This window comes from Vulcanococcus limneticus LL, assembly GCF_943369875.1.
GTDB lineage: Bacteria > Cyanobacteriota > Cyanobacteriia > PCC-6307 > Cyanobiaceae > Vulcanococcus > Vulcanococcus limneticus_A.
Map to the genome: position 1 here is coordinate 57672 of NZ_CALROT020000008.1, position 53673 is coordinate 111344.

General features: G+C 69.9%; 59 protein-coding genes and 1 tRNA gene (2 of these 60 running past the window's edge). 35 read left to right on the forward strand and 25 right to left on the reverse strand.

Annotated elements, in window-relative coordinates; all coding sequences use genetic code 11:
* From ACLV7J_RS10230 to ACLV7J_RS10255, 6 genes are all read left to right on the forward strand, one after another.
* On the forward strand, window positions 1-610 hold the 3' portion of the coding sequence (locus ACLV7J_RS10230; protein ID WP_411868994.1) for a DUF502 domain-containing protein. The gene continues 140 nt to the left of window position 1, outside the view; only the last 610 of its 750 coding nucleotides appear in the window; its start codon lies off the left edge, out of view; its stop codon occupies window positions 608-610.
* Window positions 610-1227 (forward strand): transcription antitermination factor NusB, encoded by a 618-nt coding sequence (gene nusB, locus ACLV7J_RS10235; RefSeq protein WP_411868995.1) that lies wholly within the window; start codon window positions 610-612, stop codon window positions 1225-1227. The genes ACLV7J_RS10230 and nusB overlap by 1 nt, the downstream gene beginning before the upstream one ends.
* Before the next feature lie 545 nt (window positions 1228-1772).
* Complete coding sequence (gene ftsY, locus ACLV7J_RS10240) at window positions 1773-3173, forward strand: signal recognition particle-docking protein FtsY (RefSeq protein WP_411869105.1); 1401 nt, start codon at window positions 1773-1775, stop codon at window positions 3171-3173.
* Window positions 3174-3511: 338 nt separating this feature from the next.
* Window positions 3512-4852, forward strand: a complete 1341-nt coding sequence (locus tag ACLV7J_RS10245) for a PP2C family protein-serine/threonine phosphatase (protein WP_411869106.1) — start codon at window positions 3512-3514, stop codon at window positions 4850-4852.
* 91 nt (window positions 4853-4943) lie between these two features.
* Window positions 4944-6338 carry an argininosuccinate lyase gene (gene argH, locus ACLV7J_RS10250; RefSeq protein ID WP_411868996.1) on the forward strand — a complete coding sequence of 465 codons (1395 nt, stop codon included), beginning with the start codon at window positions 4944-4946 and terminating at the stop codon, window positions 6336-6338.
* 80 nt (window positions 6339-6418) lie between these two features.
* The gene (locus ACLV7J_RS10255) at window positions 6419-6940 is read left to right on the forward strand and encodes an RNA recognition motif domain-containing protein (protein WP_411868997.1); all 522 of its coding nucleotides are present in this window, start codon (window positions 6419-6421) and stop codon (window positions 6938-6940) included.
* Between the two features lie 53 nt (window positions 6941-6993).
* Here ACLV7J_RS10255 and dusA read toward each other — a convergent pair whose 3' ends face one another.
* A complete protein-coding gene (gene dusA, locus ACLV7J_RS10260; RefSeq protein ID WP_411869107.1) occupies window positions 6994-8061 on the reverse strand; it encodes a tRNA dihydrouridine(20/20a) synthase DusA in 1068 nt (355 codons plus the stop codon).
* 248 nt (window positions 8062-8309) lie between these two features.
* On the opposite strand from dusA, the gene ACLV7J_RS10265 reads away from it, so the two are divergent.
* A complete protein-coding gene (locus tag ACLV7J_RS10265; protein WP_411869108.1) occupies window positions 8310-9608 on the forward strand; it encodes an NAD(P)/FAD-dependent oxidoreductase in 1299 nt (432 codons plus the stop codon).
* 91 nt (window positions 9609-9699) lie between these two features.
* On the opposite strand, the gene ACLV7J_RS10270 is transcribed toward ACLV7J_RS10265, so the two are convergent.
* From ACLV7J_RS10270 to ACLV7J_RS10280, 3 genes are all read right to left on the reverse strand, one after another.
* Window positions 9700-10965, reverse strand: a complete 1266-nt coding sequence (locus tag ACLV7J_RS10270) for a type II secretion system F family protein (protein WP_411868998.1) — start codon at window positions 10963-10965, stop codon at window positions 9700-9702.
* 98 nt (window positions 10966-11063) lie between these two features.
* On the reverse strand, window positions 11064-12146 hold the full coding sequence (locus tag ACLV7J_RS10275; protein WP_411868999.1) for a type IV pilus twitching motility protein PilT: 1083 nt from the start codon (window positions 12144-12146) through the stop codon (window positions 11064-11066).
* Between the two features lie 183 nt (window positions 12147-12329).
* Window positions 12330-14258 (reverse strand): GspE/PulE family protein, encoded by a 1929-nt coding sequence (locus ACLV7J_RS10280; RefSeq protein WP_411869000.1) that lies wholly within the window; start codon window positions 14256-14258, stop codon window positions 12330-12332.
* Window positions 14259-14415: 157 nt separating this feature from the next.
* On the opposite strand from ACLV7J_RS10280, the gene grpE reads away from it, so the two are divergent.
* Genes grpE through rsgA form a run of 4 tightly spaced genes read left to right on the forward strand, consistent with a single transcriptional unit; the run spans window position 14416 to window position 17610 of the window.
* Window positions 14416-15156, forward strand: a complete 741-nt coding sequence (gene grpE / locus ACLV7J_RS10285) for a nucleotide exchange factor GrpE (RefSeq protein ID WP_411869001.1) — start codon at window positions 14416-14418, stop codon at window positions 15154-15156.
* A gap of 3 nt (window positions 15157-15159) precedes the next feature.
* A complete protein-coding gene (gene dnaJ / locus ACLV7J_RS10290) occupies window positions 15160-16290 on the forward strand; it encodes a molecular chaperone DnaJ (protein ID WP_411869002.1) in 1131 nt (376 codons plus the stop codon).
* A 5-nt stretch (window positions 16291-16295) separates the two neighbouring features.
* Window positions 16296-16556 (forward strand): sulfurtransferase TusA family protein, encoded by a 261-nt coding sequence (locus ACLV7J_RS10295; RefSeq protein ID WP_411869003.1) that lies wholly within the window; start codon window positions 16296-16298, stop codon window positions 16554-16556.
* Window positions 16546-17610, forward strand: a complete 1065-nt coding sequence (rsgA, locus tag ACLV7J_RS10300) for a ribosome small subunit-dependent GTPase A (protein WP_411869004.1) — start codon at window positions 16546-16548, stop codon at window positions 17608-17610. Before ACLV7J_RS10295 ends, rsgA begins: the two co-directional genes overlap by 11 nt.
* Window positions 17611-17643: 33 nt before the next feature.
* Here rsgA and ACLV7J_RS10305 read toward each other — a convergent pair whose 3' ends face one another.
* The 3 genes from ACLV7J_RS10305 to murC are packed head-to-tail and all read right to left on the reverse strand — an operon-like array spanning window position 17644 to window position 20378.
* Entirely contained in the window at window positions 17644-17985 is a 342-nt protein-coding gene (locus ACLV7J_RS10305) for a YbaB/EbfC family nucleoid-associated protein (RefSeq protein ID WP_411869005.1), read from the reverse strand.
* Window positions 17986-18014: 29 nt separating this feature from the next.
* Window positions 18015-18932, reverse strand: a complete 918-nt coding sequence (gene murB / locus ACLV7J_RS10310; protein WP_411869006.1) for a UDP-N-acetylmuramate dehydrogenase — start codon at window positions 18930-18932, stop codon at window positions 18015-18017.
* Between the two features lie 3 nt (window positions 18933-18935).
* Window positions 18936-20378 (reverse strand): UDP-N-acetylmuramate--L-alanine ligase, encoded by a 1443-nt coding sequence (gene murC, locus ACLV7J_RS10315; protein WP_411869007.1) that lies wholly within the window; start codon window positions 20376-20378, stop codon window positions 18936-18938.
* 236 nt (window positions 20379-20614) lie between these two features.
* Here murC and ACLV7J_RS10320 point away from each other — a divergent pair, with 236 nt between their 5' ends.
* Window positions 20615-21637, forward strand: a complete 1023-nt coding sequence (locus ACLV7J_RS10320; protein ID WP_411869008.1) for a type I glyceraldehyde-3-phosphate dehydrogenase — start codon at window positions 20615-20617, stop codon at window positions 21635-21637.
* Between the two features lie 121 nt (window positions 21638-21758).
* Here ACLV7J_RS10320 and thiL read toward each other — a convergent pair whose 3' ends face one another.
* The gene (gene thiL, locus ACLV7J_RS10325) at window positions 21759-22820 is read right to left on the reverse strand and encodes a thiamine-phosphate kinase (protein WP_411869009.1); all 1062 of its coding nucleotides are present in this window, start codon (window positions 22818-22820) and stop codon (window positions 21759-21761) included.
* A 21-nt stretch (window positions 22821-22841) separates the two neighbouring features.
* Window positions 22842-23906 (reverse strand): peptidylprolyl isomerase, encoded by a 1065-nt coding sequence (locus tag ACLV7J_RS10330; protein WP_411869109.1) that lies wholly within the window; start codon window positions 23904-23906, stop codon window positions 22842-22844.
* Between the two features lie 234 nt (window positions 23907-24140).
* Between ACLV7J_RS10330 and efp the strand changes: the two genes are divergently transcribed.
* Entirely contained in the window at window positions 24141-24701 is a 561-nt protein-coding gene (gene efp, locus ACLV7J_RS10335; RefSeq protein ID WP_411869010.1) for an elongation factor P, read from the forward strand.
* Window positions 24702-24706: 5 nt separating this feature from the next.
* Window positions 24707-25174, forward strand: a complete 468-nt coding sequence (accB, locus tag ACLV7J_RS10340; protein ID WP_411869011.1) for an acetyl-CoA carboxylase biotin carboxyl carrier protein — start codon at window positions 24707-24709, stop codon at window positions 25172-25174.
* A gap of 21 nt (window positions 25175-25195) precedes the next feature.
* On the opposite strand, the gene pdxA is transcribed toward accB, so the two are convergent.
* Window positions 25196-26242 carry a 4-hydroxythreonine-4-phosphate dehydrogenase PdxA gene (pdxA, locus tag ACLV7J_RS10345; RefSeq protein ID WP_411869012.1) on the reverse strand — a complete coding sequence of 349 codons (1047 nt, stop codon included), beginning with the start codon at window positions 26240-26242 and terminating at the stop codon, window positions 25196-25198.
* On the opposite strand from pdxA, the gene ACLV7J_RS10350 reads away from it, so the two are divergent.
* Window positions 26241-26399, forward strand: coding sequence for a hypothetical protein (locus ACLV7J_RS10350; protein ID WP_411869013.1), 159 nt, complete (start codon window positions 26241-26243; stop codon window positions 26397-26399). The genes pdxA and ACLV7J_RS10350 overlap by 2 nt on opposite strands.
* On the opposite strand, the gene ACLV7J_RS10355 is transcribed toward ACLV7J_RS10350, so the two are convergent.
* The gene (locus tag ACLV7J_RS10355) at window positions 26396-27424 is read right to left on the reverse strand and encodes an NAD-binding protein (protein ID WP_411869014.1); all 1029 of its coding nucleotides are present in this window, start codon (window positions 27422-27424) and stop codon (window positions 26396-26398) included. The two genes, ACLV7J_RS10350 and ACLV7J_RS10355, sit on opposite strands and share 4 nt — an antisense overlap.
* Before the next feature lie 102 nt (window positions 27425-27526).
* Between ACLV7J_RS10355 and ACLV7J_RS10360 the strand changes: the two genes are divergently transcribed.
* The gene (locus ACLV7J_RS10360) at window positions 27527-27820 is read left to right on the forward strand and encodes a hypothetical protein (RefSeq protein WP_411869015.1); all 294 of its coding nucleotides are present in this window, start codon (window positions 27527-27529) and stop codon (window positions 27818-27820) included.
* Between the two features lie 5 nt (window positions 27821-27825).
* Here the strand turns inward: ACLV7J_RS10360 and ACLV7J_RS10365 are convergent, their stop codons facing one another.
* Window positions 27826-28272, reverse strand: coding sequence for an HNH endonuclease (locus ACLV7J_RS10365; protein ID WP_411869016.1), 447 nt, complete (start codon window positions 28270-28272; stop codon window positions 27826-27828).
* 186 nt (window positions 28273-28458) lie between these two features.
* Between ACLV7J_RS10365 and ACLV7J_RS10370 the strand changes: the two genes are divergently transcribed.
* Both ACLV7J_RS10370 and ACLV7J_RS10375 read left to right on the forward strand, forming a co-directional pair.
* Entirely contained in the window at window positions 28459-28554 is a 96-nt protein-coding gene (locus ACLV7J_RS10370) for an EspF repeat-containing protein (RefSeq protein ID WP_411869110.1), read from the forward strand.
* Window positions 28526-30103, forward strand: coding sequence for an SNF2-related protein (locus ACLV7J_RS10375; RefSeq protein ID WP_411869111.1), 1578 nt, complete (start codon window positions 28526-28528; stop codon window positions 30101-30103). The genes ACLV7J_RS10370 and ACLV7J_RS10375 overlap by 29 nt, the downstream gene beginning before the upstream one ends.
* Window positions 30104-30146: 43 nt before the next feature.
* Here the strand turns inward: ACLV7J_RS10375 and ACLV7J_RS10380 are convergent, their stop codons facing one another.
* The 3 genes from ACLV7J_RS10380 to ACLV7J_RS10390 form a co-directional block, all read right to left on the reverse strand.
* A complete protein-coding gene (locus ACLV7J_RS10380) occupies window positions 30147-30494 on the reverse strand; it encodes a hypothetical protein (RefSeq protein WP_411869017.1) in 348 nt (115 codons plus the stop codon).
* Window positions 30495-30555: 61 nt separating this feature from the next.
* Window positions 30556-31008 carry a DUF6554 family protein gene (locus ACLV7J_RS10385; protein WP_411869018.1) on the reverse strand — a complete coding sequence of 151 codons (453 nt, stop codon included), beginning with the start codon at window positions 31006-31008 and terminating at the stop codon, window positions 30556-30558.
* A 63-nt stretch (window positions 31009-31071) separates the two neighbouring features.
* Window positions 31072-31590: an AbrB family transcriptional regulator gene (locus ACLV7J_RS10390; protein ID WP_255127677.1), complete on the reverse strand. Its 519-nt coding sequence runs from the start codon at window positions 31588-31590 to the stop codon at window positions 31072-31074.
* A gap of 93 nt (window positions 31591-31683) precedes the next feature.
* Here ACLV7J_RS10390 and ACLV7J_RS10395 point away from each other — a divergent pair, with 93 nt between their 5' ends.
* The 6 genes from ACLV7J_RS10395 to ACLV7J_RS10420 all read left to right on the forward strand — a co-directional run bounded on the left by ACLV7J_RS10395 (window position 31684) and on the right by ACLV7J_RS10420 (window position 34952).
* Window positions 31684-31995, forward strand: coding sequence for a hypothetical protein (locus tag ACLV7J_RS10395; RefSeq protein WP_411869019.1), 312 nt, complete (start codon window positions 31684-31686; stop codon window positions 31993-31995).
* A 38-nt stretch (window positions 31996-32033) separates the two neighbouring features.
* Complete coding sequence (locus ACLV7J_RS10400; protein WP_411869020.1) at window positions 32034-32270, forward strand: hypothetical protein; 237 nt, start codon at window positions 32034-32036, stop codon at window positions 32268-32270.
* 99 nt (window positions 32271-32369) lie between these two features.
* Entirely contained in the window at window positions 32370-32651 is a 282-nt protein-coding gene (locus tag ACLV7J_RS10405) for a hypothetical protein (RefSeq protein ID WP_411869021.1), read from the forward strand.
* A 701-nt stretch (window positions 32652-33352) separates the two neighbouring features.
* The gene (locus tag ACLV7J_RS10410; protein WP_411869022.1) at window positions 33353-33811 is read left to right on the forward strand and encodes a secondary thiamine-phosphate synthase enzyme YjbQ; all 459 of its coding nucleotides are present in this window, start codon (window positions 33353-33355) and stop codon (window positions 33809-33811) included.
* A 607-nt stretch (window positions 33812-34418) separates the two neighbouring features.
* Complete coding sequence (locus tag ACLV7J_RS10415) at window positions 34419-34652, forward strand: DUF3136 domain-containing protein (protein ID WP_411869023.1); 234 nt, start codon at window positions 34419-34421, stop codon at window positions 34650-34652.
* Window positions 34653-34760: 108 nt separating this feature from the next.
* The gene (locus ACLV7J_RS10420) at window positions 34761-34952 is read left to right on the forward strand and encodes a hypothetical protein (protein WP_411869024.1); all 192 of its coding nucleotides are present in this window, start codon (window positions 34761-34763) and stop codon (window positions 34950-34952) included.
* Between the two features lie 311 nt (window positions 34953-35263).
* Here ACLV7J_RS10420 and ACLV7J_RS10425 read toward each other — a convergent pair whose 3' ends face one another.
* A complete protein-coding gene (locus ACLV7J_RS10425; RefSeq protein WP_411869025.1) occupies window positions 35264-35563 on the reverse strand; it encodes a 2Fe-2S iron-sulfur cluster-binding protein in 300 nt (99 codons plus the stop codon).
* A 696-nt stretch (window positions 35564-36259) separates the two neighbouring features.
* Entirely contained in the window at window positions 36260-36649 is a 390-nt protein-coding gene (locus ACLV7J_RS10430; protein WP_411869026.1) for a hypothetical protein, read from the reverse strand.
* A gap of 195 nt (window positions 36650-36844) precedes the next feature.
* Between ACLV7J_RS10430 and ACLV7J_RS10435 the strand changes: the two genes are divergently transcribed.
* The 5 genes from ACLV7J_RS10435 (at window position 36845) to ACLV7J_RS10455 (ending at window position 40430) form a co-directional block, all read left to right on the forward strand.
* Window positions 36845-37063, forward strand: coding sequence for a CP12 domain-containing protein (locus ACLV7J_RS10435; RefSeq protein WP_411869027.1), 219 nt, complete (start codon window positions 36845-36847; stop codon window positions 37061-37063).
* A gap of 87 nt (window positions 37064-37150) precedes the next feature.
* Window positions 37151-37846, forward strand: coding sequence for a LuxR C-terminal-related transcriptional regulator (locus tag ACLV7J_RS10440; protein ID WP_411869028.1), 696 nt, complete (start codon window positions 37151-37153; stop codon window positions 37844-37846).
* A gap of 124 nt (window positions 37847-37970) precedes the next feature.
* On the forward strand, window positions 37971-38834 hold the full coding sequence (locus tag ACLV7J_RS10445) for a galactose mutarotase (protein ID WP_411869029.1): 864 nt from the start codon (window positions 37971-37973) through the stop codon (window positions 38832-38834).
* A 79-nt stretch (window positions 38835-38913) separates the two neighbouring features.
* On the forward strand, window positions 38914-39141 hold the full coding sequence (locus ACLV7J_RS10450; RefSeq protein WP_411869030.1) for a DUF3136 domain-containing protein: 228 nt from the start codon (window positions 38914-38916) through the stop codon (window positions 39139-39141).
* Entirely contained in the window at window positions 39138-40430 is a 1293-nt protein-coding gene (locus ACLV7J_RS10455) for a glucose-1-phosphate adenylyltransferase (RefSeq protein WP_411869031.1), read from the forward strand. The genes ACLV7J_RS10450 and ACLV7J_RS10455 overlap by 4 nt, the downstream gene beginning before the upstream one ends.
* 827 nt (window positions 40431-41257) lie before the next feature.
* Here the strand turns inward: ACLV7J_RS10455 and ACLV7J_RS10460 are convergent.
* Together ACLV7J_RS10460 and ACLV7J_RS10465 are read right to left on the reverse strand one after the other, a co-directional pair.
* A tRNA-Gly gene (locus ACLV7J_RS10460) sits at window positions 41258-41329 on the reverse strand.
* Between the two features lie 117 nt (window positions 41330-41446).
* Window positions 41447-42598, reverse strand: a complete 1152-nt coding sequence (locus tag ACLV7J_RS10465) for a pyridoxal-phosphate-dependent aminotransferase family protein (protein ID WP_411869032.1) — start codon at window positions 42596-42598, stop codon at window positions 41447-41449.
* Window positions 42599-42711: 113 nt separating this feature from the next.
* On the opposite strand from ACLV7J_RS10465, the gene cbiD reads away from it, so the two are divergent.
* From cbiD to mrdA, 5 genes are all read left to right on the forward strand, one after another.
* On the forward strand, window positions 42712-43860 hold the full coding sequence (gene cbiD, locus ACLV7J_RS10470) for a cobalt-precorrin-5B (C(1))-methyltransferase CbiD (RefSeq protein WP_411869033.1): 1149 nt from the start codon (window positions 42712-42714) through the stop codon (window positions 43858-43860).
* A gap of 181 nt (window positions 43861-44041) precedes the next feature.
* On the forward strand, window positions 44042-45631 hold the full coding sequence (guaA, locus tag ACLV7J_RS10475; RefSeq protein ID WP_411869034.1) for a glutamine-hydrolyzing GMP synthase: 1590 nt from the start codon (window positions 44042-44044) through the stop codon (window positions 45629-45631).
* A 61-nt stretch (window positions 45632-45692) separates the two neighbouring features.
* Window positions 45693-46331 (forward strand): hypothetical protein, encoded by a 639-nt coding sequence (locus ACLV7J_RS10480; RefSeq protein ID WP_411869035.1) that lies wholly within the window; start codon window positions 45693-45695, stop codon window positions 46329-46331.
* Between the two features lie 57 nt (window positions 46332-46388).
* Window positions 46389-46826, forward strand: coding sequence for a hypothetical protein (locus ACLV7J_RS10485; protein ID WP_411869036.1), 438 nt, complete (start codon window positions 46389-46391; stop codon window positions 46824-46826).
* Entirely contained in the window at window positions 46826-48604 is a 1779-nt protein-coding gene (gene mrdA, locus ACLV7J_RS10490; protein WP_411869037.1) for a penicillin-binding protein 2, read from the forward strand. Before ACLV7J_RS10485 ends, mrdA begins: the two co-directional genes overlap by 1 nt.
* A 21-nt stretch (window positions 48605-48625) precedes the next feature.
* Here the strand turns inward: mrdA and ACLV7J_RS10495 are convergent, their stop codons facing one another.
* The 4 genes from ACLV7J_RS10495 to ACLV7J_RS10510 form a co-directional block, all read right to left on the reverse strand.
* A complete protein-coding gene (locus ACLV7J_RS10495; RefSeq protein ID WP_411869038.1) occupies window positions 48626-49777 on the reverse strand; it encodes a glycosyltransferase family 4 protein in 1152 nt (383 codons plus the stop codon).
* A 45-nt stretch (window positions 49778-49822) separates the two neighbouring features.
* Window positions 49823-51016, reverse strand: coding sequence for an NAD-dependent epimerase/dehydratase family protein (locus ACLV7J_RS10500; RefSeq protein ID WP_411869039.1), 1194 nt, complete (start codon window positions 51014-51016; stop codon window positions 49823-49825).
* A gap of 66 nt (window positions 51017-51082) precedes the next feature.
* A complete protein-coding gene (gene psb34, locus ACLV7J_RS10505; protein WP_411869040.1) occupies window positions 51083-51250 on the reverse strand; it encodes a photosystem II assembly protein Psb34 in 168 nt (55 codons plus the stop codon).
* A gap of 69 nt (window positions 51251-51319) precedes the next feature.
* Window positions 51320-52147 (reverse strand): thiazole synthase, encoded by an 828-nt coding sequence (locus ACLV7J_RS10510; RefSeq protein WP_411869041.1) that lies wholly within the window; start codon window positions 52145-52147, stop codon window positions 51320-51322.
* Window positions 52148-52220: 73 nt separating this feature from the next.
* Here ACLV7J_RS10510 and ACLV7J_RS10515 point away from each other — a divergent pair, with 73 nt between their 5' ends.
* Window positions 52221-52796 (forward strand): hypothetical protein, encoded by a 576-nt coding sequence (locus ACLV7J_RS10515; RefSeq protein WP_411869042.1) that lies wholly within the window; start codon window positions 52221-52223, stop codon window positions 52794-52796.
* Between the two features lie 186 nt (window positions 52797-52982).
* On the opposite strand, the gene ACLV7J_RS10520 is transcribed toward ACLV7J_RS10515, so the two are convergent.
* Together ACLV7J_RS10520 and rplT are read right to left on the reverse strand one after the other, a co-directional pair.
* On the reverse strand, window positions 52983-53507 hold the full coding sequence (locus tag ACLV7J_RS10520) for a tetratricopeptide repeat protein (RefSeq protein WP_411869043.1): 525 nt from the start codon (window positions 53505-53507) through the stop codon (window positions 52983-52985).
* A gap of 20 nt (window positions 53508-53527) precedes the next feature.
* On the reverse strand, window positions 53528-53673 hold the end of the coding sequence (rplT, locus tag ACLV7J_RS10525; RefSeq protein WP_255117758.1) for a 50S ribosomal protein L20. 202 nt of this gene lie beyond the right edge of the window; only the last 146 of its 348 coding nucleotides appear in the window; its start codon lies off the right edge, out of view — the gene reads right to left on this strand; its stop codon occupies window positions 53528-53530.

Consider the following 53673-nt stretch of genomic DNA (forward strand, 5'->3'; position numbering starts at 1 on the left):
CGTGCTGGCGTTCCTCACCTCGGTTCCCAAGCAGTTCAACCCGTTCAACACCCTGAATCCGCTCCTCCAGGAGCTGATCAACGTGGGGGTGGGCCTGCTGGTGCCGCTGCTGGCGATCCTGCTGATCGGCCTGATGGCCCGCAACATCGTGGGCCGCTGGCTGCTGGAGTTCGGCGAGGGCACGCTGCAGCGCATCCCCCTGGCCGGCTCGGTCTACAAGACCCTCAAGCAGCTGCTGGAAACGGTGCTGCGCGATAACTCCACCCGCTTCCGCCGGGTGGTGCTGGTGGAGTACCCGCGGGAGGGCCTGTTCGCCCTCGGCTTCGTGACCGGTGTCCTGGGCAGCTCGATCGCCGGCGGCTTCGACCAGCCGATGCTGAGCGTGTTCATCCCCACGGCGCCCAACCCCACCACCGGCTGGTATGCGGTGGTGCCCGAGACCTCGGTGCGGGACCTGGAGATCTCGGTGGAGGATGCCTTCCGCACGATCATCTCCGCCGGCATCGTCAACCCCGACGAGCGCGAAGCCCCCTCCAGCCGCAGCTTCTCCAGCCTGCTGGCCCAGCTGCGGGCGCCGGCCTATTCCTCGATCCCCTCCAACAAGGCCTGATGCAGAGCCGCTCCATCGCCCGTGAACTGGCCCTGCTGCTGCTCGGCCAGATCAGCGACCGCCAGCCCGCCGCCGACACCGGCCTCGATGCCCTGCTGCAGCAGGCCCAGGCCACCCTCAGCCAGCACGTGCGCGAGGCCCTCGACCAGGCCGCGGCGGACCTGCAGGCCGCCCAGCAGCAGCTGCTCGACAGCGAGCTGCAGGCGGAGGGTGCCGAGCAGCTGCCGCGGGTGCGCCAGCACCTGCAGGAGGGCCTGGCCCACGCCGAGCAGGGCCTCAACCGCCTCTCGGCCAGCCTGGAGCTGCCGCGGCTGCTGATGCTCGCCGACCAGGACGAGGTGCGCCGCGGTGCCCTGGATCGGGCCCGCGCCGTGCTGCGCCAGCGCGAGGCCCTGGACGCCCGCCTCGACGCCGTGATGGAGGGCTGGCGCCTCACCCGCCTGCCCCGCATCGACCGCGACATCCTGCGCCTCGCCGCCATCGACATCGAGGAGTTCCGGACCCCGCCGGCGGTGGCCTGCAACGAGGCCGTCGAACTGGCCAACCGCTACAGCGACGAGCAGGGCCGGCGCATGATCAACGGCGTCCTGCGCCGCTTCACCAGCGCCGCCAGCTGAGGGTCGCCATGGTGTTCGACTGGTTCAAGCGCAAGCTGGCCCCCGAGAGCCCGCCGGATTCCCAGCCGGAACCAGCCGTGCAGCCGCCGGCCGCTGAGCAGGAGCCCGCCGCCGCGGCCCCCGCCCCTGCCGAGCCGGATGAGCGCTCCGAGCCGCCGGCCGTTCCGGCAGCGGTGGCCCCCGTCCCGGCCGCCAGCGCTGCCGATGGCGCCGGCGCTGGCGCCCCGGCGGCGGAGTCCTCGCCCGGCAGCCCGGCGCCCAGCAGCCCCGGCGTCGATCAGGACGCCCTGGAGTGGGCCCGCCAGGCCTACGCCCGCCTCAAGGCCCAGCAGGAGGCGGCCCGCCAGCAGGACGCGGCGGCGCCAGCGGAGTCAGCGGGTCCCCAGCCGGATCAGCCCCCGGCCGCCGTTGCCGCCGCGCCGCTGCCGGCCGTTGCCGCCGAGCCCGCGGTGTCCACACTGTTCGCTGCGCTCCCGAGTGAGCCCGCGTCCGCCGCCACCGATCGCGTCCCGTCTGCCCCCCAGGCCGGGTCTGAGCCCTCCGTGATGGCGGCTGCAGCCGCCCCCGCACCGGAAACCGCGCCAGCGTCGCCATCCCCTGCCGCGGTCGTTCCGCTCCCTCCAGACGCTCCGGCTCCGGTCTCCGCGCCACTGCCGCAGGCGGCTCCAGCCCTGGAGCTCCCTCCCACACCCGCCCCCGCTTCCGCAACCCCCGCCCCTGACGCGGCCCCTGCCACTCCCGCCCCGCCCTCCGTCCCCGCCGCTCCCCGCAGCGGTCTGTCGCTGCTGGAGCTCGCCGCGGCCCGGCGTGAGCAGCGCCAGGCCGAGCTGCTGGAGCGCGCGATCGAGGCCCCCCAGCCCTCCCCGCCGGCACCCACGTCCGCCCCTGCCGCGGCCCCCGCGGCTCCGGCGGCCGCCGAGGCCGAACCCCAGCTCGGCGCCTTCGACGCCGACTTCACCTGGTCGGCCGAGGTCCTGGCCGCCCAGGGCCGCCAGCTCGACGACATCTCCCTGGAGGAGATCGACTGGCTGGGCCGCCTGCGCCGCGGCCTGGAGAAGACCCGCCGCGGCTTCGTCACCCAGATCCTCGAGAGCCTGGGCGACGATCCCCTCACCCCCGAGATCCTCGACGACCTCGAAACCCTGCTGCTGCGCGCCGATGTCGGCGTCCAGGCCACCGACCACGTGCTGGAGGCCCTGCGCAAGCGCCTCAACGAGGAGGTGGTCGATCCGGCCGAGGGCATCCGCTTCCTCAAGCAGCAGCTGCGGGGCCTGCTGGAGGCCCCGATCCAGGCCAGCGGCAGTCCGCTGCTGGCGCCCGAGCGGGGCCGTCTGAACGTCTGGCTGCTGGTGGGGGTCAACGGCGTCGGCAAGACCACCACCCTCGGCAAGCTGGCCAACCTGGCGATCCGCAGCGGCTACAGCTGCCTGATCGCCGCGGCTGACACCTTCCGCGCCGCCGCGGTGCGCCAGGTGGAGGTGTGGGGCGAGCGCAGCGGTGTGCCGGTGATCTCCAACCCCTCCGCCAATGCCGATCCGGCCGCCGTGGTGTTCGACGCCATCGGTGCCGCCAAGGCCAAGGGCACCGATCTGGTGCTGGTCGACACCGCCGGCCGCCTGCAGACCAAGCACAACCTGATGGAGGAGCTGGCCAAGGTGCGGCGCATCGTCGACAAGCTGGCCCCCGAGGCGGCGGTGCAGTCGCTGCTGGTGCTCGATGCCAGCCAGGGCCAGAACGGCCTCAAGCAGGCGATGGCCTTCGCCAAGGCCGCCGGCCTCACCGGCGTGGTGCTCACCAAGCTGGACGGCAGCGCCCGCGGCGGCGTGGCCCTGGCCGTGGCCTCCGAGGCCGACCTGCCGATCCGCTTCATCGGCGCCGGCGAAGGCATCCGCGACCTGCGCCCCTTCAACAGCTTCGAGTTCGTCGAAGCCCTGCTCGCCTCCTGACCCCCGCTGGCGCTGTCTACGAGGGCCCCCCCTCTTCCCGCGTCCAACCCTCACCCCCCCCTCTCCCCCAGGGCCTTGGGCTTGAGGCTGGATCGGCGGGACGGATTCGGGCCCGGCTCCCTGAGCCCCCGCCGTCCACCCCCGGCCCGCGCCGTCCCGCCGATCCAGCCTCAAGCCCAAAAACCCCTGCTACCTTTCGTGCACTTCGCGGCCGCTCGGTGAGCAGCACGCCGCCTCCACGGCGGCCCGACCCGCCGCTCCAGACCCCCTCAGCGGTGCCCGATCAGGCACCCGAGCCCACTCTGGGCGTTGGGCCAGCGTCCATCAGCGGCCAGGCCCTGAGCGCTGTGGCCTCGCTGCGCCAGCTGGTCGACAGCCTCAGCCGGGAGCAGCGCCGCAACCAGGACCTGCTGGCCTCCCTCGGCTTCGCCCTGCGCAGCTTCACCAACCTGGGCCGCTTCCTCGAGCTGGTGCCGCTGGTGGCGGCCCGGCTGGTGGGCGCCGAGGGGGCGGTGCTGGTGGCGTTCCACCCCGATGGTCGCCTCTGGCGGGAGCAGTTGCACGCCTGTCCCGTGGAGGGCTGCGAGCCCCTGCTGCGTCAGATCGCCGGCCTCAGTGATCGGGAGCTGCAGGAGGTCTCCGGGGAGGAGGGGGTGGCGGCCCGGCTGGATCAGCTGATGCGCCGCCTGCTGCCCGATCGGCCCCTGTTCGGCACCTCGGTGGTGGCCCGCAGCCGTCAGCGCGGTCGCCTCTATGTGTTCGGGGCCGCCAGTGGCCTCAGCTGGAGCGAGGTGCATCGCCGCCACGTGCAGCTGGTGGCCGACCTCACCGGCGTGGCGATCGAGAACGAGCTGCTGCTGCAGGAGGCCCGCCGCCACGAGCGCATCGACCGCCAGATGAGCATCGGCGCCGAGATCCAGGCCCAGCTGCTTCCCGACCACTGCCCGGTGATCGAGGGGGTGGAACTGGCGGCCCGCTGCCGTCCGGCCTTCCAGGTGGGCGGCGACTACTACGACTTCATCCCCACCAAGCCCCAGCTGATCGGCCGCCGCCGGGAACAGGGCAAGTGGGCCCTGGTGATGGGCGACGTGATGGGCAAGGGGGTGCCGGCGGGGCTGCTGATGACCCTGCTGCGGGGCATGCTGCGGGCCGAGGTGCTGAGCGGCCTGCCGCCGGATCGGATCCTGCACGACCTCAACCAGCTGGCCCAGGAGGATCTCTCCCACTCGCACCGCTTCGTCACCCTCTTCTATTCCGACTTCGACCCCCGCACCCGCCTGCTCCGTTACGCCAACGCCGCCCACAACCCGCCGCTGATCTGGCGGCGGCTGCGCAACGCCGTGGACCGGCTGGATGCGCCGGGCCTGCTGATCGGCCTGCAGCCCGAGGCCCAGTACGGCTGCGAGCAGATCGTGCTCGATCCGGGTGACGTGCTGCTCTATTACACCGATGGCGTCACCGAAGCGCCGGGGCTCAACGGCGAGCGGTTCGACGAGGAGCGGCTGATCCGCGCCCTGCACACCGCCTGCCGCTCCGGCATCGGCGCCCAGGGCATCCTCGATCAGCTGTTCGCCCGGCTCGATCGCTTCGTGGGGCCCGATCGCACCCTGGAGGACGACGCCTCCCTGGTGGTGCTCAAGGTGCGCGAGGAGGTGATGCTGCCCAGCCTGCCCGGCTGAGGCGCCTGTTCCACCGATGGGCGGCGCCGCGCAGCCGATTGGCGCCGCGCAGCCGCCTGCCAAGCTGAGCCCAGCAGCCCGATCGGACCCGATGGCGGTCGATTCCTCCACCTCCACCTGGAGCCAGCGTTTCGAGGAGGGGCTGCATCCGGCGATCGAGCGCTTCAACGCCTCGATCGGCTTCGACATCACCCTGCTGCAGCAGGACCTTGACGGCTCCATCGCCCACGCCCGCATGCTGGCCAGCACCGGCGTGCTCACGGCCGAGGAGGCCGAGCAGCTGGTGGCGGGCCTCGAGCAGGTGCGGGCTGAGGCGGCCGCCGGCCAGTTCAACCCCGGCCTTGAGGACGAGGACGTGCACTTCGCCGTGGAGCGGCGGCTGATCGCCCTGCTGGGTCCTCTGGGCAAGAAGCTGCACACCGGCCGCTCCCGCAACGACCAGGTGGGCACCGATCTGCGCCTGTGGCTGCGGGCCCAGATCGATGGCATCGACGCGGCCATCGTGCGCTTTGAGCGGGCGCTGCTGGCCCAGGCCGAGGCCCACGCCGAGGTGATGATCCCGGGCTACACCCACCTGCAGCGGGCCCAGCCCATCGGCCTGGCCCACCACCTGCTGGCCTACGTGGAGATGGCGGAGCGCGACCGCGCCCGCCTGCGCGACCTGCGCAAGCGCGTCAACATCTGCCCCCTGGGGGCGGCCGCCCTGGCCGGAACGCCGGTGCCGATCGATCGCCGCCACACCGCCGCGGCCCTCGGCTTCGACGACGTGTATGCCAACAGCCTCGATGCCGTCAGCGACCGCGACTTCGCCGTGGAGTTCAGCGCCGCCGCCAGCCTGGTGATGGTGCACCTGAGCCGCCTCAGCGAGGAGGTGATCCTCTGGGCCAGCGAGGAGTTCGGCTTCGTGGGCCTCACCGACCGCTGCGCCACCGGCAGCAGCCTGATGCCCCAGAAGAAGAACCCCGACGTGCCGGAGCTGGTGCGCGGCAAGTGCGGCCGCGTGTTCGGCCACCTGCAGGGGCTGCTGGTGATGATCAAGGGTCTGCCCCTGGCCTACAACAAGGACTTCCAGGAAGACAAGGAGGCCCTGTTCGACGCGGTGCGCACCACCCTCGACTGCCTCGAGGCCATGGCGATCCTGTTCGAGGAGGGCCTGAGCTTCCGGCCGGAGCGGCTGGAGCAGGCGGTGGCCAGCGATTTCTCCAATGCCACCGATGTGGCCGATTACCTGGTGGCCAAGGGGGTGCCGTTCCGCGAGGCCTACCAGCTGGTGGGGGGCCTGGTGAAGGGCTGCCTGCAGGAGGGGATCCTGCTGCGTCAGCTGCCATTGGAGCGCTGGCAGCAGCTGCACCCCGCCTTCGAGGCCGACATCTTCACGGCGATCGAGCCGCGCCAGGTGGTGGCGGCCCGCCGCAGCGAGGGCGGCACGGCCTTTGACCAGGTGCGCCTGCAGCTGGATCGGGCCCAGGCGCGCTTGCGGGGCTGAGGCGTTTGCCGACGGCCCGGAATCCCCAACCGCGTCTAGTCTCAGCGTGACGATTCCTGCCTGATCGGCCCCCACGGCCCGTGAGCATTTTTGTTGGCAACCTCCCCTTCCGCGCTGAGCAGGACGATGTGGAGGAACTGTTCGCCCCCTTCGGCGGCGTCACAACCTGTTCCCTGCCCCTGGAGCGGGACACGGGCCGCAAGCGGGGATTCGCCTTCGTGGAGCTGGCGGACGAGGCGACCGAAGCCCGCGCTATCGACGCCCTCCAGGGCGCCGAGCTGATGGGCCGTCCCCTGCGCATCAACAAGGCCGAACCCCGCTCCTCCGGCGGTCCGCGCCGCAGTGGTGGTGGTGGCTATGGGGCGGCGGGCGGCGGCGGCTACGGCGGCAGCGCTGGCGGCTATGCGGGTGGTGGTGGCACCGGCGGCGGTGGTCGCAGCTCCGGCGCCAGCAGCTGGGAGGACCGCAGCTACGGCGGTGCCAGCGATGGCTTCGGGGAGGGCCGCAGCCGCCGCCGGCGCAGCAGCGGCGATACGGCCGGTGGCAGCAGCTGGGGGGCCAGCGATGGCGGCAGCGACGGCTACGGCGGCGCCCAGGACTGATCCCTCCGTCACGGTGGGTCCTGCTTCCGCCACGTTCCCGCCCTGACGGGGTCTCAGAGGCCGTGCTCCTCCAGCTCTCGGGCCGCGGCCTCCAGCACCTCGGGACCCGCCGTGCGCTGCCCGGCGGCCTGGCCCAGCCGGCGGCGCCAGTGCCGGGCACCGCTCACCCCCTCCACCACCTGCACGAGGTGCCGGGCGATCGACCACAGCCGCCCGCCCCCTGAGCACCAGTGCTCGGCGTAGGGAATCAGGCCCCGCACCACCTCGGAGGCGGTGGCCGGTTCCCGGTGGTCCTCCCCGAACAGGTCCCGGTCCACGCCGGCCCAGCGCAGCGGATGGTCGTAGGCGGCCCGGCCCACCATCACCCCGTCCAGCTGCTGCAGCGGCGGCAGGCAGTCGGCCAGGGTCTGCAGGCCGCCGTTCAGTTCGATCGTCAGCTGCGGGCGCTCCTGCTTGAGGCGCAGCACCAGGTCATGGCGCAGGGGCGGGATGGTGCGGTTCTGCTTCGGGTCCAGACCCTCCAGCCAGGCCTTGCGGGCATGCACGCTGAAGCGCTGGCTGCCGGCGGCGGCCACCCGGTCCACAAAGGCCAGTAGTTCCTCGAAGGAATCCCGTGCATCGATGCCGATGCGGTGCTTCACCGTGACCGGCAGGGGGCTGGCGGCCGCCATGGCCGCCACGCAGCGGGCCACCTGATCCGGCTCCGCCATCAGGCAGGCGCCGAAGCGCCCCTTCTGCACCTTCTCGCTGGGGCAGCCCACGTTGAGGTTGAGCTCGTCGTAGCCGCGGTCGGCGGCGATCCGCGCGGCCTCGGCCAGCAGGACCGGGTCGTCGCCGCCCACCTGCAGGGCGATCGGATGCTCGCAGGGATCGAAGCCGATCAGCCGCTCCAGCCGCTGGCGGGCCCGCTCGTCGCCGCCTGCCCCGGCCTGCTGGCAGTGGTGCAGGGCCTGGGCCACCACCATCTCGGTGTACAGGAGGCTGCGCCGGCTGATCTGGCGGAACAGCACCCGGAAGTGCCGATCGGTGTAATCCATCATCGGCGCCACGCTGAAGCGGTGGGCGGCCACGGGCTGGGCGCCTGAGGGTTCGGCCTCGGCTGGATCGAGGCCTGGTGTCATCCCGGTGACGGGGCGGAAGCCCGTGGGGGCGTCCGCCGCTGCGGTGGCAGGCTCGATCAGGGGGTGTTGCGGGGGCGCCTCTTGCATCCCTCCATCGTGCCCTCCGACTCCCCATGCCCAGCCCCGTCTCCAGCCCTCCGGTCTCCGCTCCCGGGGGCTCCAGCCACCGGGAAGCCACCCCCCCGATCGGCTCCACCCCCTCCGAGACCTGGGAGCTGGTGGTGGCCGGCGGTGGCCCGGCCGGTTACATGGCCGCCATCAGCGCCGCCGAGGCCGGCCTGGAGCGGGTGCTGCTGCTGGAGGCCAGCCCCGAGCCCCTGGGCAAGGTGCTGATCAGCGGCGGCGGCCGCTGCAACGTGACCCACGCCTGCTGGGATCCGCGGGCCCTGGTGGGTCACTATCCCCGCGGCGGCCAGGCCCTGCGTGGTCCCTTCAGCCGCTTCGCCTGCGGCGATGCGGTGGCCTGGTTCGATGCCCACGGCCTGGAGCTGGTGGAGGAGGCCGATGGTCGGATGTTCCCCCGCAGCAACCGCTCCACTTCCGTGATCCAGACCCTGCGCCAGGCGGCGACGCGTGCGGGGGTGGTGCTGCGCACCCACACGGCGTTGCAGGCCGCCGACGCTCTCCCCGCCGGGGGCTTCCTGCTGCAGCTGCAGACCCGCCGCGCCAGCGGCCAGAGCGGAGTGGGCGGGGTCCCACGGGCCGGTGAGCCTGGGTCAGGCGAGCGTGCGGAGCTGGCCTCCCCCCTGCCGGCGCCCTCCCCCAGCCGCTTCGTCCAGACCCGCGCGCTGGTGCTCGCCACCGGCAGCCACCCCAGCGGCCGTCGCCTGGCCGCCTCCCTCGGCCACGGCCTGGTGCCGCCCGTGCCCTCGCTGTTCACCCTCACGGTGCGTCCCAATCCCCTCCTGGAGCTCGCCGGCGTGGTGATGGATCCGGTGGGGCTGGAGCTGGAGCTGCCCGGCGGGCGGTTCCGTCAGCAGGGGCCCGTGCTGATCACCCACTGGGGCCTGAGCGGGCCGGCCACCCTGCGGCTCACGGCCTTCGCGGCCCGGGCCCTGCACGAGTCCGGCTACCGCGCCGAGCTGCGGGTCGATTGGAGCGGCGGTCGCTCCCAGGCCGATCTGGAGGAGCTGTTCGCCGGCTGCCGGCGCGAGCAGGCCCGCCGTCAGCTCGCCAACGCGCGGCCCTGGGGTGACCTGAGCCGGCGCCTCTGGCTCCACCTGCTGGAGGATCAGGCCGTGGAGCCGGAGCGCCGCTGGGCCGATCTCACGAGAGTTCAGCAGCAGGGGCTGATCCAGGCCCTGCGGGCCAGCCGCTATCCCGTGGCCGGCAAGGGACCGATCGGCGAGGAGTTCGTCACCGCCGGAGGCGTGAGCCTGGGTGAGGTGAATCTCGCCAGCATGGAGAGCCGGATCGTGCCCGGCCTCTATCTGGTGGGGGAATTGCTGGATGTGGACGGCGTGACCGGAGGCTTCAACTTCCAGCACTGCTGGAGTTCCGGCTGGCTGGCGGGCCAGGCAGCGGTGCAGCGCTGTTCGGCGGGTTAAAGGGGTTGGGCTGACGCCAGCCTGTCAGGGCCCAACCCTCCGATCAGGAGCCTGGGCCAGACGGCTTCGCCGCAGCGGTCAGCTGGCCGTATCAGCGGATCTTGTCGAAGACGCTGAACATGGGCAGGTACATGGCCACGAGCAGGGCCCCCACCATGCCGCCCACAAACACGATCATGGCCGGCTCCAGCATGGAGGTGAGGTTCTTCACCGTCACCGAGACTTCGTCTTCATAGAAGTCGGCAACTTTGGAGAGCATCTTATCCATTTCTCCGGTCTCTTCGCCGATGGTGAGCATGCTCAGGGCCAGGTCGGGAAACACCTTCTTGGTGGAGAGTGCCCCGCTCAGGTTGACACCTTCCTGCACTTCCGTGCGGGCCTGTTCAAGCGCCAGCTGAATGGCGGCATTGCCGGATGTTTCCTTGACGATATCGAGCGCCAGCAGGATCGGCACACCGGCCCGGCTCAGGGCGCTGTAGATCCGGCAGAACTGGGCGGTGGAGCTCTTCTGGAGCAGATCACCGAACAGCGGCACTTTCAGCAGGTTGCGATCCACCGTGAGCTTGCCCTGGGGAGTGGAGTAATACCGTCCAAACAGCCAGCCGATCGCAAAGATGCCGGCCACCAGAAAGATCGAGAAGGACGAGCGCAGCAGGCCGCTCAGATCCACCAGCATCTGCGTGAAGACCGGTAGCTCCGCATTGAGGCTTTTGAAGATCGCCGCAAACTGAGGGATGATGAAGATCGTCATCCCGAGAAACACGCTGACGGCGATCACCAGGATGGCGATGGGATAGCCCATCGCACCCTTGATCTGGTTCTGCAGTTTGGCAACGTCCTCCATCAGGATGGAGAGGCGGTGCAGGGTTTCGTCGAGCACACCGCCGGTCTCCCCGGCCTCCACCATCGCGATGCTGAGGCGATCGAAGACCTTGGGCCAGCGCCGCATGGCGGCCCCCAGGCTTCCCCCCTGGTTCACCTCGGAGCTGATGGCCGTCAGGGCCCGCTTGAACATCGGCAGGCGCTGCTGGTTGGCCATCAGATCCAGGCCCCGCACGATCGGTACCCCCGCATCCACCAGGGCGGCCATCTTGTTGGCGAAGATCGCCTTCTCCTTCACCCCGGGCTTGGCTTCAAAGAAGCTGCCCAGATCCATGGTCAGCAGCGAGTTTTTTTTGCCGGCAGTGCCCCCGCCGGTCCCCGCACCCCCGGATTTGGCATCGCTGGCCACCAACGACACCGGCACGATCCCGCGGCGGCGCAGATCCCGCTTGGCACTGGCCACGTCCGCGGCGGAGACCCTCAGTTCCCGGCGCTGGCCACCCCGGGCGGTGTAGGTCGCGGTGAAGGTGGGCATCGGCGGCTCAACGGGCGGAGTGGGGGATCAATCGGGCGCTGGGCGCGCTGCGTCATGGGATGGCGCCGGTGTCGGGCGGGGGCTCAGCAGGCCTGGGCTCAGGTTCCCTGACCTTGCAGCAGGCGCCCCAGCTCCTCGGGTTTGCTGGCCTTGGCCATGGCCTCCTTGCTGCTGATGTCGCCGTTGATCACGAGATCGGCCAGGGCCTTCTCCAGGGTCTGCATGCCGATCTGACCGCCGGTCTGGATCTGGGAATAGAGCTGGGCGGTCTTGCCCTCACGGACCAGGTTGGCGATGGCCGGGGTGTTGATCATGATCTCCTGGGCCATCACCCGGCCGAACTGTCCGGGGGCCGGGTCCAGCCGCTTGCAGAGGGTCTGGGAGAACACGGCCACCAGGCTGCTGCTGAGTTGCACCCGGATCTGGGTCTGCTGTTCGGGGGGAAACACGTCCACCATGCGATCCACGGTCTGGGCGGCGGAGCTGGTGTGCAGGGTGCCGAACACGAGGTGGCCGGTTTCGGCGGCGGTGATCGCCAGCTGGATGGTCTCCAGGTCACGCATCTCCCCCACCAGGATCACGTCCGGGTCTTCGCGCAGGGCGGCCCGCAGGGCAGCGCCGAAGCTCTTGGTGTCGTCGTTGAGTTGGCGCTGGTGAACGAGACTCTTGTCGTTCCGGTAGGTGAATTCAATCGGATCCTCAATCGTGAGGATGTGCTCGGCCCGGGTGTGGTTGATGTGATCGAGCAGGGCGGCCAGGGTCGTGGTCTTGCCTGAGCCGGTCGGCCCCGTCACCAGCACCAGGCCCCGGGGACGGCGGCTGGTTTCCTCCACCACCGGCGGCAGATCCAGGGCCTGCAGGCTGGGGATGTTGCTGCCCAGGGCCCGCAGACAGGCCGCATACGTCCCGCGCTGACGATAGACATTGACCCGGAAGCGAGAGACGCCCTTGAGGCCGTAGGCGCAATCCAGTTCCCAGTTCTGCTCGAGCTGTTTGCGCTGGGAATTGTTGATCATCGAGAAGATCAACCGGTTGCAGGTCTCCTCGCTCAGGGGGTCCTCACGCATGGGCGTGAGGCTGCCGCTGAAGCGCCCATAGGGCGGCTGACCGGCGGCTAGGTGAAGATCACTCCCCCCGCGCTTGACCAGCTCCTCCATCAGGTCTTCGATCAGGAGTTCCATGGGGGGTGGGGCTGGAGAAGTCGGTGGGATCTATTCTGTTGCCTGGTCGCAGCCCCAGCAAGACCCCGGGCGCGCCAGGGATGGCTTTGTCATCGGCTGTGGGTTCTTTCGGCCGCCCATCGTTCTGCCGTGCCAGCGTCCTGCGGTGCCATCGTTCTGCCGCGCCTGCGCCGGCACGCACCCCTACAGGCCTCGAGGTGTGAGGCAGTAGGGGCATTCCAGCCATTCGTCGCGCATCCCGGCTCCACAGCCCTTGCAGGTGATCGTGTGCAGGGCCTTGGCCCGCCGTTCCGATTCCAGGCCCGAGTCGGTGAGGATCATCCGCTCGATTTCCTCGAGGGTTGTGTAGCCCTGACGCACGAGATCCAGGCCGTAGCCCAGCAGCGTCTTCATGCCCGATTCCAGGGCCAGCTTGCGGATCCGGTCGGTGGTGGCCTGCTGGGAAATGGCGGTGGCCAGCATCTCATTGATGCGCAGCACCTCGTAGACGCCGACCCGGCCCTTGTAGCCCAGGCCCAGGCAGGTGGGACAGACGTCGTCGTGGTTGCCGAGGGACCGTTTGGCCTTGAAGAAGTTGATGTTCTGTTCGTTGCTGGCGAACAGTCCGAAGCGGCCCAGTTCCTGCTCGGAGGGGTGATACTGCACCCGGCAACTGGGGCAGACCCGCCGCACCAGGCGCTGGGAGATGATGCCCATCAGCGAGGCGCTCACCATGAAGGGCTCCACCCCCATCTCCGCCAGACGGGCGATGGCGCTGGGGGCGTCGTTGCAGTGCAGGGTCGTGAGCACCAGGTGACCGGTGAGCGCCGCTTCGATGGCGGTCTTGGCCGTTTCGAGGTCGCGGGTTTCCCCCACCAGCAGCACGTCGGGGTCCTGCCGCATGAAGGCCCGCAGGGCCATGGCGAAGTCGTAGCCCTTCTCCCGGTTCACCTGGGTCTGGGAGATGCCCTTGAGCGTGTATTCGATCGGATCTTCCACCGTGGAGATGTTGATGCCCGGATCGTTGCGTTCCGCCAGCAGCGAGTAGAGGGTGGTGGATTTACCGGAGCCGGTGGGACCCGTCACCAGGATCATGCCGAAGGGCTTGGAGCCCATGTCCCGCACGATCTCCAGGGAATGGGCATCGGTGATCAGTTTGTCCAGGCCGAGTTTGGTGGCGCCGCTGTCCAGCAGACGCATGCACACCTTCTCGCCGTAGCGGGTCGGCAGGGTGCTGACCCGCAGGTCAAAGGTGCGGCCACGGAACAGGCGGCGGATGCGGCCGTCCTGGGGCAGCCGGCGTTCGGCGATGTCCAGATCCGCCATGATCTTGAGCCTGGACGTCACCGCTGGAATGATGTTCTTGGGCAGCTTTTCCAGCTGCTCCAGCACGCCATCCTGTCGGAAGCGGATGATCAGGCCGTCCTCCTGGGGCTCCACGTGGATGTCACTGGTGCCGGTGCTCAGGGCCTGCACCAGGATCTTGTCCACCAGGCTGACGATCGGCGAGGAATTGGAGGCACTGACACTGGCCTCCAGGTCCTCGCCACTGGCCTCATCGGGTGGTGCCTCCTGAAGGCTGCCGGTGAGGTTGATGTCATCCAGCAGCGACAGGCGCTTCGGCGGCTTGCCCGGTTTGCGCTGGGGCGGGGAGGCCACAGGGGCGGGGGCAGCGGCTTTGGGGCTGGCCTGGGGCGCGGCGGCGGCGCTGCCGGCGGTTGCGCTCGGCGCAGGGCCGCCTGCCGGCTGGGCCGCTGCCGCCTCCCCGGCAGCAGCAGCGCCATCCCCGCTCTCGCGGGCCAGGACGGCGTCGATGTCGGCCTTCAGCGCCAGGCGCATGTCGATGGCCACCCCCGCCGCGGCCGCCAGCTCGCTCAGCTGACCCCGCTGCTCCAGCCCCCAGTGGGTCGGTACGGCCACCACCAGGGTGCTGCCCTCCTGGCGCACCGGCAGACAGCCCAGCTCCCGGCAGCGCTCCTGCGGCAGGGTCTTGGCCCAGGCCCAGCGGCTGATGCCCGCCTGGCTGAGATCAAGCGCGGCCAGCACCTCCTCCCCCAGCAGCAGTTCCACCTCCAGCCGCTGCTGGACGGGGCTGGTGGCGTTCGGGACCGGCCGGGCGGGGGTGAGGGTCATGGCGGCAGCCGAGGGGTGGGGGCCAGAGGGAATGGGGAAGCCGGGGCCTCAAACAGGTCCCCGGGAGCTCCCGGGGGGAGGTGCGGGCTTCCGCCGCTTGTGGGGGGGAACCCCTGGACTCCAACATGTCTAGATCAGTTCTCCGGTTCAGTCAGCAATGAGCGGTGACGTCAGCTCCTTTCCCCAGGATTCCGCCACTGACTCCACGGCTGCGGCGTCCACGGCGTCGGCCGCTGTGCCGCCGGACGCCGCCGGGGACGCCACCCCGCCCCCGTTTGACCCGGCGGTCGCCGAGCAGAACACCTCCAGCCCTGGCGCCGCTTCCGATCCGGCGCTGAGCGGCGAGCCGGCCGGTGATCGCCTGCGCCAGCTTGAGGCCGAACTCGAGAGCCTCAAGGCCGACAACGAGAGCCTGCGGGGCCAGTACATGCGCATCGCCGCGGACTTCGACAACTTCCGCAAGCGCCAGAGCCGCGACCAGGACGATCTGCGCACCCAGATCGCCTGCTCCACCCTCAGCGAGATCCTGCCGGTGGTGGACAACTTCGAGCGCGCCCGCCAGCAGCTCAACCCCCAGCACGAGGAGGCCCAGAGCCTGCACGGCAGCTACCAGGGCCTCTACAAGCAGCTGGTGGACGTGTTCAAGCAGCTCGGGGTCGCGCCGATGCGCGTCGAGGGTGAGCCCTTCGATCCCAACTTCCACGAAGCGGTGCTGCGGGAGCCCAGCGACGAGCACCCCGAGGACGTGGTGATCGCCGAGCTCCAGCGCGGCTACCGCCTCAACGATCGGGTGCTGCGCCATGCCCTGGTCAAGGTGTCGATGGGCCCCGGCCCCGGACAGGCCGGCGGCGCACCGGCTCCCGCTGCCGACCAGGGCGACGCCCAGGCAGGGGACTGATCCATGGCCGACTACTACGACCTGCTGGGGGTCAGCCGCGACGCCGACGCCGACACCCTCAAGCGGGCCTATCGCCGCCTGGCGCGGCAGTACCACCCGGACATCAACAAGGATCCCGGCGCCGAGGACCGCTTCAAGGAGATCGGCCGCGCCTATGAGGTGCTCAGCGATCCCCAGACCCGCGCCCGCTACGACCAGTTCGGCGAGGCCGGCCTCGGCGGGGGTGGTGGCATGCCCGATATGGGCGACATGGGCGGCTTCGCCGACCTGTTCGAGACCTTCTTCAGCGGCTTCGGCGGCGCCGCCGGTGCCGGCGGTGGCGCCCGCCGCCGCGGCCCCCGCCAGGGCGACGACCTGCGCCTCGATCTGACGATCAGCTTCAGCGAGGCGATCTTCGGCCAGGAGAAGGAGGTGCAGGTGCGCCACCTGGAGACCTGCAACACCTGCAGCGGCTCCGGCGCCAAGAGCGGCAGCGGCCCCACCACCTGCGGCACCTGCGGTGGCGCCGGCCAGGTGCGCCGTGCCACCCGCACCCCCTTCGGCAGCTTCACTCAGGTGGCCGCCTGCCCCAGCTGCGAGGGCACCGGCCAGGTGATCGCCGATCCCTGCAGCGCCTGCGGTGGCCAGGGCCTGCAGCAGGTGCGCAAGAAGCTGCGGCTCAACATTCCCGCGGGCGTCGATTCCGGCACGCGGCTGCGGGTGGCGGGCGAGGGTAATGCCGGCCAGCGGGGTGGCCCCGCCGGCGACCTCTACGTGTTCCTGTCGGTGCAGCCCCACCCGACGCTGCGGCGCGATGGCACCACCATCCACTCGGAGGTGACGGTCAACTACCTGCAGGCGATCCTGGGCGACACCATTGAGGTGGAGACCGTGGACGGGCCCGAGAAGCTGGAGATCCCGGCCGGCACCCAGCCCGGTGCCACCCTCACCCTTGCCAACAAGGGCGTGCCCAAGCTGGGCAACCCGGTGGCCCGCGGCAACCACCAGATCGCCGTGAAGGTGCAGCTCCCCACCAAGCTCAACGCCGAGGAGCGGGAGCTGCTGGAGCAGCTGGCCGGCCACCACACCGCCAAGGGCCACAAGCACCCCCACAAGAGCGGTCTGTTCGGCGGCCTGTTCGGCCACCGGGATTGAGCGCCGTGACCCCGCCGGAGCCGGTCCCCACCCCCACTCCTGCTGTGGGCCTGGACCTGCGCGGCACCCCCTGCCCGGTGAACTTCATTCGGGCACGCCTGGCCCTCGAGAAGCTGGCGCCGGGGGCGTGGCTGCAGCTGGATCTCGATCGGGGCGAACCCGAGCAGATGGTCAGCGAGGGCCTGCGGGGCGATGGCCACCACGTGCAGGGCGAGCCCCTCGATGACGCCGCCGTGCGCCTGCTGATCCGCCGCCATGGCGGCTGAGATCCCCGCGCTGGCTTCCGCTGCCGCCCCGGCTCCCGATCGGCCTGGCCAGGCCACGGGCCTGGTGGTGGCCCTGGAGGCCAATTTCTGTCGCGTGGGGCTGGAACAGCCTGGGCCCGGCGGCGTGGATCAGCTGCTGTGCGTGCGGCGCACCCGCCTCGCCAAGACCGGCCAGCAGATCTGCGTGGGGGATCGGGTGACGGTGGAGGGGATCGACTGGGCCGCGGCCCGGGGCGCTGTCGCCGCGCTGGGGCCGCGCTCCAGCCTGCTGGAGCGGCCGGCCGTGGCCAACTGCAGCCGGGTGGTGGTGGTGATGGCGCTGGCCCAGCCGGAGCCCGATCCCCTGCAGCTCACCCGTTTCCTGCTGACGGCGGAGCGCAGCGGCGTGGCGGTGGAGCTGGTGCTCACCAAGGCCGATCTGCTCCCCACGGACCAGGCGGAGCAGTGGCGTGCCCGGCTCAGCGGCTGGGGCTACCCGCCGCTGCTGGTCTCGTCGCTGCGGGGCGAGGGCCTCGCCCCCTTGCGCCAGCGGCTGCAGAGGCCGGGGATCGCCGTGTTGTGCGGCCCCTCCGGCGTGGGCAAGAGCAGCCTGCTCAACGCCCTGATCCCCGATCTGGCGCTGCGGGTGGGCAGCGTCTCGGGGCGGTTGCAGCGGGGCCGCCACACCACCCGCCACGTGGAGCTGTTTCCCCTGGCGCCGGGGGCCCTGCTGGCCGACACCCCCGGCTTCAACCGGCCGGATCTGCCGGCTGATCCCGTCGCGCTGGCGGGCCTGTTCCCGGAGATCCGCCAGCGGCTGGAGCGGGGGGTCTGCCGTTTCAAGAACTGCCTGCACCGCGGCGATCCCGGCTGCGTGGTCGGGGTCGACTGGGAGCGGTATCCCCTCTATCGGCAGTGCCTGGAGGCCTGCCTGGAGCAGGCGGCCGGCGCGCGGGAGCGGCCGGCGGAAGCGGGCCTCAAGCAGCGGGGCGGCCGCCGGGAGCCCCGGCTGGACCAGCGCCTGCGCCAGCCCTCCCGCAAACGGCTGCGCCAGGGGGAGCCGGAGCCGGAGTGAGCCTGATCGGTCCGAGCGCCCTGAGCCGTGCCCTCAGCCGCCCATGCCGGGCAGGTTGAGGTTGAGGCCGCCGGTGAGTTCTTCCATGCGCTCCTTCATGGTGGCGGTGGAGGTGTCGTAGGCGGCCTTGAGGGCCTCCAGGGTGGCGGCCTCGGTGGCCTCGGCCCCCTCGGCGACCAGCTCCGGCGCGAGGCGCACCTTGAGGGGCTGCTGGTTGCCCGACAGCCAGACGCTGGCGCGGCCGCAGCTGCTCTGGCCCTCCAGTTCCATGGCGTCGAGCTCGTCCTGGAGCTTGGCCGCGTCCTGCTGGATCTGCTGGGCCTTGCGGAACGCCTCGGTGAGCTGACCGAAGTTGGGGAGTCCGAAGCCAGCCATCGGGGAGAAGCGAGAGGGTCGGCGGCAGGCTAAGCGGCCAGGGCCAGATCCCCGAAGCGCCCCAGCCGTTTCACCTCGGTGTGCAGGGCGATGCCGTGGGCTTCCGCCACCCGCTGCTGCACGAGGGCGATGAGCTGGTCGATCTCGCCGGCGCTGGCCCCGCCCGTGTTGACGATGAAGTTGGCGTGGATCGGCGACACCTGGGCGCCGCCCAGGCTCAGCCCCTTCAGGCCCAGCCCCTCGATCAGCTGGCCCGCCTTGCGGGGCTCGGGGTTGCGGAACACGCTGCCGCAGCTGGGTTGCTGGTAGGGCTGGCTGCTGGTGCGGCTGTGCAGGTTGGCGCTGGTGCGCTGGCCCACGGCCGCTGGATCGTGGCCGCTCTCCAGCTGGAAGCGGGCCGAGAGCACCACCAGCGGCTCCTGCTGCAGGCGGCTATGGCGGTAGGCGAAGTCCAGCTCGGCGGCGGTGAGCACGAAGGTGGCACCGGTCTGTGGGTCGAGCACCGTGGCATCCAGCAGCCACTCGGCGGTGCAGCCCCCCTGGGCGCCGGCATTCATCACCACGGCCCCGCCCACGGTGCCGGGGATCCCCACCGACCACTCCAGGCCCGCCAGCCCCGCCCGCGCCGCCCGGCGGGCCAGGGTGGGAATCGGCTCCCCCGCCAGGGCTTCCACCAGGCCGCTGCCGCTGTCGAGCTGGCTGCCCTGCAGGCGGCGCTGGCAGAGGGTCAGCCCCACCAGCCCGGCGTCGCTCACCAGCAGGTTGGAGCCGGCCCCGATCACCCGCAGCTCCAGCCCCTCGCGCCGGACCCAGGCCACCAGTTCCGTCAGCTGCTCCAGCCCCTCGGGCTCGGCGAACCAGTCGGCGGGACCGCCCACCTTCCAGGTGGTGTAGTCCGCCAGGCCCACCGACCTGCGCAACCCCTGGGGCCCCGCCTGTGTCGCCATGGGTCAGGCCGCCAGCGGCAGCGGCTGATCCCGGCTTTCCAGGGCGTCCAGCCGGCCCCAGAGGCCGTTCACGTCGCCGGCGCCCATGGCCAGCACCAGATCCCCCTCCTGGCTGTGTTCGGCCACGGCCACCGCCAGATCGTCGAGGCTCGCGCTCGCGGCCACGGTCAGTTCCGGCCGCAGGCGGCGGATCTCCGCCGCCAGGGCGGCACTGGAGATGCCCTCGATCGGGGCTTCGCCGGCCGCATAGAGCGGGGCCAGCAGCACGGCATCGGCCTGGCTGAGGGCCTGGGCGAAGGGAGCGAGGAACTCGGCGGTGCGGCTGTAGCGGTGGGGCTGGAACACCGCCAGCACCCGCCGGGGGCAGGTCGGCAGCGGGCTGCGGCCGCTGGTCACCATCAGCCGGGCCATGGCCAGGGTGGCGTCCACCTCGCTGGGGTGATGGGCGTAGTCGTCCACCACCAGCCGGCCATGCCAGCTGCCGCGGTAGTCGAAGCGCCGGCCCGGGGCCTGCAGCGATTCGATCGCCTGGCGCAGCTCCGCGAACGACAGGCCCTGCAGGCGGCAGGCGGCCAGGGCGGCGGTGGCGTTGCTGAGGTTGTGCAGGCCCGGCAGGGGCAGGCTGAACTCGCCCACCGGCTCGCCGTTCTCGTAGAAGCGGGCCAGGGTGCTGTCGCCGTGGAGCTCCAGGGGAATGGCGGCGAAGGCCGTGCCCTCCACGCTGCTGGTGGACCACCAGCTGTCGGCCTGGAAGTGCTCCCGCAGGATCGGGCAGTCGCGGTTGGCCAGCAGGTGCCCGCACCCGCGGGCGAAGCGCTGCAGGGTCGCGATCAGGGCCGCCAGGTCGGGGTAGTGGTCGGTGTGGTCCAGCTCCAGGTTGGTGATCACCCCGAGGGAGGCGGTGAACTTCACCAGGGACCCGTCCGACTCGTCGGCCTCGGCCACCAGCAGCGTGCCCTGGCCGCTGCGGCCGTTGCTGGCGAAGGCCGGCACGATGCCGCCGATCACCGCGGTGGGGTCCTGGTCGGTGCTGTGCAGCAGGCTGGCCACCAGGGTGCTGGTGGTGGTCTTGCCGTGGCTGCCGGCCACGGCGATCGAGGGCTGGGCGGCGATCAGGGCGCCGAGCACATCGGAGCGATGGCACACCTCCAGGCCCACGCGCCGGGCCTCGGCCAGCTCGGGGTTGCTCTCGGGCACGGCGGAGCTCACCACCACCAGGGGTGGCCTGGAGGTGCCGCTGCGGATGGCGGCGATCGTGCCGGCGTTCTGCTCGCGGAACACCCGCACGCCGCGGCCGCGCAGGTCCTGCAGAACGGCATTCTCACGGGGATCGGAGCCCGTCACCGCAAAGCCCCGATCCGTCAGGATCCCCGCCAGGGCCGACATGCCGATGCCACCGACTCCAATGAAGTGGAGAGGCTGGTGGCGATCGAGCGTCAGGGCCAAGGGCGTCTCCGTGTCGGCTCGACGCTAAGCCCGGAGGTCCCGCTTGTCGCCTCGGCGGGGTCCCCCCTGAGACCGTCCGAAACGGGGAGCCCCGTCAGGCGGGCACGCCCGCTGGGTTCCGCCCCGTCGCCCCGGGCCAAGCCAGGGCGGACGCGGCTCCCCGGGGGGGCCGGCCTATTTCTGTATGATCGGCACCCAAATCTCCCTTCGCTAGCGGCTTTCACCGCTTACCGCCAATGACCCTGCGCGTTGCGATCAATGGATTCGGCCGGATTGGTCGCAACTTCATGCGCTGCTGGTTGAGCCGCGGAGCCAACACCGGCATCGAGATCGTGGGTCTGAATGACACCTCCGATCCCCGCACCAACGCGCACCTGCTCCAGTACGACTCGATGCTGGGCCGGATCCGCGATGCCGAGGTGTCCGCCACCGAGGACACCATCATCGTCAATGGCAAGGCGATCAAGTGCTTCTCCGATCGCAATCCCCTCAACCTGCCCTGGAAGGAGTGGGGCGTTGACCTGGTGATCGAGTCCACCGGTGTGTTCAACGACGACGTGGGTGCCAGCAAGCACCTCCAGGCCGGTGCCAGGAAAGTGATCCTCACCGCCCCCGGCAAGGGCGCCGGTGTGGGCACCTTCGTGGTGGGTGTGAACGCCGACGAGTACCGCCACGAGGATTTCGACATCCTCAGCAACGCCAGCTGCACCACCAATTGCATGGCGCCGATCGTGAAGGTGCTCGACCAGACCTTCGGCATCGTGAAAGGCACGATGACCACCACCCACAGCTACACGGGTGACCAGCGCATCCTTGACGCCTCCCACCGCGACCTGCGCCGGGCCCGCGCCGCCGCTGTGAACATCGTGCCCACCTCCACCGGTGCCGCCCAGGCCGTGGCCCTGGTCTACCCCCCGATGAAGGGCAAGCTCAACGGCATCGCCATGCGGGTGCCGACCCCCAACGTGTCCGTGGTGGATATGGTGCTGGAAGTGAGCCGCAGCACCAACCGCGATGAGGTGAATGCGGTGCTCAAGGCGGCCTCCGAGGGCGCCATGAAGGGCATCATCAAGTACTCCGACCTGCCCCTGGTGTCCAGCGACCACGCCGGCACCGATGAGTCCACCATCGTGGACTCCGACCTCACCCTGGTGATGGGCGACAACATGGTGAAGGTGATCTCCTGGTACGACAACGAGTGGGGCTACAGCCAGCGCGTGGTGGATCTGGCCGAAGTGGTCGCCCGCAACTGGAAGTGAGCCTGAGGGCTTTCACCTGAGTCCGCTGCACCGGACTCGTCGGCTCCGCACCCCTTGGCCGCCCTTCGGGGCGGCTTTTTCATGGCCGCGTGCCCATGGCTGCGTGATCACGGCGGCCTGGTCACGGCCGGAAGTGGCAGAACCCCGCGATGCCCTCCGGCAGGGGATCGTCGCTGTCTGCCCAGGCCAGCCACGCCTCGCCGGCCGCGGCGGGTTCCGCCACCAGGGCACCGATCCGCTGGCTCCCGGGCAGGGCCGCCAGCAGGGCTTCGGCCCAGTCGGGGGCCAGGGCCAGGATCAGCTCAAAGTCCTCGCCGCCCCCCAGGCACCAGGCTTCGCCGCTGGCGAGGGCCGCCAGCCCGGGGATCAGGGGCAGGGACCGCCGTTCCAGGCGGGCCAGGCAGCCGCTGGCCCGGGCGATGGCCACCACGGCGGCCGCCAGGCCGTCGCTGCTGTCCGTGCCGCCCACCCGCCAGGGGCTGCCCGGCGGCTGGCTGGCCTCCAGGCTGGCCACGGCGTCGAAGCGGGGGCGAGGGCGCTGGTGCGCGGTGATCGCCCGTTGGCACAGCTCCGCCTCCAGCCCGGCAGCGATCGGATCCAGCTCCCCCAGCAGCAGCGCCAGGCCCAGCCGGCTGAGGCCATGGGGCCCGGTGCTCACCAGCCAGTCGCCCGCCCGCCCGTCGCGGCGCCGGATCGGGCCCCGGCCCAGGCGCCCCAGGGCCGTCACCGCCAGCAGCCGCTGGCCGCCGCCGCTGCAGTCGCCGCCCAGCAGGGTGCCGCCGTAGTGCTCCAGGCTCTGGCGCAGGCCGTCGTACACCCCGGCCACCCACGGCCAGGGCGTCCGGGCCGGTGCCACCAGCCCCACCGTCAGGCCCACCACTTCGCGGCAGCCCATGGCCGCCAGGTCCGAGAGGTTGGCGGCGCTGGCGCGCCAGCCCAGGTCGGCGGGATCCATGGTGGCGTCGCTGAAGTGGATGCCCTCCACCAGCACGTCGGTGTTGACCACCAGATCGGCCGGGCGCCGACCGGCCATGCCCCCCTGGGCCGTGTCCTGGCGGTCTGCGATCAGGGCCGCGTCATCGTCGAACTGGCCGGGCGGGGCGTAGCGGGCCAGCCGGCGCAGCAGCTCCCATTCGCCCAGGTCCGCCAGGCGCTCCACGGGCTGCTGCAGGGGCCCCTCCATCGGCTGTACCCGGGCCGGGCCCTAGGCGTGGGCCTGGAAGTTCTCGGTGCCGTCCACCACCCGGGCCCGCAGGATCTTGTCGTCCACGCCCAGCTCCTCCAGCACGTCGAAGCCGTCCACCACGTAGCCGAAGGCGGCGTAGCGACCATCCACCAGGTTCAGACCGGCGGGGGTCAGCTCGGCTTCGTAAAGGAAGAAGAAGAACTGGGAGGAGCCATCGTCCAGGGCCGCATCGGAGTGGGCCCAGCCCAGGGTGCCCAGGGTGGCGAAGGGCAGCACCGGCGTGGCCTTGAACAGGCCCAGCTCCTCGAAGGTGTGGTTGTAGTAGGGGGCGTCCTGGCCGGGCACCCGGATCTCCAGGGGCACCGTGCGCTCCGTCTTGGTGGCCGGATCCGTGTAGCCCTCGGCCGGACCGGCGGGATCGCCGGTCTGGAGCACGTAGAAGTCTTCCGCCCGGGTGAAGGGCAGCTTGTCGTAGAAGCCCTTCTGCACCAGATCCACAAAGGCGCCGGCGGTGAGGGGGGCGTTGTAGCCGTCGACCACGGCGGTGAGGGTGCCCTTGCTGGTCTCGATCTCCACGGTGGCGCGGCCCAGCAGGCGGGGCAGGGCCGCGAATTCGGCCGGAATCTCAAAGGGGAAGGCCCCCACCAGCAACGCCTCCAGGTCGCCCACGGTCGTCAGGGCGCCGCGGCGATCGGCCAGGAAGGCCTCGCGATCGGCCGCTTCGCTGGAACCGGTCAGGGTCTGGAGCTGGGTCTGCAGCTGGTCCAGCAGGCGTTCGCCCTCCGCCCTGGCCGATTCCGGCAGGTCCTTGAGAATCGCGTCGCGGCGGCTGGTCAGCAGGGTCTGGCTGCGGCGCACCGTGCCGGCCAGGGCGGTCCAGCGCTTGGAGCGCAGGTCGTCGCTGGTGCTCTCCAGCCGGTGCTGCAGCTCCTGCAGATCCCTGGCCTGGATCGGCAGGGCATCCCGCAGGATCGCGGCCGGATCGGTCACGGCGTTGCCGGGGGGCAGGGCCGCCAGGGCCAGCGGGGCCGCCAGCAGCTGGCCCAGCACCAGGCAGGCCAGCAGCGCGCCGCCCAGGACCAGCCGTTGCAGCCCCGCGCCCCAGGGGGTCAGGGCGCCCAGGCCCGCTGTCCACCAGGACACCGTGTCGGCGGCTGCAGACACCACCGGGACCGCTCCCCACGCCGCGGAGACCGGCTCTGACAGCGCCCGGGCTGTTCGGGATACCGCCGCCGCCTGCCTGGGATCCATGGCCCGCCCCTGTCTCTGTCTGGACTCTGGCACAGCCGTACAATCCGGCGATCCCGTTCTGCCGGAATGATCTCGAGCAACGATTTTCGGACCGGCACCACGATCGAGCTGGATGGCCAGGTCTGGCGCGTCGTGGAATTCCTGCACGTGAAGCCCGGCAAGGGATCGGCGTTCGTGCGCACCAAGCTCAAGGCGGTGCAGAGCGGCAACGTCGTGGAGAAGACCTTCCGGGCCGGCGAGACCGTGCCCCAGGCCCAGCTCGACAAGGCCACCCTCCAGCACACCTACATGGAGGGCGACGACTACGTGTTCATGGACATGGGCTCCTACGAGGAGACCCGCCTGACCGCCAAGCAGATCGGCGACCAGCGCAAGTACCTGAAGGAAGGCATGGAGGTGAGCGTCGTCTACTGGAACGGCAAGCCCCTGGAGGTGGAACTGCCCAACTCGGTGGTGCTCGAGATCACCCAGACCGACCCCGGCGTCAAGGGCGACACCGCCACTGGCGGCACCAAGCCCGCCATCGTCGAGACCGGCGCTCAGGTCATGGTGCCCCTGTTCCTGTCGATCGGCGAGAAGATCAAGATCGACACCCGCACCGATAGTTACCTCGGCCGCGAGAACTGATCGCCATGCAGCTCGACCACAACCAGCTTCGCGAGCTGATCACCCTGCTGGGTGAGAGCGACATCCAGGAGCTCAAGCTCGAGGGCGACGACTTCCGCCTGGAACTGCGCCGCAACCTGCCGGCGGCCCAGCCCCAGGTGGTGATGCAGGCCGCTGCCCCGGCCGTGGCCGCCCCGGTGCTGCCCGCCACCCCCTCGCCGGCGCCCCCCACCGCCCCCGCCGTCCGCGGCGACCTGGTGGAGATCACGGCCCCGATGGTGGCCACCTTCTACCGCTCCCCCGCCCCGGGCGAGCCCTCCTTCGTGGACCTGGGCGCCCGCATCGCCGTCGGCCAGACCGTCTGCATCCTCGAGGCGATGAAGCTCATGAACGAGCTCGAGAGCGAGGTCAGCGGCGAGGTGGTCGAGATCCTGGTGGAGAACGGCACCCCCGTGGAATTCGGCCAGGTGCTGATGCGGGTCAAGCCCGGCTGATCACCTCCGTGGAGCCCGGGGTCAGCCCAGCTCCCGGGCCGTCTCCAGGGCCGCCGCCATGCTGGCCCCCCGGGCGATGCCGCGGCCGGCGATGGCGAAGCCCGTGCCGTGGTCCGGGGACGTGCGCAGGAATGGCAGCCCCAGGCTGGTGTTGACCGCCTGATCGAAGGCCAGCAGTTTCACCGGGATCAGGCCCTGGTCGTGGTACAGCGCCAGGTAGCCGTCGGCGGCGGCCTCCCGGCTGCCGCCCCCCCAGGCCACCCCCGCCTCCAGCCAGCAGGTGTCGGGCGGCAGGGGCCCCAGCAGCTCCGCCTCGGGGTGCCGGGCCCGCCAGTGCTGCAGCAGCGGGATCAGCCAGTCCTGCTCCTCCCGGCCCAGCTGGCCCGCCTCGCCGGCGTGGGGATTGAGTCCGGCCACCGCCAGGCGCGGCCTCGGCCGGAAGCGCCGGCAGAAGGCCAGCAGCACCTCCAGCTTGGCCTCCAGCCGCTCCGCCGTGAGCGCGGTGGGCACGGCGGCCAGGGGGATGTGGGTGGTGGCCAGCAGGGTGTTCAGCCGCCAGCCGCCGTGGGGGGAGCGGGCCGTGAACAGCATTGAGGCCTCCGCCACCCCGGCCAGCTCCGCCAGGCGCTCCGTCTGGCCCGGATAGGTGTGGCCGGCGGCATGCCAGGCGTGCTTGGCGATCGGCGCCGTCACCAGGGCGCGGCAGCGGCCCTGGCGCACCAGGTCGGTGGCGGCCGTCAGCCAGGCGAAGCTGGCCGCTCCGCTGGCGGCACCGCCGGCCCCCGGCCCCACCGGTGCCTCCAGGGGCAGATCCAGGATCTCCAGCTCGGCAGGGTCCAGCAGCGACTCCCCGCCCGTCGCCCGCAGGGTCCGGTAGGTGTCCTCCAGCCAGCGGCGGCAGCCCACCAGCAGCGGGCCCGACGACCCGGTCCAGCCCCCGGGGCCGTCTCGATGGGCCAGGGCCGCCAGGGCCTTGAGGGTCACCTCGGCGCCGATGCCGGCGGGATCCCCCAGGCTGAGGGCGAGGCGCCCCTGCCTAGCGTCGGGGCTGGTCGGCGATGGGTCCATGCTGCGCTGGTTGCTTCTCGGTGGCTTGCTGTTCGCCCTGGTGAGCGGGGTGCGCAACGGCTGGGTGGAGCTGCGCTGGGACCGCCTGCTCCACGATGCCGGCGTGCCCTTCGTGCCGGATCCGGACCGGCCCCCGGCCCCGGCGACCCGCCGTTAGGTCGGCATCCTGGAGCCCGGCTCCGGTCCAGCCCCAGGGGCAGGCCGGTCAGCGGCCGAGGCTGGCGTGGTGGCCTGGGCCGAGGCCGTCGCCCGCTCCTCCGCCAGGGAGGCCCGGAATCCCTCCCGGTAGCTGGGGTAGCGCAGCCGGTAGCCCAGCTCCTGGCAGAGCAGCCGGTTGCTGACCCGTCGGTTCTCGGACCAGAAGCTCAGGGCCATCGGGCTCATGTGGGGGGCCACGTCTGCGTAGCGCTGCACCGCCGGCAGCGGGCAGCCCAGCAGGTGGGCGGCATAGCCGAGGGTCTCGCTGGAGGGGCAGGGGGCGTCGTCGCTCACGTTGACCACGGCGGGGCGGCGCTGGGGCGGGAGGGCCAGGCCGTGCAGCAGCGCCCCCACGATGTCGTCCACGTGGATGCGGCAGAAGACCTGGCCCGGCTTGTGCACCAGCCGCCCCTGGCCCATCAGCAGGCCCTGGAAGGGGCTGCGGCCCGGCCCGTAGATGGCCGGCAGCCGGAAGCTCTGCACCGGCAGGCCGCTGCCCAGCCAGGCCCGCTCGCAGGCCAGGCGGGCCCGGCTGCGCCCCAGGCCCGGGTTGGGCGGCGTGCCTTCGTCGGCCCAGGCCCCCTGCAGATCGCCGTAGACGCCGGTGGTGGAGAGGTACCCCAGCCATTCCAGGGGCAGCTGCCGCAGCAGCGGGCCGAGGGCCTCCAGGGCGGGGTCCCGGCCCTCGCCATCGGGGGGGATCGTCACCAGCACATGGCTGGTGCCCGCCAGTTGCTCGGCCGTGGGCACGACTCCTTCGGCCGGATCCAGGCGCAGCCAGCGCCGGCCGGGGGCGTCCGCTTCGGGTGGTTCCGGGCCCCGGTGGGTGAGGGTCACGCTGGTCCCGAGCGGCCCCAGGGCGGCGGCGAAGCGCCGGCCCGTGTAGCCACCTCCGAGCACCAGCACCGAGGCGTCCGCCGGCAGCCCCTGAGACAGCGCCGCTGGATCCGCCGCGGGGTTGGCGGGAGTCGTCGAGGGGTTCATCGCTGCAGTCGCGGTCTCAGTCGCGGCGACAGTCGCGCCGGTCGCCGGGTTGACAGCCCAGGAAGCCATGAGTACAGATGTATCACACCGCGATCCCGATCGATGGCCGCGTCCTGTCTCTCTACTCCTCTTGCTCCGCTGGGCGGCCCCAGCCGCGGCCCGCGCACCAGCCCTGCAGTCCTGGCGGGCCGGCGCTGGTGCGCCCGGCGCGGCGGCCGTCGCCCTGGCGCCGCGCGGTCCCAGGCGGGCCGTCAGGCCAGGGCCGGCGGCTGGCCCCTGGCCTGGCTGGTGGCGGTCCTGCTGGCCGCGGCCGCCGTGCTGGCGCCGGAGCAGCCCTCGGCCGAGGCCGCCATCTGCCAGCGCCACAACGGCGAGGCCGCCTGTCGCGTCTGGTAGAGCCCTCAGGCGGCCTGGAACACCCAGCCGGGGTCGCCGCCGTTGTGGGTGTTCCGGTTGTCGCTACGCGCACGGTTGTCGTTGTGGCGGCTCGGCGCAGCGCTGGCCTGGGGGCTGGCCCACTGCAGCAGCCGCAGGGCCAGCCGCAGATCCCCGTCCATCCAGGCCCGGATGGCCATGGCGCGGCGGGGATCGTAGAAGCGCTGGCGCCGGTACCAGTCGAAGGCGTCGGTGTCACTTTTGCGACCGTTGCAGGCCAGGCAGGCCGGCACACAGTTTTCGGTGACGCTCAGGCCGCCGCGGCTGCGCGGCAGCACATGATCAATGGACTCGGATGGACTGCCGCAATAGATGCAGCTTTGATCCGTAAATGTGTGGAGAGATTGTCTCCAGCGGCGAACACGAAGTTTGGGGCACAGATCCTCAAGGAAAACCGCATCCCTGGCGTGCATCCGATCAACTCGGTTGCGGGGAGTCTGCCCGTAGTTGCTGCCTTGTCAATGTGTCGAAGGATGCCGTTCTGCCTGAAACGGGCCATGGATTTCCGGCTGACTTGTCTTTGCTGCCGTTGGCTTTAAATTGGTCAACGGCGCGTCACGCGACTGACCCGCCGGCGAGCTGCTTCGGCGTCGCGTTTCCTGTCGCGTTCCCCGTTTGGCCCGCCCGCTCAGCCCGTCCAGGCCCGCCGCTCCCGCCCGCTGCCTGATGCGGCTGGGTGCCTCCGGCTGCATTGAGGTGGTCACCCCCTTCGACGCCGTGACCCAGGCGCAGCTGCAGGCCGTGCGGCCGCGGGGTCAGTGGCGTTCCCGCCAGCGCTGCTGGGACTTTCCCCTGGAGGCCGCCCACGAGCTGGAGCGGCGCTTCGCGTCCCGCTTCCCGATCGATCCCGAGCTGGCCCAGTGGCTGGCCTGGCTGCGCCAGCCGCTGCCGCCCCTGCCGCCGCACCGGCAGCTGGTGGCCGAGGCCGATCTCCAGGCGCCATTGCCCGATGGCCGCCACCTGTTTGCCCACCAGCGCTCGGGGGTGCGCTGGCTGCTGGCCCGCCGCGGGGCGCTGCTGGCCGACGCCATGGGCCTCGGCAAGACCCTCACCGCCCTGGCGGCGGCCCGCACCCTGGCCCGGGCCAGTGGCGGTCGCATCGCCGTGGTGGCCCCCGCCGGGCTCCACGCCCACTGGCGCCAGGAGGCGGCGGCCCTGGAGCTGGCCATCGAGCTGTTCAGCTGGGCCCGTCTGCCGGCGGAGCTGCCCCCCGCCGGCACCGTGCTGATTGCCGATGAGGCCCATTTCGCCCAGAACCTGGGCGCCGCCCGCACCCGGGCCTTCCTGCGGCTGGCCCGCCATCCGCGCCTGCGGGCCTGCTGGCTGCTCACCGGCACGCCGATGAAGAACGGCCGCCCCGCCCAGCTGTTCCCCCTGCTCGCCGCTATCGGCCATCCCCTCGCCGCCGACCAGCGCGCCTTCGAAGAGCGCTACTGCCAGGGCCACTGGCGCGAGGGCCCCGGGGGCCGGCGCCATTGGCAGGCCCTGGGGGCCACGGGCCTGGAGGAGCTGCAGCGGCTCACCCGCCCGCTGCTGCTGCACCGCCGCAAGGCCGACTGCCTGGACCTGCCCCCCAAGCAGCGGCACCACCACCCCGTGGCCCTCAGCGCCGCCGAGGGCCAGGGCTTCCAGCACCGGCTGGATCTGGCGGTGGACGACTACCGCCGCCGCGCCGCCGCCGGCCTGGTGCGGCGCGATGCCGAGGCTCTGGCCGTGTTCACGGCCCTGCGGCAGATCGCCGCTGAGTACAAGCTGCCCGCCGCCACCCGCCTGGTGCAGGAGCTGCTGGGGCGGGGCGAGCCGGTGCTGCTGTTCACCGGTTTCGTGGCCGCCGCCGAGCTGCTGCAGGCCCGGCTGGGGGGCGGGCTGCTGACGGGTCGGGTGCGGCCGGTCGAGCGCCAGGGGCGGGTCGAGCGCTTCCAGGCCGGCGCCGATCCCCTGCTGATCAGCACCTTCGGCGTCGGCGGGCTGGGCCTCACCCTGCACCGGGCGCGCCACGTGGTGCTGCTGGAGCGTCCCTGGACCCCCGGCGATGCGGAGCAGGCGGAGGACCGCTGCCATCGCATCGGCATGGGCGGTCCGCTGCAGTGCCACTGGCTGCAGCTGGGCGTCGCCGACCAGCTGGTGGACGACCTGATCGCCAGCAAGGCCGAGCGCATCGCGCTGCTGCTGCGGCGCGACTCCAGCACCCAGCGGCGTCAGTCGTTTCCCCAGCTGGTGCGCCGGCTGCTGGCCGACTGGTGAGTCGCATGGCCCGGGGCCAGCCCCCGGGCGCAGCGGTCCGGCCTCAGCCGCGGCAGGCGGCGGCGCGGATGCGGATCTCCTCCACCAGCTGGGGGTCGCCGCGGCGCTCAGGCGCGGCCTGGCGCAGCAGAACCTCCGCCGCGCTGCTGTCGCGGCAGGCGGCCACCCGGTTCCCCGCCAGGGCCTGCAGCAGGGCGCGCTCGTTGCGCGGTTGGGGGTCGCGGGGGTAGGCCGCCACCACGGCATCACAGCGCTCCAGGGCGCCCTTGAGTCCGTCGAGGCGCACGTCCCGCAGACAGTCGTCCCGCGCCGGGCCCTTGACCTGCTCCCGCGGCGGCGGTGGCGCCCCGCAGCCGCCGAGCAGGCTCCCCAGGGCCACGGCCAGCACCATCAGGCCCAGGGGGTTCCGGCGGGCTGGCCGCTGCTGGGCTTGCGGGCTTCGGGGTGCCAAATCAGTAGTTGTAGCGATCGTTGCGGGTGACGCCGCTGGTGGGAATGCGCGTGGGGCTGCTGCCCTGGGTGGAGGGCGTGCTGCCGGCGGCGGGGCTGGCCGCGGCGTCCGGGGGGGTGGCGGCCCGCTCGAACAGGCTGCCCAGGTAGCGGCCGCAGTCCGGGAAGGTGCCCGGGTTCTGGACCACCGCTTCGGTGATCATCACCGCGGCATGTTCCGGCGACGTCTTGAACAGGCTGGCGCTCTGGCGCTTGATCAGGGAGTAGGCCGCGGCCCAGCTCACTTCGTGGTTGTTGCCGGCGCCGCGCATGAAGCAGTACACCTGAGCCCCCTTGCCGGCGGGCGTGTCGGTGGGCCCGGCCGTCGCCGGCAGCAGCGGCAGGGTCGCGGCCATGGTGCCCAGGCCGGCGGGCAGCAGGGCGGCGAGGGCGCGGCGGATGGCGGGGTGGGCCATGGGGCCGGCGGGGGTGAGGGGAGGGCCCACCGTATCCAGGGCGGTGGGCCTGTCCAGGGCCGGTTAACCCGACTGGGACCCCTGCAGCGACAGCACCAGCCGCACCATGAGCGGCAACACCAGCAGCACGGTGATCAGGCGCACTGCGTGCAGGGTCGCGACCGCCGCGCCCACCCCGAATTCCGCCCCCACCAGGCTCATGCCGCTGATGCCCCCCGGGGCGGCGCCCAGCAGCGCCACCACCGGATCGATGCCGAGCAGGCGGCTGCACCAGAGGCCCACCACCAGGCCCGTGGCCACCAGGGTCACGGTGATCAGCAGCGCCGGCCGCCACAGCTGCCGCAGCTCCGTCACGGCGGTGCTGGTGAGGCCGGTGCCGATCACGGTGCCGATGCCGATCTCCAGCAGGGTGCGCGTGCCCAGGGGCCACTGGGCCGTCTCCAGCCGGCCGCTCATGCTCACCAGGCCGGCTCCGAGCAGGGCCCCCGCCAGCGGTGCGGCGGGGATGCCGGTGCGCAGGGCCAGCAGCCCGCCGGCCAGCCCAGCCAGCAGATACACCAGCAGATTGAGCGGGGGGTGCATCCGGGGGCAGGCGGGGAGGAAGCCCTCCAGTCTGGAAGAAGGCTTGAGTCGCTGCCGGTTCTGTGGTGTGATCGGCGCTACCGCTGTGATCCGATGACTCCCGAATCGGTTTCGTTCCGCATCACCCGCACCACCGAGGATCTGGCCCAGACCGTGGCAGCCCTGTCCCAGCGGCTGGTGAAGCTCGAACAGCGCCTGGCGGTGCTGCAGCTGCAGCTGGAGTCCGTGGCGGCGCCGGTGGAGCTCGATCCGGCCGAGCTGCGTTCCCTGGAGTCGGTGGAGCTGCTGCTGGCCGATTGCCGGGCCCTGCTGGCCGATTCGGAGCCCTCGGCGGCTGGCCTGGAGCCGGAAGGGGCCCTGCTTCGATCCGTGGACGCGGATGACGCCGCGCCGATGGCCGCCTGACCCTGGCGGGCGGTGCCACAATGGGAAGAAAGCGAACCATGGCCAGCTTCAACGGCTCCAGTTTCGTTAACCAGCGCTCCGTCCAGCACCCGTCCCAGCCGGGCGCCGCACGACCCACACCCGCCTGTCGCACCTTCGCCGAGGGTGATCACCAGCTGGAGAAGCTGGAATTCGCCCTGGCAGTGGCTGTAACCCGCGGCGATCAGCAGCGCTCCGAGCAGCTGAGGGCCCAGATCGCAGCCCTCGGTGGCAACCGCGAAGAACCTGGCACCTGAATGGGTGTGGATTTCGCGACCCGCGCGGTGCATCACGCCCCGCATCTTGGCGGTGCGTTACATTCACACCAAGTAATCATTGGATTAGCGGATCCGCTGATGCCGGAGACGATTCCAACACCAGCAGTCGCCTCACAACGCGTGGCCTTCCTTCAGCCCCGGCTTGGGCAGCATCCTCGGGCCGCCACCCGTCCAGCGGCGGGTCAGCAACGCCACGAGCTGATGGATCAGGCGGCGGCCCATGAAGCGCAAGCCAAACAGGCTGCGGAACGTGGAGACATTGAGGAGTCGGCTCGCTGCATTCTGCTGGCCCTGGACTGCGAGCGCCGGGCCGGTGGCATTGGCCCCCAGGTGCTGCAGGTGATCAAGCCGAGGGCCTGATGGGGCGCCCTCGCCTCCAGTCCTCCCCTTCCCATAAGGCTCTGGTTCGTTCTCAGTCCCTCCCTGCGGCTTATTGAGGTTTTGGCCTCAATGTCAGTTTTGGTTGCGGTCAGAGAAGCTGCCGCGGACCTGGTACCGCTCTGCCGTGACACTGGTCGCCGAGCCCTACCGACGGGACTTCGGCCAGGAACCACCGCTGCGGCAGCAGTACGTCGATGGTGCCCCGCGCCAGGTCAAGAGCTATCGCCGCTCCTGGGGTTGATCGACACCCTCAAGCGCTTCCGCGCTCATCTGGTCGGAGGCTGATGGAGACCCCAGCAACCCCAAACCGCCAGCGGGTTTGGGTGAGCCTGCTGAGGTCTGTGCTGCCCTGGGTATGAGCCGTGACACCCTCTGCCAGCTGCGGCTGCGGGGGTTCTGCAACCCGGAGAGCAGTACTCCCGCTCGGGCGGCACCCAGGTCTGGGGTCCGCTTCGGTGGCACCTCGAAAACGTGGAGGCGACCATCATCGGCTGGGGTAGGCGCCACCTATGCGAGTCGGGCCAAGCGCCGTTCCGCCTTCCGGTCGTTGACCTTGCAGTCCCTCCCCCCTACGGACTCATCAGCTGAACCAAGGCTCGGCAACCCGCCTTTGCTTGGGGTTGAACCCCAAGGATCGATACTGCCTTGCAGCCCACTGCAGGCTCTCGCCGCCGCCGCCGATGGCCCAGCTCCTGCATCACCGCCTCCATCTGCAGACCGCCGGCTCCTTCTGCTGCCACGACATCACCCCAGAGCTGCAGACCCTGATTGATCGCAGCGGGATCAGCGACGGCTTGCTGGTGGCCGTGGGCCAGCACACCACCACGGCTCTCGCCCTCAACGAGAACGAGCAACGCCTGCTGAGCGACATCGAGCGCTTCTTCCTCGAGCTGGCACCCCCGGATCGCCCCTGGCTTCACAACGATCTGGATCTGCGAGTGGGCATTCCACCGGATGAACCACGTAATGCCCATGCCCACCTGATTGCCCTGATGCTGGGCAATCAGCTCAGCCTGCCGGTGGTGGAGGGCCGGCTCGGCCTCGGCCGCTGGCAATCCGTGCTGCTGGTGGAGCTCGACGGGCCGCGACCCCGCGAGGTGCTGCTCACCCTGCTGGCCGGCCAATGCACCGCCCTCTGAATCTATTTCGCTCCAGGGAGGGCCAACCGCCCCAATCCATACAGCTCATTCATGGCGTCATGGTGCAGATAACAGGAGAGACCAGGGCCCAGGCCAGCAGCGAGACGTCCCCAGCCTGAGAGATCGCCGGGCGGTGATCAGCGGTGGCGCTAATGGCATCCCCGCAGCGATGGTGGCCGCCATCGTTCGCTGTTCCGATGCTGTGATCTGACGATTCCCATAGGCGCAAGCGGCCAGATCTTTGTGCTCGATGCAGGCCGCTTGGAGTCCGGACTGGACGGAGGAGTCTGAAGCTGGGTGGAAGTCTTTGACCAGGCGATAGTCCTCCTGCCCGTCAAGGCCATGCTGCCTCTCCTTCCCGGCAATCAGTAGCAGGAGCAGAGCCCGATCCTGCACTTCCTCGACCAGTCGCATTCAGGCGGCGCGGAGTGCGATCGTGTAGCGCTCGATCGAGCCCTGCAAGGGCTCGGGGTGGAAGGCCAGCTCGGGGGGGTAACCAGGCCAATCCCCAACGGCGCAGGCTCATCGCGTCGAGATATGTCGCAAGCCCACAGATGGTGTGGGGAGGCTCCTTGCATGGAGGAGCGAGTGACGGCAGGCACGTTCGATGGCGAAGGCAGCAGATCCAGCCCCATCCCTGACCGTCGGCGAGCTGGAAGCCAACTACCCCCTCTATTGCAAAGCGCTGCGGATTCTCGCTCGGGAGGGTAAAAGTGCAGCCAAGGTCCGCCGTACCGTCTGCTGGCAGCGACTGGAAATGTTGCACCACTGCCTACCTAACCAGTATCGCGATCCCGACTATCTCTATCTGCTCCTGTCTCGCGAGGGGGCGACATCCTGACGGTCCCTCGACGATCCTTGCCAGGTGACGTGATTACCCCCCGTTGGGGGCATCAGAGCCAGGCGCTCACGCCCGACACTGGAACCATCGATACCCAGAAGGCTCGCCATGGCCGACCCCACCATCGCAATCAGCGCCAGCAGCTGCCTGGGGCGCACCTGTCTGAAATGGGGTGCCGATGGTGAGCTCACGGCCCTGGACCTGGACCTGGTGATGGATCGTCTGGCCCAGGTGGATCAGGATGTTGCCGCCTTGCGCCAGGACAGCCTGGATCGCGAACCATGCCCCTCGATCAGTTGAAGGCCCTTTCTGGGCTGGAGGCAGAATGACCAGATCGCCTGGGCTTTGGGCTGGGAATGATCTGCCGATGGGATGTTGCGCCTCTCCTGCAAGGAGGAGCGCTGGATGACCATGACCAAGCAGGCCATCCCCGGCGAATGCAACGGAACGGAGTGCCAGCCTGGGGCGGGTGAGGCGAAGGCGATAAGCCTCCACTGGCTCGTAAGGCCAGCCCCCAATCCAGGCTGGCCAGTCGGAACAAGCACACATGGATGAACGCTGTCCGATCTGATCGCGCAGCGTTCAGGGGTGTTGGTGCTGTCTGCCAGCCATCAATAAAGGGCTTCCTCGGCATGGGTTTCGATGGTGCAATCCGATGTGGGGAAGGCCACGCAGGTGAGCACGTATCCAGCCGCCATCTGCTCCTCATCGAGGAAAGCCTGGTGTTCCTGGTTCACGGTGCCACTGATCAACTTGCCGGCGCAGGATGAACAGGAGCCAGCACGGCAGGACACCGGCAGATCAATGTCCTGATCCGCCGCGGCATCGTAAATCGACTGATTGTCGGCGCAGTCGATGGTGCGGTTCAGTCCCTCGTTGGCGTTGACGAGCGTGACCTTGTAGGTGGCCATGGCAGCAGGGCGGGCAAGGGGGTCCAGCCTGGACCGGTTCGCTATTGAGCCTGCTGGGTCAGGCTGCTGGAGGCCGAGTCCCCATCCGGGGAGACTTTGCCCCCGCTTGGGGGGCGCCATCGCCAGGGCTCTCGGCCGAAAGTGATGACCTGAGCAGGGATCCGGGCAGGCCGATGGAGACGATGCTGAGTGAGCTTGTGTTGGTGGCCTTGTTGCTGGCCGTGGTGGTCGTCTCGGGCAGGGTCTGAGCCCTAACGTGCCTGGTGTCAACGACGCCGGCGGCCCGACGATCTCATCGTCGCCGAACATCCAGATGGCTGGAACAACCTGCTGGCCGGTTGAGCGGTAGCGAGATCGGAAGTACGCAGGGACCACCCCCCTGCAGGAAACGTATGCCGATTCCCAGCTGTTCACCGGGTGGTCGGCATTCCTGTTGGTGCGGATAAAGCCGTTCGTCCCCCATGCCGTAGGACAATCCTGAGATCCCGCGGTTCTCCTCCGTCAGCCACCTCCGGGGGGCAGAACCTCGGCAGCGAGCGACAAGTCTGCCGCATTGATCGAGTCGAAATGCTATGCCCCCGTGTCGACATGGGTTGCAGAAGCGACGTTCAAATTGCTGCATAGGCTGCGTAACAAACAGTGACGAATCGATCTGATGCGCGGATTGTCCCCGGATGGGGGTACGGGCAGGCGAGGTCAGGGCCAGGCGATGAAGCTGACTGGCTCATATTTCGCGATCGTGATCCGCCAGGCCCTGCTCGCCAGGCCCTCCAGGCTGCTCAGCAACGCCGCCGTCTCGCCGCCGGCGATCCAGTTCGCTTTGAGCAGGGGCAACTGTTCGCTCATCACCTCCAGCGGAAGTTCCACCAGCAGCAGGCTGGCCTCCCCAGCGGCCCGTTGCAGAGGGCTCTCCTCGCTGCGCTGCCACAGGCGCAACAGCAGTTCCAGCGCCAGGGTGCGTCCGTCTTCTCCGGGATCGACGGCATCGGCAGCAGCTGTTGACTGGGATTTGCCGGTGAGCGGCAACGCGCGCCTGTCCCCGAACTCCACGAGGGCCAGGGCAACGAGATAGGGAGCATCGGCCATGGAATCCATCCTGCGGGGCCGCATCACCCTGGCGGATCGACGGATGCCGAGCCGATGATGTTCCAAAGGATGAGCAGATGTACCTACAAATCCGCCGAGATTGCCCGTCTATCGACGGGTTGGGTGTCCCGTCCAGGGATCCGGCAGGGCTACATTCGCCGGGCCTATCCGGACCCCTGCTCGGGGCTGTGTGCCATGGCCACCATCGGAGACCAGCTCCAGACCTATCGCTCCGCCCTCGCTGAGGCCCAGGCCAAAGGTGAGCAGGCGATCGCCCGCAAGATCGAGCAGCAGATCAGGGATCTGGAGGACTTCCAGCAGCGCCACCCCGAGGAGGCTGAGGCTCCATCCCCCTTCGAGGTGTTCTGCGACCTCAACCCCTCCGACATCAACTGCCGCGTCTACGACGACTGAATCGCGATCGGCTGCATGGCGGGCCTCTCCACTCCTAGGGTTGCTCCTGGCTCACTTCGCTTCCCAGCCAGAGGCAACCGCCGGAGCATGGATCTCACGCCCTTCCTGGCCACTGCCGACAAGGGGACCCATGAGGAAGGCCTGGAATCGATCGACATTCCAGGCCGCGTCGCCGTTGCGGCCAAAGGCCGTTTCCTGCTGCGCGCCATGTGCCGAACGTTCGGGGGCTACTCCCGCATCACCTGTGCCGTCACCGATCAGGAGGCCTGCCTCGAGTATCTGGCTGCGGAAGGCGATGATCCCTACCAGCTGCTGGTCTGCACCGATTATCTGGAAAGCGGCAACGGTTTCGATCTGGTGCGTGAGGCTCGCCAGCTGCATCCCAAGCTCCATGCTGTGATCCTGGCGCTGGGGGATGCGATACCTGCGGAGTGCAGCGAGGCGCCCTGGCTGGAAGCCGTCGTTGCAGAAGCTGACTTTGTGGATGATCAGCAGCCGCTGCAGGCTGCCGTGATGGCCGTGCTGGGCGGTCATTCCTACCGCAGCCCCTCCCTGCGGACGGGCATCCTGCCTTACCTGAGCTGTCCAAGGCTGACGCCCCGCGAATATGAGGTTCTCGATCTCCTCGCCAGTGGCCTCAGTGATCGGGAGATCGCCAAGCGTTTGGTGGTGAGTGATGAAACCGCTCACACCTACACCAAGCGGCTGCTTCAGACTCTCAGCGTGCACAACCGGCTGCAGGCGGTGCTCAAGGGAATGCGCTGCGGCATGGTAAAGATCTGAGCGGCTCCAACCGCCTGCTCCAGAGCGCCAGGGTCTGGGGGCTCCTCACTGTTCCCGATTGGGGGCATCCCTTCCAGGCTCGTTGCAGGAGATTGATGGAGAGTCCGGCCCGGAAGGCCATTGCATGCCCCTGATTCAACGTGAAACTCCCTATCCGCACTGGGAGTTCAGCGATCCTGCCAGCGGTGATCTGCTGCGGGTCGTGCCTGAACGTGGAGGGCTGATCAGCGGCTGGCGCTGCGCTGGCCACGAGGTTGTCTACCTCGACCTGGAGCGCTTCCTCGACCCAGCCCAATCGGTGCGCGGGGGTTTCCCAGTGCTCTTTCCAATCACCGGGGGCCTGCCGGACAACCGCCTGCCCCTTCCCCAGGGTGTGTTCAACCTCGGCCAGCATGGCTTTGCGCGCCAGCTGCCCTGGCGCCTCGAAGCCCTGGCGGATGGAGCTGGCGTGCAGCTGCAGCTTTGGGAAACCCACGAAACATTCAAGGCTTTTCCGTTCTGGTTCCTGCTCACCATGGAGGTGCGCCTGGCACCCGGGGTACTGGAGATCACGGCCATTGTGGAAAACCGGGGTAACGACACGATGCCGTTCAGTTTCGGGTTGCACCCCTACTTCAACCTCTCCAGCCTGGAGAGCGTGCGGTTCGAGGGGTTGCCGGACCGCTGCCTCAACCACCTCACCATGGAGGACGAATCCACGGCAGATCAGATGGAGAGCCTCGCGAATGGCATTGATCTGCTGGTGCGGCCCACGGGCCCGGTACGGCTGGTGGATGAGGCGGCCGGAACCACCCTCGAGCTGCAGCTGACCCACCCTCTTGACCTGGTGGTGCTCTGGACGGAGCCACCGCGGGCGATGGTGTGCGTTGAACCCTGGAGCGCACCGCGGCAGGCCCTGCTGAGCGGTGACCGCAAACTTGAGCTGCGCCCCGGCGCAAGCACGAGGCTCCACACCCGCTATGCCTTCACCTCGGTGCAACGTGACTGAGGATCGATTGCCCCCAAGCGGGGGCTTCGCCCAACCGGGCGGTTGATCGAACCTGCAGTGCGTCCGAACTGTTGCTGCCATGAGCCAGGCAACCTTCACCACCGCCCTCACGATCGGCGAGCTGGAAGCGAGTTATCCGCTGTACTGCAAGGCCCTGCGCATCCTGATCCTGGAAGAGAGAACCATCAAGCAGATCCAGCGGAGCGTCTGCTGGCACCGCCTAGAGACGCTGCATCACTGCCTGCCCCGCCAGTACAAGGATCCTCACCAGCTGTATTTCCACTTCAAGCGAGAGCTCACCACGTGAATCGTGTTCTGGCAATCATTCTCGGAGGCGGTGCCGGCACCCGTCTGCAGCCCCTCACTCTCACCCGGGCCAAACCGGCGGTGCCGCTGGGTGGTAAGTACCGCCTCATCGATATTCCGATCAGCAACTGCATCAATTCGGGCATCCTCAAGATCTACGCCCTCACCCAGTTCAACAGTCAATCGCTCAACCGCCACCTCAGCCTCACCTACAACCTCTCCTCCGGTTTCAGCAGCGGCTTCGTGGAGGTGCTGGCGGCCCAGCAGACCCCCGACAGCCCGAGCTGGTTCCGGGGCACTGCCGATGCGGTCCGCCAGTACCGCGAGCTGTTCGAGGCCTGGGATGTGGATCAGGTGCTGATCCTCTCCGGTGATCAGCTCTACCGGATGGATTACGCGGCCTTCGTGGAGGCGCATCGAGCCAGCGGTGCCGCGCTGACGGTGGCGGCATTGCCGGTGGACAGCTCGGCGGCTGAAGGCTTTGGCTTGATGCGCACCGATGCCACGGGGCGAATTCGGGAGTTCCGCGAGAAGCCCAAGGGGGAGCTCCTCGAGGCGATGCGAGTCGACACAGCCGCCCTCGGCCTTTCGGCCAGCGAAGCGGAGCGCCGCCCTTTTCTGGCCTCCATGGGCATCTATGTGTTCGAGCGCGACACCCTGTTCAACTTGCTCGCCAGCCACCCGCAAGCCACTGACTTTGGCCAGGAAATCATTCCGGCCGCCCTAGCCAGTGGCCAGCAGCTGCAGAGTTATCTGTTCGATGCCTACTGGGAAGATATCGGCACCATCAAGGCTTTCTATGATGCCAATCTGGCCTTGGCTGATGATCAGCCCGCCTTCAGCTTTTACGACGAGCAGGATCCAATCTACACCCGGTCGCGCTATCTACCGCCCAGCCAGATCCGTGAAGCTCGGGTGCGCCGCTCAGTTCTCAGTGAGGGCTGCCTGCTCGATCGGTGCGTGATTGAGCACTGTGTGCTGGGCCTGCGCCTGCGGGTGGAGGAGGGCGCTGTCCTGGAGGACACGCTGGTCATGGGGGCCGATGGTTATGAGTCGGAGGCTGAGCGAGCTCTGGTTCGCTCCCTTGGTGGGGTGCCGCTCGGGATTGGGGCTGGATCAGTGGTGAAGCGAGCGATTCTCGACAAAAATGTGCGTATCGGTGCCAACGTGCAGGTGATCAACAAGGATCGGGTGCAGGAGGCTGACCGAAGCGAGTTGGGCATCACCATTCGTAGCGGGATTGTGGTGATTGAGAAGGGCGTAACCCTGGCCGATGGCATGGTTATTTAGTGGCCCGCATGGATCAAAAAAGATGGCCTGTTCAGGGCGTTGACGGCTCACGCGCTCGATAACGAGGGCCCGCACCGGTTGGCCGGTTTCATCGCGCCAACAAAGTGTGATGCCGATGGTTTTGAAGGCCGCTTTCCCAGCCTCCAGCATGATCATCCATTCTCATGGCGCCTGGACCAGTGAAGGCGGTCACGTCATCTGCATCTGCCGGGTCCGCCCTCCGCGCTTGTCGGCTCAATGCAGCCTCAGTTGGTCACGCAGTTGCCTGGTGCTTTGCGGCGGTTGTTCGCACGTCCCCGCGTCCAACACCAGCTTCATGTGGTTCCGGTGCGCCCGAGTCTAGGTCGAGTTCCTCATTTGGCCGCTGCGGATCTTGTACTCCCTGTCATGATCAACAGTGTGTTCCTGTCTGTTTGCCGCTCAAGGCCGATCATGCTATTGATATTAGGCCTGCTGTCTGATCCCTCTGAGGGAGAAAAGATGATCTTCTTGGCTGTGTCAGTCCGGGCTTTGTTCCGCTGCTGAATCCGTCGTCGATCCTGCAAGCCGCCACGCCACAGTCTTCCTGGTGTTGTTGAAATGGCATGGGATCGGAAGTTGTCTCTGTCGCCGCTTGCTCCTGCCCGCTATGGCTGTGACGTTCAGCCGGGTGAGTTCTCGGTGCTCTGCCAGCGACCATTCCCTTGGGCATCCCTTGCGGGACAAGGTATGGGCCGCCTCCACGCGAATGGCGATCTTCCAAGGGGCCGCCTCAGCCATGTGAGAAGGTCGCCCCTAGAGCCAGTGCCTGACTGGCTGTTCGGGGAATTTGCCAGTCCTGGACTAAAAGCGGGTGACCGGGCTCGAACCGGCGACGTTCAGCTTGGGAAGCTGACATTCTACCACTGAATTACACCCGCAAGGTGTAGTAATCAAGCTAGCAGATCCTCGGCCAAATGGGCGGAAGAGCCGCCCATCCCCGTTGGAGTCGAGGAGCTCCTGTCAGGCCCCTCGACGTCTTGACCCTGTTGTGCGACTCAGGCCGCCAGGGCGGCGGCGGCGGCGGCCACGCCGGCACCGGTGCTGCCCTTGTGCAGCCCCAGCTCCTGCAGGGTGGCCTCGATGGCGGCCACGGCCGTCAGCACGTCGCGGTCGCAGACGAAACCCAGGTGGCCGATGCGGAACACCTTGCCCTTGAGGTGGTCCTGGCCGCCGGCCAGCAGGATGTCGAAGCGGTCCTTCACCTTCTTGCGCAGGGCCTCGGCGTCGATGCCCTCCGGGGCCACGGCGGTGATGGCGGGGCTGCCGTAGCCCTCGGCGGCATAGAGGGGCAGGCCGATCGCCTTCATGCCGGCCTGGGCGGCGGCGCGGTGGCGGGCGTGGCGGGCGAAGATCGCCTCCAGACCCTCCTTCTGCATCATCTCCAGGGCTGCCTCCAGGGCGAAGTAGAGGTTGATCGCCGGGGTGAAGGGGTTGCTGTCCGCCTTGGCGGCTTTGCGGTATTTGCCCAGATCCAGATAGAACTTGGGCAGATCGGCGTGCTTGTAGGCCTCCCAGGCCTTCTCACTCACGGCCACGAAGGCCAGGCCCGGCGGCATCATGTAGCCCTTCTGGGAGCCGGAACCCACCACGTCCAGGCCCCAGGCGTCCATGGGCACGTTGGTGGCGCCCAGGCTGGTGACGCAGTCCGCCACCGTGAGCGCCGTGCCGTGGGCCTTCACGTGCCGGGCGATGGTCTCCAGGTCGTTGATCACGCCCGTGGAGGTCTCCGAGTGGGTGAGGATCACGGCCTTGATCGCCTTGGCCGTATCGGCCTCCAGGGCGGCGCGGAAGGCCTCGGGATCCAGCGGCTGGCCCCACTCGGCCTTGATCACCTGCACATCCAGGCCATAGGCCTGGGCCACCTTCACCCAGCGCTCGCCGAACTTGCCGTTGTCACCGCAGAGGACCTTGTCCCCCTTGCTCAGGAAGTTGATGATCCCGGCTTCCATGGCGGCGGTGCCGCTGCCGGTGATCACCAGCACGTCGTTGCTGGTCTGATGCAGCCACTGCAGCTGTTCGGTGGTGCGCTTGACGATCTTCTGGAAATCGGCGCTGCGGTGGCCGATCGGGTGGCGGCCCAGCGCCAGCAGCACCGTTTCCGGCACCGGGGTGGGGCCGGGGATCATCAGGGTGAGCTTGTCCTGCATGGGCGGGGCGGTGGTGGCGGGGCGGATCGCGAGCGACGCCGGAGCGGCTCAATCGACCACCATAAAAAACGGAGTTCCTGCCGCCCCCCTGGCGGTGCCTGAGGGCGACGGCCATGGCTGAAAGCGGGTACACGCTGCCGGTGTGGGTGGCCGCCGCGGCCCGGGCCGCCCTGGCCCAGCTTCTGGGGGAGCCGTTCCAGGAGGAGCAGCCGCTGCTGCTGGAGCTGGAGGGGCCCCCCGAGCCCCAGCCGGTGCCGGTGGTGGCCGCCGCCCCCCTGGGCGAGGGCCGGGCCCTGGCGGTGGCCCGCTGCGACCCCGGCGATGGCCTGGACCTCACCCGCGGGCTGGTGGTGTGGGTGGAGGCCAGCTGGCGGACCCTGGAGCCTGCGGTGGGCCCTGCTTCCCCGGGGGCGGACCCGTCCTGGCTGGAGCTCCAGGCCGGCGAGGGCGTGGGGGTCCATGCCACCACGCGGCAGCTCTGCCTCTCGGCCTTCGCCCGCCGGCTGCTGGAGCAGAACCTGCGGCCGCTGCTGCCGGCGGGGCGGGCCCTGCGCCTGCAGGTGATCTTCCCAGTGGGACGGCGCCTGGCGGAGCGCACGAGCAATGCGGCCTTCGGGGTGGTGGATGGGCTGGCCCTGATCGGCACCCAGGCGCTGGTGCAGCGCAGCGCCGCCCCGGACCAGCTGGCGGCGGCCCGCTCCGAGCTGGCGCGGCGGGTGGCGGCGCCGGAGTTTGCCGGCGATCTCGTGCTGGTGATCGGCGAGAACGGCCTGGACCTGGCGCCCCAGCTGGGCCTGCCGCCGGCGCTGCTGCTCAAGGCCGGCAACTGGCTGGGCCCGCTGCTGGTGGCGGCGGCCGAGCAGGGGGTGCGGCGGCTGCTGCTGTTCGGCTACCAGGGCAAGCTGATCAAGCTGGCCGGCGGCATCTTTCACACCCACCACCACCTGGCCGATGGCCGCGCCGAGGTGATCACGGCCCTGGCGGCCCTGGAGGGTCTGCCCCAGGCCCAGCTGCAGCGCCTCCATGCCGCCGCCACGGTGGAGGTGGCCCTGGCGGAGCTGGCCGCGGCCGATCCCGACGCGGCGGAGCGGCTGCGGCACCGCATCGCGGCGGCGGTGGAGCAGCGCAGCGCCGCCTACCTGGCCCGCTACGGCCAGGAGTCCATGGCGGTGGGAGCCGCGCTGTTCAACCGCGGCCGCGGTCTCGCCGCCCTGGGCCCGCTGGGGGCTGAGCTCTGGGGGGCCTTCAGGGCCGAGACCTAGGGTGCATTCACTGTTCCGGTGGCCCCGTTCAGCCACCTGCGCCCCCGTCTGCGCCCGCCAGCCCGACCGCTCGGCCCCGTGCCGTTCGGCCCTAGCCCGTTGACCCCCGGCCGCGCTGCCGCAGGTCCTGGCCCCGTGCTCCGGCGCCCGCCTCCCGATTCCTCGTCCCGCTCCCCTCGCCATGCCCAACCCCACCGCCATCGGTGAGACGAACCGCCATCCGGCGATCGTGATCCTCGATTTCGGCTCCCAGTATTCGGAGCTGATCGCCCGGCGGGTGCGCGAAACGGAGGTGTTCTCCCTGGTGCTGGGCTACAGCACCACCGCCGAGGAGCTCAAGGCGATCAATCCCAAGGGGATCATCCTCAGCGGCGGTCCCAATTCGGTCTATGCCGAGCATGCGCCGGTGTGCGATCCGGAGATCTGGAACCTCGGCATTCCGGTGCTGGGGGTCTGCTACGGCATGCAGCTGATGGTGCAGCAGCTGGGCGGGTCGGTGGTGGCCGCCGGTCGGGCCGAGTACGGCAAGGCGCCACTGCATGTGGATGATCCGATTGACCTGCTCACCAACGTGGAGGAGGGCTCCACGATGTGGATGAGCCACGGCGATTCGGTGGAGCGCCTGCCCGAGGGGTTCGTGCGGTTGGCCCACACCGACAACACGCCCGAGGCGGCCGTTGCCGACCACCAGCGCCGCCTGTACGGCGTGCAGTTCCACCCCGAGGTGGTGCACTCCAGCTGCGGCATGGCCCTGCTGCGGAACTTCGTCTACCACATCTGTGGCTGTGAAGCCGATTGGACCACCGCCGCCTTCATTGATGAGGCCGTCGAGGACGTGCGCCGGCAGGTGGGCGACAAGCGGGTGTTGCTGGCCCTCTCGGGCGGCGTGGATTCCTCCACCCTCGCCTTCCTGTTGCACAAGGCGATCGGGGATCAGCTCACCTGCATGTTCATCGATCAGGGCTTCATGCGCAAAGGCGAGCCCGAGTTCCTGGTGGAATTCTTCGACAAGCGCTTCCACATCAACGTGGAATACATCAATGCCCGTGAGCGCTTCATCAACAAGCTCGATGGCGTCACCGACCCGGAAGAGAAGCGCAAGTTGATCGGCACGGAGTTCATTCGGGTGTTCGAGGAGGAGAGCAAGCGCCTCGGCCCCTTCGACTATCTCGCCCAGGGCACCCTGTACCCCGACGTGATCGAGAGCGCCGGCACCAACGTGGACCCCAAGACCGGCGAGCGGGTGGCGGTGAAGATCAAGAGCCACCACAACGTGGGCGGCCTGCCCAAGGATCTGCAGTTCAAGCTGGTGGAGCCCCTGCGCCGCCTGTTCAAGGACGAGGTGCGCAAGGTGGGCCGCAGCTTGGGGCTGCCCCAGGAGATTGTGGGTCGCCACCCCTTCCCAGGCCCAGGCCTGGCGATCCGCATCCTCGGGGAGGTGACCAGCGAGAAGCTGAATATCCTGCGCGATGCCGATCTGATCGTGCGCGAGGAAGTGAAGGAGGCCGGTCTTTACAACGAGATCTGGCAGGCCTTTGCGGTGCTGCTGCCGGTGCGCAGTGTGGGCGTGATGGGCGACAAGCGCACCTATGCCTTCCCGATCGTGCTGCGCTGTGTGTCGTCGGAAGACGGCATGACGGCCGATTGGTCGCGCCTGCCCTACGACCTCCTCGAGACGATCTCCAACCGCATCGTCAACGAGGTGAAGGGCGTGAACCGGGTGGTGCTCGACATCACCAGCAAGCCCCCCGGCACGATCGAGTGGGAGTGAGCGCCGCCGCTGGCGGCCGCGGGGGGCGTTCGTTACCCTCGGGGCCCCCGGCCTTGGAGTCTTGACCGCCGCCACTCAGCAGGACCCCCAGCTGCAGCGCCGACTCCAGCAGGACAGCATCGAACTGGCCGGCAGGGTCATCTACCTGAACCCCTTCCTCTACTGGCGCCGCTTCGACGCCAACACCGACCGCTGGCTGCGGGAGCCCGGCCAGCTGCCGGAGGACCAGATCGCCAGCAACCGCCAGCGCTTCTACCCCGAGCTCGCCTGGGACCAGTTGCCCGCCGAGGAGCTCGCCGTCAAGGACGGGGCGGTGGAGATGTTCCTCAAGAGCCTGGAGCTGATCAGCACCTTCAACCCCGAGCTCAGTTCCGGCCACCTGCTGGAGGTGGAGCGCAAGATGGCCGTGACCAAGAAGCGGGCCTTCGAGCGCTGGGTGGCCAAGGCCCTGCGGCGGCGCCAGCGCCAGCAGACCAGCGAGCGGCGCCGCTTCGACCGCGAGCGCCTGCTGCGGGACTGGGGCGAGTGGCTGGCCCTGCCCACCACCCGCCAGGCCCTGCTGCCGGCCACGGCCGCCCTGGTGCTGGCCGGCTTCGCGGGCTGGTGGCTCGGCGCCCAGCAGTTCTGCCGCCAGCAGATCGTTCAGCCCGGCATCGCTAAGCCCGGCCTCGTGCAGCCCGGCCTCGGCCGCACGCCCTGAGCCCAGGGCCCGGCAGACTGGTGGCACTCTGCGCGTGACCGGCCCGTCCGGTGTGCCATGGCGGCTGATCCCCTCGATGCCCTGCGTCTGGCCCTGATGCAGGACGTGCTGCCGGTGGGCATGGCCGTGGTGGAGCGCGCCCGCAGGGCCGGACCCCAGGGGGTGGTGGAGGTGTTCACCGCCGGTGGCGATCCCCTGGCCCAGCTCCGGCAGGAGGGCGAGCCGGCGGCCCGCAGCGTGCGGGAGAACCTCGATCGCTTCCAGCCCGGCCTGGGCAATCCCGTGATCAAGGTGAGCGTCCACGACGTGCCGGCCCAGGCGCCGCCCAGCGCTGCGACGGCCAGCGGCTCCCCCTCCGGCGGCCCGAACCCGGGCGGCACGACCCAGGCCACGGGTCCCGAGCGGGCGGCCCTGCAGGCCACCCTGGCCCGGATCGACGCCCGCCTGCGGCTGCTGGAGCAGCGCCTGGAGCCCGTGGCCGGGGAGCAGCCCTGATGGTCCGGGGCTTCAGCGGTCTCGCCCCCTCCACCCGCCACACCGGCATGCAGCAGCAGCCGGTGGTGCTGCTGGTGATCGTGCTGCTGTTCAGCGGCGCCATGGTGGCCCGGCTGGTGTGGCTGCAGATCCTGCATGGCCGCGAGAACCTCGCCCTGGCCGACGAGAACCGCATCCGGCTGGTGCCCCGCAACCCGATGCGCGGCCGCATCCTCGACCACGACGGCCGGGTGCTGGCCTCCAGCCGGCTCACCTACAACCTCTACATCCAGCCCCGCCTGGTCAGCGACGGCCAGTGGCCCGGCCTGCGGGACCGCCTGGCGGCCCTGCTCGGGGTGCCGGCCGCCGAACTGGATCGGCAGCGCCGCGCCGGCGGCAACAACGAGGGCTACCGGATCGAGCTGGCCAGCAACCTCAGGCCTGAGCAGGTGCTGCGCTTCCGCGAGCAGGCCCCGAATCTGGCCGGGGCCGAAGTGGACGTCGACTACCTGCGGGCCTATCCCCACGGCAGCCTCGCGGCCCACGTGCTGGGCTACACCAGTTCGGTCACGGCGGAGGAGTACGACAAGCTCGCCGAGAAGGGCTACCGGGTGCAGGACCGCATCGGCCGCAGCGGCGTGGAGCGGGCCTTCGAATCCACCCTGCGCGGCGAGTGGGGCGGCCAGCAGCTGGAGGTGAATGCCGCCGGCCAGGTGCAGCGGGTGCTGGGCGACAAGCAGGCCCGCGCCGGCAAAGACCTGCGCCTCACCCTGGACCTGGAGCTGCAGAAGACGGCCGAGCGCGCCCTCGACGGCGTGCGCAAGGGGGCGATCATCGCCATGGATCCCCAGACCGGGGCGATCCGGGCCCTGGCCAGCCGTCCCACCTTCGACCCCAACATCTTCTCCACCGGTCCCACCACGGCCCAGTGGAACGACCTGAGCCGGCCCGAGGCGCCGATGCTCAACCGCGCCTTCCAGGGCTTCCCGCCCGCCAGCACCTTCAAGGTCGTCACCACGATCGCCGGCATCGAATCGGGGGCCCTGCCCGCGAACGGCACCCTGCCGACGGTGAATTCCTTCTGCTACGACGGCCAGTGCTACGCCGATCACGGCGCCTTCGGCTCGATCGGCTACGCCTTCGCCCTGGCGGTGAGCAGCAACAGCTTCTACTACAAGCTCGGCCTCAAGGTGGGCCCCGACCAGCTGTTCCAGGCGGCCCGGCGCCTGGGCTATGGCCGCCTCACCGGCGTGGAGCTCAGCAACGAGGAGACCGAGGGGCTGCTGGGGGACCAGGCCTGGAAGCTGAGGGTGCTGGGGGAACCCTGGACCAATGTCGACACGATCACGTCCGCCATCGGCCAGGGCGCGGTCACGGTGACGCCGATCCAGATGGCGCGGCTCTACGGGGCCATCGCCAACGGCGGCTGGCTGGTGACGCCCCACCTGGTGGAGAAGCCGACCAAGCGGGTGTGGCTCGGCCTGCGGCCCGACACCCTGCGGGTGCTGCGCAAGGGCCTGCGCGATGTGGTCACCGAGGGCACCGGCAAGGTGCTCAACGATCCGTCCCTGCCGCCGGTGGCCGGCAAGACCGGCACCGGTGAAGATCCGCCCCGGCCGGACCATGCCTGGTTCGGGGGCTATGCCCCGGCGAACAAGCCGAACCTGGTGATCGTGGCCTTCGGCGAGAACAGCGGCGGCTACGGCGGCACGGTGGCGGCGCCGATGGTGAAGGCCCTGATGACCACCTGGTTCCGCGGCTCCCTGGCCGGCGATGGGGCCCGGCCCAAACCCGGCTAGGACCTAGCGCCCAGAGGGGCTTCAGCCCACCAGGGCCGGCCGGCGGTTGCCGCTCAGCACCTGGCGGTAGTAGCCGCGCAGCTGTTCGGTGGCGCCGACCCAGCCCCAGCGCTCCGCCTCCTGGCGGGCGTTGCGGCGCAGCTGCTGGCGCTGGCTGCCATCCCCCAGCAGCCGCAGGGTGGCGGCGGTGAGGCTGCCGGCGCCGCCGTCTCCGCCCTCGGGCTCATACAGGCAGCCGTTCTCGCCATCGGTCACGATGTCGGGGATGCCGCCCCGGTTGGCGCCCACCACGGGGCAGCCGGCGGCCATGGCCTCCAGCAGCACCAGGCCCAGGGTCTCGGTGCTGCTGGGGAACAGGAAGGCGTCGGCGCTGGCGTAGGCGGACGCCAGCTCCTCCCCGGCCAGGTAGCCCACGAAGGTGGTGGCGCTGCCGGCGAACAGGGTTTCCAGCTGCTGGCGGTAGGGCCCATCCCCCACCAGCGCCAGCCGCGCCCCAGGCAGGGCATCGAGCACCGGCCGGATCCGCTCGATCTGCTTCTCGGCCGAGAGGCGGCCGATGTACAGCAGCAGCTGGTCCGTGTCGCTGCGGTCCCCCAGCAGCCGCTCGCGCATGGCCTGGCTGCGCAGCTCGGGCCGGAACAGCTCGGTGTCCACCCCCCGCTGCCACAGGGCCGTGTGCTGGATGCCCCGCTCGCTCAGTTCCGCCACCATCGCCGTGGAGGTGCAGAGGTTGAGCTGGGCTTGGTTGTGGGCCGCCTTGAGCAGCTCCCACAGCACCGGCTCCAGCATGCCCAGGCCGTAGTGCTCCAGGTACTTGGGCAGATGGGTGTGGTAGCTGGCCACCAGCGGAATGTTGCGGGTCTTGGCCAGCCAGATGCCGCCCAGCCCCAGCACCGCCGGGTTCACCACGTGCACCAGATCCGGCCCGAAGGCCTCCAGCGCCTCCGACACCGAGGGCCGAGGCAGGGCCAGCTTCAGCTCGGGGTAGAGGGGCAGGGGCAGGGCCGGCACCCCCACCACCCGGGCGCCCAGGTAGCTGGCCGGGGCGCCCTCGGGACAGAAGATCAGCACCTCATCGCCGGCGGCCACCAGGTGCTGGATCGTCTTGGTGAGGCGGGTGACGATGCCGTCGACCTTCGGCAGGAAGGTCTCGGTGAACAGGGCAATCTTCAAGGGAGAACCGGCTGCAGGGGGGAACCGGGAGGGGCGAACCCCGGCTCAGGCGGACTGGATCGCCGCGGCCTGGGTCTGGGTCCAGGCCGAGACGCAGGGGATGCGGCTGCGGTCGCAGCGGTCGGCCCAGCGGCGGGCCACATCCACCACCTCGGCCAGCAGGCCGTCATCGAGGGTGGTGGGCCTGAGGCCCAGCTCGATGAAGCAGCGGTTGTCCACGATCAGGTCGTTCTCGATCGCCTCCTTGCGGGGGTTGGGCAGGTAGTTGATCTGGGCACCGGTGAGGTCGGCCACCTTGCGGGCCAGCTCGCCCACCTGGTGGCTCTCGGTCATCTGGTTGAAGATCTTCACCTTCTCGCCGGCGGTCGGCGGGTGCTCCAGGGCCAGCTGCACGCACTTCACCGAGTCGCGGATGTGGATGAAGGCGCGGGTCTGGCCGCCGGTGCCGTGCACCGTGAGCGGATAGCCGATGGCCGCCTGCATCAGGAAGCGGTTCAGCACCGTGCCGTAGTCGCCGTCGTAGTCGAAGCGGTTGGTGAGGCGCGGATCCCGCTCGGTGAGGTCGGTGTTGGTGCCCCAGACGATGCCCTGGTGCAGGTCGGTGACGCGGATGCCGTCGTTCTTGTTGTAGTAGTAAAAGAGCAGCTGATCCAGCGTCTTGGTCATGTGGTAGACGCTGCCGGGATCCGTGGGGTGCAGGATCTTCTCGGTGAAGCGGCTGCCATCGGCCTGGGGTACCTCCACCGTGAGGTAGCCCTCGGGAATCGTGGCGCCGCGGTGGGAGCCGTAGCCGTAGACCCCCATCGTGCCCAGGTGCACGATGTGCACGTCCAGGCCGCTCTCGACGATGGCGGCCAGCAGGTTGTGGGTGCCGTTGACGTTGTTGTCGACGGTGTAGCGCTTGGTGGCGCTGCTCTTCATCGAATAGGGAGCCGCCCGCTGCTCGGCGAAGTGGACCACCGAGCTGGGCCGCTCGCTGCGCAGCAGCTCGAGCAGGCGGTCGTAGTCCTTGGCGATGTCGAGCTGGACGAAGCGCATCGCCTTGCCGCCCACCTGCTCCCAGGCCCGCAGCCGCTCGCCCACCGTGGCGATCGGGGTGAGCGACTCCACCTCCAGGTCGACGTCGATCTTGCGGCGGCTGAGGTTGTCCACGATCACCACGTCGTGGCCGGCCTCGGCCAGGTTCACCGCGCAGGGCCAGCCGCAGAAGCCGTCACCGCCGAGTACGAGAACCTTCACCTGAACTCCTGCTGGATGAGCGAGCGCTCCTTGGAAGGCAAGCTACTACAGGCGTCTGGCGCCCCCTCAGCTGATGCCGACGGCCACGGCCACGAGAAGCAGCACCAGCAGCGCCCCGCCGATCAGCAGCAGGCGGCTGCTGGCGGCGCCTCCTTCCCCTGCCTCCATCACCTGCATGCGGGGTTCCTTGGCAAAGGCATTCAGCCTGCCGCCGTCCTCTTCGGTGACCTGCATGGCACGGGGATGTGGTTCAGGCGACGCTACGGAGTGCCGGCCAGGACGACCACGCCCCGCGTGGAAGCTTCACGTGCCGATGCGTCCCTGGACAGGGGAGCTGGGGCTGGCCTCGGCCCGCACCGGCAGCCGGCCGGCCTGCAGGGCGGTGCGGCCGGCCTGCCAGGCCAGAGCCATGGCCCGCGCCATGGCCGGCGGATCCCCGGCCAGGGCGATGGCGCTGTTGATCAGCAGGGCATCGGCCCCCATCTCCATCGCCTGGGCCGCCTCGCTGGGCACGCCGATGCCGGCGTCCACCACCACCGGCACGTTGGCGTTCTCGATGATCAGGGCGATGTTGGCGGCGTTGCGGATGCCCTGGCCCGAGCCGATCGGCGACCCCAGCGGCATCACGGTGGCGCAGCCCACGTCCTCCAGCCGCTTGGCCAGCAGCGGATCGGCATTGATGTAGGGCAGCACCGTGAAGCCCTCCTTCACCAGCTGCTCGGCCGCCTCCAGGGTGCCGATCGGGTCCGGCAGCAGGTGCCTGGAGTCGGGGATCACCTCCAGCTTCACGAAGCTGTTGTCCTCCTGGCCGGCCAGCTTGGCCAGCTCGCGGCCGAGCCGCGCCACCCGGATCGCCTCCTCGGCCGTGGCGCAGCCGGCGGTGTTGGGCAGCATCCAGATGCGCTGCCAGTCGATCGCCTCCATCAGGCCCTCGTGGCCGGCGGCCAGGCTCTGCACGCGCCGCACCGCCACCGTCACGATGTCGCAGTCGCTGGCCTCCAGGCTGGCCTGCATCGCCGCCAGGCTGGGGTACTTGCCCGTGCCGGTCATCAGGCGGCTGCGGAAGCGGCGCCCGCCGATCACCAGGGGATCGGGGCAGTCCGCCGGGGCGAAGGGAGTGGGCTGGGCCATTCAGCGAAGGTACCGCGCAGCCCTTCCCAACGCGGGCTTTGCCCCTAGCCTGGCCCTAATGCCTGGTGTCGTCGTGCTTCCCCTCCTTCTGGCCGCCGCCAACTCCCTGCCGGTGGGCAGCCCCGTCCCGGTGGGCAGCTACGTGCCCTACAACCCGCCCGCCGGTTCCATTCAGTCTGCCGAGACCTATCTGCTCGGCACCCTGTCCCCGGTCGAGACCTTCGATCCGGCGGCCCGGGCTGCGGCCCTGGCCCAGACCATGCCCCGCAACTGGAGCGGCACCTACCAGCCCTTCGACGGCGGCGCCTCGGTGCCGGTGGCCCTCGACCTGGCCACCGTCACCGCCTTCGGCCAGATGGTCGATGTGCGCGGCGAGATGACCGTGGGCTCGCTGGTCACCCCGGTGCAGGGCAACCTCAACGCCAAGTCCGATCAGCTCGATCTGCTGGTGCTCTGCGAGTGCAACGTGGCCGGGCTGGAGCTGGGAGGCGGATTCCTGGGCCTGCAGGGCATCAACCTCAGCGGCTGGGTAGCGCCCCGCCTCACCCATCCCGGCGGCCAGCTGGTGCTCAATCCCGCGGCGCCGGTCGAGTCCCTGGCTCCTGCTCCCCGCGTGCAGAACCGCAAAGTGATTCGCGGCCTCTGGTGACGCTGTGTTGGCTGCGCGCCTGGGCCTGTTGGCTCGGCGCGCCCTCACAGGGTCCTGTGAACGAGCTCCACGGAGCAAACCCGGCTCACCCAGCCAGCCTGGAAGCCAGCAAAAAGCCGCCCCTCGGGGCGGCTTTGCGTGGTCCGAGGAGATCGCTCTCCGGGTGCCCGTCGGGCAGTCTGGGGCTCAGGCCGCGGTGCGGCGTTCCAGCCGCTTGAGGCGCTTGCGGGCGGTGCGGTTGGCGCTGTCCATCTCCAGCACCTTGGCGTAGGCCTCGCGGGCCTCCTCCTGCTTCTGCTGCTTCTCGAGCGCGAAGGCCAGGTTGTTGAGGGCTACGGGGTAGTCGGCCTTCGCCTTGAGGGCGGCGCGGTAGTGGCGGACCGCGGCGGCGTAGTTGTTCTGGGCCGCCAGGGCAAAGCCCAGGGCGTTTTCGATCAGGGCCTGGGCCTCCAGGGGCTCATTGCCGGCGCGCTTGAGCGCCTGCTTGAGGTTGTCGGAGGCCTGACTGTAGAGCCGCTTGCGCAGCTGCACCGAGGCCAGCTCGTAGAGATCCGCGGCTGAGCGCTGACCGCCCTGAACCTCGGCTTCCAGCCGGGCCAGGGCGGCCTCATCGCGCCGAACCCGCAGGATCTGCCGGGCTACCACCACAGCGGCGCTGCCCAGCAGCACGATCAGACCGATCAGGTAGGCCTGGGGGAGGGAAAAATCCATGGGGCCTACCTTGCCAGGCTTCAGCCCTTCGCGGCGCCCACCACGCTGGTGAAGCTGGCGGGGTCGAGCACGGCCAGCTGGGCCAGCATCTTGCGGTTCAGCTGCACGTCGGCCTTCTTGAGACCGCCGATCAGCCGGCTGTAGCTCAGGCCGTTGAGGCGAGCGG

Coding starts and splice junctions, on each gene's coding strand:
- nusB (WP_411868995.1), top strand. CDS start 610: ATGCAGAGCCGCTCCATCGCCCGTGAACTGGCCCTGCTGCTGCTCGGC.
- ftsY (WP_411869105.1), top strand. CDS start 1,773: ATGGCGGCTGCAGCCGCCCCCGCACCGGAAACCGCGCCAGCGTCGCCA.
- argH (WP_411868996.1), top strand. CDS start 4,944: ATGGCGGTCGATTCCTCCACCTCCACCTGGAGCCAGCGTTTCGAGGAG.
- dusA (WP_411869107.1), bottom strand. CDS start 8,061: ATGACACCAGGCCTCGATCCAGCCGAGGCCGAACCCTCAGGCGCCCAG.
- ACLV7J_RS10265 (WP_411869108.1), top strand. CDS start 8,310: ATGGCCGCCATCAGCGCCGCCGAGGCCGGCCTGGAGCGGGTGCTGCTG.
- ACLV7J_RS10270 (WP_411868998.1), bottom strand. CDS start 10,965: ATGCCCACCTTCACCGCGACCTACACCGCCCGGGGTGGCCAGCGCCGG.
- ACLV7J_RS10275 (WP_411868999.1), bottom strand. CDS start 12,146: ATGGAACTCCTGATCGAAGACCTGATGGAGGAGCTGGTCAAGCGCGGG.
- ACLV7J_RS10280 (WP_411869000.1), bottom strand. CDS start 14,258: ATGACCCTCACCCCCGCCCGGCCGGTCCCGAACGCCACCAGCCCCGTC.
- grpE (WP_411869001.1), top strand. CDS start 14,416: ATGAGCGGTGACGTCAGCTCCTTTCCCCAGGATTCCGCCACTGACTCC.
- dnaJ (WP_411869002.1), top strand. CDS start 15,160: ATGGCCGACTACTACGACCTGCTGGGGGTCAGCCGCGACGCCGACGCC.
- rsgA (WP_411869004.1), top strand. CDS start 16,546: ATGGCGGCTGAGATCCCCGCGCTGGCTTCCGCTGCCGCCCCGGCTCCC.
- ACLV7J_RS10305 (WP_411869005.1), bottom strand. CDS start 17,985: ATGGCTGGCTTCGGACTCCCCAACTTCGGTCAGCTCACCGAGGCGTTC.
- murB (WP_411869006.1), bottom strand. CDS start 18,932: ATGGCGACACAGGCGGGGCCCCAGGGGTTGCGCAGGTCGGTGGGCCTG.
- ACLV7J_RS10320 (WP_411869008.1), top strand. CDS start 20,615: ATGACCCTGCGCGTTGCGATCAATGGATTCGGCCGGATTGGTCGCAAC.
- thiL (WP_411869009.1), bottom strand. CDS start 22,820: ATGGAGGGGCCCCTGCAGCAGCCCGTGGAGCGCCTGGCGGACCTGGGC.
- efp (WP_411869010.1), top strand. CDS start 24,141: ATGATCTCGAGCAACGATTTTCGGACCGGCACCACGATCGAGCTGGAT.
- accB (WP_411869011.1), top strand. CDS start 24,707: ATGCAGCTCGACCACAACCAGCTTCGCGAGCTGATCACCCTGCTGGGT.
- ACLV7J_RS10350 (WP_411869013.1), top strand. CDS start 26,241: ATGCTGCGCTGGTTGCTTCTCGGTGGCTTGCTGTTCGCCCTGGTGAGC.
- pdxA (WP_411869012.1), bottom strand. CDS start 26,242: ATGGACCCATCGCCGACCAGCCCCGACGCTAGGCAGGGGCGCCTCGCC.
- ACLV7J_RS10355 (WP_411869014.1), bottom strand. CDS start 27,424: ATGAACCCCTCGACGACTCCCGCCAACCCCGCGGCGGATCCAGCGGCG.
- ACLV7J_RS10360 (WP_411869015.1), top strand. CDS start 27,527: ATGGCCGCGTCCTGTCTCTCTACTCCTCTTGCTCCGCTGGGCGGCCCC.
- ACLV7J_RS10365 (WP_411869016.1), bottom strand. CDS start 28,272: ATGCACGCCAGGGATGCGGTTTTCCTTGAGGATCTGTGCCCCAAACTT.
- ACLV7J_RS10375 (WP_411869111.1), top strand. CDS start 28,526: ATGCGGCTGGGTGCCTCCGGCTGCATTGAGGTGGTCACCCCCTTCGAC.
- ACLV7J_RS10380 (WP_411869017.1), bottom strand. CDS start 30,494: ATGGTGCTGGCCGTGGCCCTGGGGAGCCTGCTCGGCGGCTGCGGGGCG.
- ACLV7J_RS10385 (WP_411869018.1), bottom strand. CDS start 31,008: ATGGCCCACCCCGCCATCCGCCGCGCCCTCGCCGCCCTGCTGCCCGCC.
- ACLV7J_RS10390 (WP_255127677.1), bottom strand. CDS start 31,590: ATGCACCCCCCGCTCAATCTGCTGGTGTATCTGCTGGCTGGGCTGGCC.
- ACLV7J_RS10395 (WP_411869019.1), top strand. CDS start 31,684: ATGACTCCCGAATCGGTTTCGTTCCGCATCACCCGCACCACCGAGGAT.
- ACLV7J_RS10400 (WP_411869020.1), top strand. CDS start 32,034: ATGGCCAGCTTCAACGGCTCCAGTTTCGTTAACCAGCGCTCCGTCCAG.
- ACLV7J_RS10405 (WP_411869021.1), top strand. CDS start 32,370: ATGCCGGAGACGATTCCAACACCAGCAGTCGCCTCACAACGCGTGGCC.
- ACLV7J_RS10410 (WP_411869022.1), top strand. CDS start 33,353: ATGGCCCAGCTCCTGCATCACCGCCTCCATCTGCAGACCGCCGGCTCC.
- ACLV7J_RS10415 (WP_411869023.1), top strand. CDS start 34,419: ATGGCGAAGGCAGCAGATCCAGCCCCATCCCTGACCGTCGGCGAGCTG.
- ACLV7J_RS10420 (WP_411869024.1), top strand. CDS start 34,761: ATGGCCGACCCCACCATCGCAATCAGCGCCAGCAGCTGCCTGGGGCGC.
- ACLV7J_RS10425 (WP_411869025.1), bottom strand. CDS start 35,563: ATGGCCACCTACAAGGTCACGCTCGTCAACGCCAACGAGGGACTGAAC.
- ACLV7J_RS10430 (WP_411869026.1), bottom strand. CDS start 36,649: ATGGCCGATGCTCCCTATCTCGTTGCCCTGGCCCTCGTGGAGTTCGGG.
- ACLV7J_RS10435 (WP_411869027.1), top strand. CDS start 36,845: ATGGCCACCATCGGAGACCAGCTCCAGACCTATCGCTCCGCCCTCGCT.
- ACLV7J_RS10440 (WP_411869028.1), top strand. CDS start 37,151: ATGGATCTCACGCCCTTCCTGGCCACTGCCGACAAGGGGACCCATGAG.
- ACLV7J_RS10445 (WP_411869029.1), top strand. CDS start 37,971: ATGCCCCTGATTCAACGTGAAACTCCCTATCCGCACTGGGAGTTCAGC.
- ACLV7J_RS10450 (WP_411869030.1), top strand. CDS start 38,914: ATGAGCCAGGCAACCTTCACCACCGCCCTCACGATCGGCGAGCTGGAA.
- ACLV7J_RS10465 (WP_411869032.1), bottom strand. CDS start 42,598: ATGCAGGACAAGCTCACCCTGATGATCCCCGGCCCCACCCCGGTGCCG.
- cbiD (WP_411869033.1), top strand. CDS start 42,712: ATGGCTGAAAGCGGGTACACGCTGCCGGTGTGGGTGGCCGCCGCGGCC.
- guaA (WP_411869034.1), top strand. CDS start 44,042: ATGCCCAACCCCACCGCCATCGGTGAGACGAACCGCCATCCGGCGATC.
- ACLV7J_RS10485 (WP_411869036.1), top strand. CDS start 46,389: ATGGCGGCTGATCCCCTCGATGCCCTGCGTCTGGCCCTGATGCAGGAC.
- mrdA (WP_411869037.1), top strand. CDS start 46,826: ATGGTCCGGGGCTTCAGCGGTCTCGCCCCCTCCACCCGCCACACCGGC.
- psb34 (WP_411869040.1), bottom strand. CDS start 51,250: ATGCAGGTCACCGAAGAGGACGGCGGCAGGCTGAATGCCTTTGCCAAG.
- ACLV7J_RS10510 (WP_411869041.1), bottom strand. CDS start 52,147: ATGGCCCAGCCCACTCCCTTCGCCCCGGCGGACTGCCCCGATCCCCTG.
- ACLV7J_RS10520 (WP_411869043.1), bottom strand. CDS start 53,507: ATGGATTTTTCCCTCCCCCAGGCCTACCTGATCGGTCTGATCGTGCTG.